At 61.8% G+C, this 55,600-nt stretch carries 56 protein-coding genes (2 of these 56 cut by a window edge); 19 read left to right on the top strand and 37 right to left on the bottom strand.

Annotation, left to right across the window (positions count from 1 at the left end; genetic code table 11):
* From NMG46_RS08410 to NMG46_RS08370, 9 genes are all read left to right on the top strand, one after another.
* Nucleotides 1–264, top strand: partial view of a hypothetical protein gene (locus NMG46_RS08410; RefSeq protein WP_254817218.1) — the 3' portion only. The gene continues 621 nt to the left of window position 1, outside the view; the window shows 264 of its 885 coding nt (coding positions 622–885); the start codon falls outside the window, past its left edge; it ends in the stop codon at nt 262–264.
* Nucleotides 265–536: 272 nt separating this feature from the next.
* Entirely contained in the window at nt 537–1,760 is a 1,224-nt protein-coding gene (locus tag NMG46_RS08405) for a septal ring lytic transglycosylase RlpA family protein (RefSeq protein ID WP_254817217.1), read from the top strand.
* Between the two features lie 101 nt (nt 1,761–1,861).
* The gene (locus tag NMG46_RS08400; RefSeq protein ID WP_254817216.1) at nt 1,862–3,025 is read left to right on the top strand and encodes a D-alanyl-D-alanine carboxypeptidase family protein; all 1,164 of its coding nucleotides are present in this window, start codon (nt 1,862–1,864) and stop codon (nt 3,023–3,025) included.
* Between the two features lie 64 nt (nt 3,026–3,089).
* Complete coding sequence (gene tmk / locus NMG46_RS08395) at nt 3,090–3,764, top strand: dTMP kinase (RefSeq protein WP_254817215.1); 675 nt, start codon at nt 3,090–3,092, stop codon at nt 3,762–3,764.
* Entirely contained in the window at nt 3,761–4,816 is a 1,056-nt protein-coding gene (locus tag NMG46_RS08390) for a DNA polymerase III subunit delta' (RefSeq protein ID WP_254817214.1), read from the top strand. The genes tmk and NMG46_RS08390 overlap by 4 nt, the downstream gene beginning before the upstream one ends.
* A gap of 120 nt (nt 4,817–4,936) precedes the next feature.
* Nucleotides 4,937–6,523 carry a methionine--tRNA ligase gene (gene metG / locus NMG46_RS08385; protein ID WP_368389286.1) on the top strand — a complete coding sequence of 529 codons (1,587 nt, stop codon included), beginning with the start codon at nt 4,937–4,939 and terminating at the stop codon, nt 6,521–6,523.
* Nucleotides 6,523–7,314 carry a TatD family hydrolase gene (locus NMG46_RS08380; protein ID WP_254817212.1) on the top strand — a complete coding sequence of 264 codons (792 nt, stop codon included), beginning with the start codon at nt 6,523–6,525 and terminating at the stop codon, nt 7,312–7,314. Before metG ends, NMG46_RS08380 begins: the two co-directional genes overlap by 1 nt.
* A complete protein-coding gene (locus tag NMG46_RS08375) occupies nt 7,311–8,129 on the top strand; it encodes an MBL fold metallo-hydrolase (protein WP_254817211.1) in 819 nt (272 codons plus the stop codon). The genes NMG46_RS08380 and NMG46_RS08375 overlap by 4 nt, the downstream gene beginning before the upstream one ends.
* A 241-nt stretch (nt 8,130–8,370) precedes the next feature.
* Entirely contained in the window at nt 8,371–8,961 is a 591-nt protein-coding gene (locus NMG46_RS08370; protein WP_254817210.1) for a hypothetical protein, read from the top strand.
* Between the two features lie 102 nt (nt 8,962–9,063).
* Here NMG46_RS08370 and NMG46_RS08365 read toward each other — a convergent pair whose 3' ends face one another.
* The 4 genes from NMG46_RS08365 to NMG46_RS08350 are packed head-to-tail and all read right to left on the bottom strand — an operon-like array spanning nt 9,064 to nt 11,674.
* Nucleotides 9,064–9,618 (bottom strand): DUF2076 family protein, encoded by a 555-nt coding sequence (locus NMG46_RS08365; protein WP_254817209.1) that lies wholly within the window; start codon nt 9,616–9,618, stop codon nt 9,064–9,066.
* Between the two features lie 32 nt (nt 9,619–9,650).
* Nucleotides 9,651–10,358 carry a Bax inhibitor-1/YccA family protein gene (locus NMG46_RS08360; protein ID WP_254817208.1) on the bottom strand — a complete coding sequence of 236 codons (708 nt, stop codon included), beginning with the start codon at nt 10,356–10,358 and terminating at the stop codon, nt 9,651–9,653.
* A gap of 24 nt (nt 10,359–10,382) precedes the next feature.
* A complete protein-coding gene (locus NMG46_RS08355; RefSeq protein ID WP_254817207.1) occupies nt 10,383–11,156 on the bottom strand; it encodes an anti-sigma factor in 774 nt (257 codons plus the stop codon).
* Nucleotides 11,156–11,674: a sigma-70 family RNA polymerase sigma factor gene (locus tag NMG46_RS08350; RefSeq protein ID WP_254817206.1), complete on the bottom strand. Its 519-nt coding sequence runs from the start codon at nt 11,672–11,674 to the stop codon at nt 11,156–11,158. The genes NMG46_RS08355 and NMG46_RS08350 overlap by 1 nt, the downstream gene beginning before the upstream one ends.
* A 223-nt stretch (nt 11,675–11,897) precedes the next feature.
* Here NMG46_RS08350 and NMG46_RS08345 point away from each other — a divergent pair, with 223 nt between their 5' ends.
* Together NMG46_RS08345 and mazG are read left to right on the top strand one after the other, a co-directional pair.
* Nucleotides 11,898–13,082, top strand: a complete 1,185-nt coding sequence (locus NMG46_RS08345) for an amino acid aminotransferase (RefSeq protein WP_254817205.1) — start codon at nt 11,898–11,900, stop codon at nt 13,080–13,082.
* Between the two features lie 135 nt (nt 13,083–13,217).
* The gene (gene mazG / locus NMG46_RS08340; RefSeq protein WP_254817204.1) at nt 13,218–14,042 is read left to right on the top strand and encodes a nucleoside triphosphate pyrophosphohydrolase; all 825 of its coding nucleotides are present in this window, start codon (nt 13,218–13,220) and stop codon (nt 14,040–14,042) included.
* A 5-nt stretch (nt 14,043–14,047) separates the two neighbouring features.
* Here the strand turns inward: mazG and hflX are convergent, their stop codons facing one another.
* The 8 genes from hflX to dusB all read right to left on the bottom strand — a co-directional run bounded on the left by hflX (nt 14,048) and on the right by dusB (nt 24,173).
* The gene (hflX, locus tag NMG46_RS08335; protein ID WP_254817203.1) at nt 14,048–15,439 is read right to left on the bottom strand and encodes a GTPase HflX; all 1,392 of its coding nucleotides are present in this window, start codon (nt 15,437–15,439) and stop codon (nt 14,048–14,050) included.
* Nucleotides 15,440–15,685, bottom strand: coding sequence for an RNA chaperone Hfq (gene hfq / locus NMG46_RS08330; protein ID WP_006202172.1), 246 nt, complete (start codon nt 15,683–15,685; stop codon nt 15,440–15,442).
* Nucleotides 15,686–15,830: 145 nt separating this feature from the next.
* Nucleotides 15,831–16,694: a D-amino-acid transaminase gene (locus NMG46_RS08325; protein ID WP_254817202.1), complete on the bottom strand. Its 864-nt coding sequence runs from the start codon at nt 16,692–16,694 to the stop codon at nt 15,831–15,833.
* Between the two features lie 89 nt (nt 16,695–16,783).
* Entirely contained in the window at nt 16,784–18,145 is a 1,362-nt protein-coding gene (locus tag NMG46_RS08320) for a sigma-54 dependent transcriptional regulator (RefSeq protein ID WP_254817201.1), read from the bottom strand.
* Nucleotides 18,135–20,420, bottom strand: a complete 2,286-nt coding sequence (locus NMG46_RS08315) for a PAS domain-containing sensor histidine kinase (protein ID WP_254817200.1) — start codon at nt 20,418–20,420, stop codon at nt 18,135–18,137. The genes NMG46_RS08320 and NMG46_RS08315 overlap by 11 nt, the downstream gene beginning before the upstream one ends.
* A gap of 128 nt (nt 20,421–20,548) precedes the next feature.
* Nucleotides 20,549–22,009, bottom strand: a complete 1,461-nt coding sequence (ntrC, locus tag NMG46_RS08310) for a nitrogen regulation protein NR(I) (RefSeq protein WP_254817199.1) — start codon at nt 22,007–22,009, stop codon at nt 20,549–20,551.
* Entirely contained in the window at nt 22,006–23,148 is a 1,143-nt protein-coding gene (locus NMG46_RS08305) for a nitrogen regulation protein NR(II) (protein WP_023675075.1), read from the bottom strand. Before NMG46_RS08305 ends, ntrC begins: the two co-directional genes overlap by 4 nt.
* Complete coding sequence (dusB, locus tag NMG46_RS08300; protein ID WP_254817198.1) at nt 23,145–24,173, bottom strand: tRNA dihydrouridine synthase DusB; 1,029 nt, start codon at nt 24,171–24,173, stop codon at nt 23,145–23,147. The genes NMG46_RS08305 and dusB overlap by 4 nt, the downstream gene beginning before the upstream one ends.
* A gap of 180 nt (nt 24,174–24,353) precedes the next feature.
* Between dusB and NMG46_RS08295 the strand changes: the two genes are divergently transcribed.
* Nucleotides 24,354–25,574 (top strand): bifunctional 2-C-methyl-D-erythritol 4-phosphate cytidylyltransferase/2-C-methyl-D-erythritol 2,4-cyclodiphosphate synthase, encoded by a 1,221-nt coding sequence (locus tag NMG46_RS08295; RefSeq protein ID WP_254817197.1) that lies wholly within the window; start codon nt 24,354–24,356, stop codon nt 25,572–25,574.
* Complete coding sequence (locus NMG46_RS08290; protein WP_254817196.1) at nt 25,571–26,080, top strand: CinA family protein; 510 nt, start codon at nt 25,571–25,573, stop codon at nt 26,078–26,080. The genes NMG46_RS08295 and NMG46_RS08290 overlap by 4 nt, the downstream gene beginning before the upstream one ends.
* Here the strand turns inward: NMG46_RS08290 and NMG46_RS08285 are convergent.
* From NMG46_RS08285 to eno, 10 genes are all read right to left on the bottom strand, one after another.
* Nucleotides 26,056–26,517, bottom strand: coding sequence for a type II toxin-antitoxin system RatA family toxin (locus tag NMG46_RS08285; protein ID WP_254817195.1), 462 nt, complete (start codon nt 26,515–26,517; stop codon nt 26,056–26,058). The genes NMG46_RS08290 and NMG46_RS08285 overlap by 25 nt on opposite strands.
* Nucleotides 26,518–26,529: 12 nt before the next feature.
* Nucleotides 26,530–27,495 carry a lipoyl synthase gene (lipA, locus tag NMG46_RS08280; protein WP_254817194.1) on the bottom strand — a complete coding sequence of 322 codons (966 nt, stop codon included), beginning with the start codon at nt 27,493–27,495 and terminating at the stop codon, nt 26,530–26,532.
* A gap of 137 nt (nt 27,496–27,632) precedes the next feature.
* Nucleotides 27,633–27,890, bottom strand: a complete 258-nt coding sequence (locus NMG46_RS08275; RefSeq protein ID WP_023675081.1) for a GlsB/YeaQ/YmgE family stress response membrane protein — start codon at nt 27,888–27,890, stop codon at nt 27,633–27,635.
* 98 nt (nt 27,891–27,988) lie between these two features.
* Nucleotides 27,989–29,434 (bottom strand): dihydrolipoyl dehydrogenase, encoded by a 1,446-nt coding sequence (lpdA, locus tag NMG46_RS08270; RefSeq protein WP_254817193.1) that lies wholly within the window; start codon nt 29,432–29,434, stop codon nt 27,989–27,991.
* 11 nt (nt 29,435–29,445) lie between these two features.
* Nucleotides 29,446–30,084, bottom strand: coding sequence for an SGNH/GDSL hydrolase family protein (locus NMG46_RS08265; RefSeq protein ID WP_254817192.1), 639 nt, complete (start codon nt 30,082–30,084; stop codon nt 29,446–29,448).
* 135 nt (nt 30,085–30,219) lie between these two features.
* On the bottom strand, nt 30,220–31,596 hold the full coding sequence (locus NMG46_RS08260; protein ID WP_254817191.1) for a pyruvate dehydrogenase complex dihydrolipoamide acetyltransferase: 1,377 nt from the start codon (nt 31,594–31,596) through the stop codon (nt 30,220–30,222).
* A 17-nt stretch (nt 31,597–31,613) separates the two neighbouring features.
* Nucleotides 31,614–33,017 (bottom strand): pyruvate dehydrogenase complex E1 component subunit beta, encoded by a 1,404-nt coding sequence (locus tag NMG46_RS08255; protein ID WP_254817190.1) that lies wholly within the window; start codon nt 33,015–33,017, stop codon nt 31,614–31,616.
* 15 nt (nt 33,018–33,032) lie between these two features.
* Complete coding sequence (pdhA, locus tag NMG46_RS08250; protein WP_245274631.1) at nt 33,033–34,022, bottom strand: pyruvate dehydrogenase (acetyl-transferring) E1 component subunit alpha; 990 nt, start codon at nt 34,020–34,022, stop codon at nt 33,033–33,035.
* Between the two features lie 222 nt (nt 34,023–34,244).
* Nucleotides 34,245–34,565: a septum formation initiator family protein gene (locus tag NMG46_RS08245; RefSeq protein WP_254817189.1), complete on the bottom strand. Its 321-nt coding sequence runs from the start codon at nt 34,563–34,565 to the stop codon at nt 34,245–34,247.
* Between the two features lie 134 nt (nt 34,566–34,699).
* Nucleotides 34,700–35,974 carry a phosphopyruvate hydratase gene (eno, locus tag NMG46_RS08240; protein ID WP_254817188.1) on the bottom strand — a complete coding sequence of 425 codons (1,275 nt, stop codon included), beginning with the start codon at nt 35,972–35,974 and terminating at the stop codon, nt 34,700–34,702.
* Nucleotides 35,975–36,187: 213 nt separating this feature from the next.
* Here eno and NMG46_RS29680 point away from each other — a divergent pair, with 213 nt between their 5' ends.
* Entirely contained in the window at nt 36,188–36,310 is a 123-nt protein-coding gene (locus NMG46_RS29680) for a hypothetical protein (RefSeq protein WP_084642452.1), read from the top strand.
* A 77-nt stretch (nt 36,311–36,387) separates the two neighbouring features.
* Here the strand turns inward: NMG46_RS29680 and NMG46_RS08235 are convergent, their stop codons facing one another.
* The 5 genes from NMG46_RS08235 to NMG46_RS29675 all read right to left on the bottom strand — a co-directional run bounded on the left by NMG46_RS08235 (nt 36,388) and on the right by NMG46_RS29675 (nt 39,231).
* Nucleotides 36,388–36,753, bottom strand: a complete 366-nt coding sequence (locus tag NMG46_RS08235) for a PRC-barrel domain-containing protein (protein ID WP_023675091.1) — start codon at nt 36,751–36,753, stop codon at nt 36,388–36,390.
* Nucleotides 36,754–36,875: 122 nt separating this feature from the next.
* Nucleotides 36,876–37,727: a 3-deoxy-8-phosphooctulonate synthase gene (kdsA, locus tag NMG46_RS08230; RefSeq protein ID WP_254817187.1), complete on the bottom strand. Its 852-nt coding sequence runs from the start codon at nt 37,725–37,727 to the stop codon at nt 36,876–36,878.
* Entirely contained in the window at nt 37,724–38,608 is an 885-nt protein-coding gene (locus NMG46_RS08225) for a VOC family protein (protein WP_254817186.1), read from the bottom strand. The genes kdsA and NMG46_RS08225 overlap by 4 nt, the downstream gene beginning before the upstream one ends.
* Nucleotides 38,609–38,705: 97 nt before the next feature.
* Nucleotides 38,706–38,993 carry a Dabb family protein gene (locus NMG46_RS08220; RefSeq protein ID WP_254817185.1) on the bottom strand — a complete coding sequence of 96 codons (288 nt, stop codon included), beginning with the start codon at nt 38,991–38,993 and terminating at the stop codon, nt 38,706–38,708.
* Between the two features lie 103 nt (nt 38,994–39,096).
* The gene (locus tag NMG46_RS29675) at nt 39,097–39,231 is read right to left on the bottom strand and encodes a hypothetical protein (protein WP_292655342.1); all 135 of its coding nucleotides are present in this window, start codon (nt 39,229–39,231) and stop codon (nt 39,097–39,099) included.
* Nucleotides 39,232–39,390: 159 nt separating this feature from the next.
* On the opposite strand from NMG46_RS29675, the gene NMG46_RS08215 reads away from it, so the two are divergent.
* The gene (locus tag NMG46_RS08215) at nt 39,391–40,380 is read left to right on the top strand and encodes a glycerophosphodiester phosphodiesterase family protein (RefSeq protein ID WP_254817184.1); all 990 of its coding nucleotides are present in this window, start codon (nt 39,391–39,393) and stop codon (nt 40,378–40,380) included.
* Nucleotides 40,381–40,465: 85 nt separating this feature from the next.
* Here the strand turns inward: NMG46_RS08215 and NMG46_RS08210 are convergent, their stop codons facing one another.
* Nucleotides 40,466–42,445, bottom strand: coding sequence for a bifunctional 2',3'-cyclic-nucleotide 2'-phosphodiesterase/3'-nucleotidase (locus NMG46_RS08210; RefSeq protein WP_254817183.1), 1,980 nt, complete (start codon nt 42,443–42,445; stop codon nt 40,466–40,468).
* A 131-nt stretch (nt 42,446–42,576) separates the two neighbouring features.
* Nucleotides 42,577–43,842, bottom strand: a complete 1,266-nt coding sequence (locus tag NMG46_RS08205; RefSeq protein WP_254817182.1) for an NAD(P)/FAD-dependent oxidoreductase — start codon at nt 43,840–43,842, stop codon at nt 42,577–42,579.
* 182 nt (nt 43,843–44,024) lie between these two features.
* Here NMG46_RS08205 and NMG46_RS08200 point away from each other — a divergent pair, with 182 nt between their 5' ends.
* A complete protein-coding gene (locus NMG46_RS08200) occupies nt 44,025–44,681 on the top strand; it encodes a 5-formyltetrahydrofolate cyclo-ligase (protein WP_254817181.1) in 657 nt (218 codons plus the stop codon).
* A gap of 12 nt (nt 44,682–44,693) precedes the next feature.
* Here NMG46_RS08200 and NMG46_RS08195 read toward each other — a convergent pair whose 3' ends face one another.
* A complete protein-coding gene (locus NMG46_RS08195; RefSeq protein WP_023675099.1) occupies nt 44,694–45,167 on the bottom strand; it encodes an Lrp/AsnC family transcriptional regulator in 474 nt (157 codons plus the stop codon).
* 157 nt (nt 45,168–45,324) lie between these two features.
* On the opposite strand from NMG46_RS08195, the gene ald reads away from it, so the two are divergent.
* Entirely contained in the window at nt 45,325–46,440 is a 1,116-nt protein-coding gene (gene ald / locus NMG46_RS08190) for an alanine dehydrogenase (RefSeq protein WP_254817180.1), read from the top strand.
* Nucleotides 46,441–46,686: 246 nt separating this feature from the next.
* Here ald and NMG46_RS08185 read toward each other — a convergent pair whose 3' ends face one another.
* From NMG46_RS08185 to NMG46_RS08160, 6 genes are all read right to left on the bottom strand, one after another.
* Nucleotides 46,687–47,154 carry a DUF1203 domain-containing protein gene (locus NMG46_RS08185; protein ID WP_254817179.1) on the bottom strand — a complete coding sequence of 156 codons (468 nt, stop codon included), beginning with the start codon at nt 47,152–47,154 and terminating at the stop codon, nt 46,687–46,689.
* A gap of 77 nt (nt 47,155–47,231) precedes the next feature.
* Nucleotides 47,232–48,038 (bottom strand): 4-hydroxy-tetrahydrodipicolinate reductase, encoded by an 807-nt coding sequence (gene dapB, locus NMG46_RS08180; RefSeq protein WP_254817178.1) that lies wholly within the window; start codon nt 48,036–48,038, stop codon nt 47,232–47,234.
* Between the two features lie 145 nt (nt 48,039–48,183).
* Nucleotides 48,184–48,747 carry a GNAT family N-acetyltransferase gene (locus tag NMG46_RS08175; protein WP_254817177.1) on the bottom strand — a complete coding sequence of 188 codons (564 nt, stop codon included), beginning with the start codon at nt 48,745–48,747 and terminating at the stop codon, nt 48,184–48,186.
* 5 nt (nt 48,748–48,752) lie between these two features.
* Nucleotides 48,753–49,604: a 3-mercaptopyruvate sulfurtransferase gene (gene sseA / locus NMG46_RS08170; protein WP_254817176.1), complete on the bottom strand. Its 852-nt coding sequence runs from the start codon at nt 49,602–49,604 to the stop codon at nt 48,753–48,755.
* Between the two features lie 35 nt (nt 49,605–49,639).
* Nucleotides 49,640–50,383, bottom strand: coding sequence for an alanyl-tRNA editing protein (locus NMG46_RS08165; protein WP_254817175.1), 744 nt, complete (start codon nt 50,381–50,383; stop codon nt 49,640–49,642).
* Nucleotides 50,383–51,417, bottom strand: a complete 1,035-nt coding sequence (locus NMG46_RS08160; RefSeq protein WP_254817174.1) for a cysteine synthase A — start codon at nt 51,415–51,417, stop codon at nt 50,383–50,385. The genes NMG46_RS08165 and NMG46_RS08160 overlap by 1 nt, the downstream gene beginning before the upstream one ends.
* A gap of 214 nt (nt 51,418–51,631) precedes the next feature.
* Here NMG46_RS08160 and NMG46_RS08155 point away from each other — a divergent pair, with 214 nt between their 5' ends.
* Nucleotides 51,632–52,453: an SDR family oxidoreductase gene (locus NMG46_RS08155; protein WP_254817173.1), complete on the top strand. Its 822-nt coding sequence runs from the start codon at nt 51,632–51,634 to the stop codon at nt 52,451–52,453.
* Nucleotides 52,454–52,689: 236 nt separating this feature from the next.
* Here the strand turns inward: NMG46_RS08155 and NMG46_RS08150 are convergent, their stop codons facing one another.
* On the bottom strand, nt 52,690–54,111 hold the full coding sequence (locus NMG46_RS08150) for a DEAD/DEAH box helicase (RefSeq protein WP_254817172.1): 1,422 nt from the start codon (nt 54,109–54,111) through the stop codon (nt 52,690–52,692).
* Between the two features lie 387 nt (nt 54,112–54,498).
* Between NMG46_RS08150 and NMG46_RS08145 the strand changes: the two genes are divergently transcribed.
* Nucleotides 54,499–55,600, top strand: the 5' portion of a protein-coding gene (locus tag NMG46_RS08145; protein WP_254817171.1) for an acyl-CoA carboxylase subunit beta. 431 nt of this gene lie beyond the right edge of the window; the window shows 1,102 of its 1,533 coding nt (coding positions 1–1,102); its start codon is at nt 54,499–54,501; its stop codon lies beyond the right edge, outside the window.

Genomic DNA, 55,600 nt, shown 5'->3' with positions numbered 1-55,600 from the left:
CCGCGCCGGATTTTGCACGGTCTTATCCGGTGCCATCAGGTCATCTATTGCCGCTCGCTCGCGGATTTGAGCCGCTGCGCCGGTGCCATGGGGCGCTTTCTCTTGCGAAGCGGAATCCTGGTTTGCTTTGTCGACGCCAAGGAGCCGATTCCAGGTTTGGTGGGATGGTACCGCCCCAACAAGGGGCTGAAATACTTCAAGGGTCCCAGACCACCCACACCTGGAGATCTGACGTTCACCGAGCTCGTGATCTTCGGTCCCTGAGTCTGCGCTCGCAGACACGCCAGGCGAGGTTCAAAGCCCGCCACGAACGGCGTTTTGCTGATCTAAGCGATGACTTCATCCCGACCGGCGAGACGGTCCGCGCCACAATCTCGCCCGGTTCCGACCACAATCGGTTAATACGGTGATAAACAATTCCTGCGCACAAAAAGCATTGGGGTAGGGCGTTGCCGGCGTTTCTGGAGTGGGTGCTTTGGCATCGCTGACATTTATGCTGCGGTGCCTTCGTCGATGCTATAGGGGACAATCAAAATATGCAGACCACGGCGCGCCCGCGTCTTCGTCGCGCTTTCGCTTTCGCGCTGTTGGCCTTGTCGGCAGCGTTTCTTGCGGCATGTGCCGCGCCGCAGCAAAAGGCGATGGTAAACAAGAAACCTCGCTCCAAGGAATATTTTTCCGAAGCCGAATATGGCGTGAAAGCCAGCCCGCGCGTGATGTTCAAGACGTCTCGGGGGCGCGACCAGCTCGGCAAGCCCTATCAGGTGCGCGGCAAGTGGTATTATCCGAAGGAAGACAAACGTTACGCCAAGGTTGGCCTAGCGTCCTGGTATGGTGAGGCGTTCCACGGCCGGTTGACCGCCAATGGCGAAGTCTACGACATGGCAGATCTGACGGCGGCGCATCCGACTATGCCGCTCCCGAGCTATGCGCGGGTCACCAACATGAAGACCGGCAGCTCGGTGATCGTGCGCGTCAACGATCGCGGACCCTATCATGATGGACGCATCATCGATGTGTCGAAGCGCGCTGCTGAAATGCTCGATTATGCCAATATCGGTACGGCCGAGGTGAAGGTCGAATATGTCGGCCGTGCGCCGCTCGAAGGCAATGACGGGCAGTATCTTATGGCTTCGTATCGTCCAGGCAACAGGGCGCCGGATCCGTCGGACGGTCTGCCCAGCGGTGTCATGGTCGCCATGAATGGGCCGTCGCCAAGCCTGGCGGTGAGCGCTGCAGCCGTGCCGTTCCCCGGTCAGCTGACGAATACCGGGCAGGGATCCGATGCAGGGCCTGTCATAGCGGTGCAAGCGTCTGCTTCGGGAGACATTGTACTGCCCGATTTCGGCCCGATCGTGCCGGAGCGTCCGGAGATCAACCTGCCGGCGCAATCTCCATTCACCATGGCGTCGCTGTCTTACGCCGACGAGCGCGTGCAGCGCGCCTCCAACGCGTTTGCCGAGCTGGACGACACCGGCATGTCGCCCGCCGAGCTTCTTCAATCGTGGAAGCGGCAAGCTCCTCCAACCCGGTCGCCCACGGACTATGTCGCGGCGGGTTCGTTCGAGGATGCCGCCGAAGCCGAGCAGGTGGCGACCCAGCTTTCCAGCTTCGGCAAGACCGAAATCCAGCGCTCGGAACTTGAAGGCAAGGGCTGGTACTCGGTCAACCTCTATGCCGACGGCCGTGGCAGCCTGGACGAGATGCTGCAGGCAGCGTGGTCGCATGGTGCGCCGGATGCGCTTGCTGTACGCGACTGAGCTCGGGGTTGCCTGGTTTTTTCGTGCGCGATTGATCCGCCAGGCAAAAGCCTGATAGCTTCTGCCAACGTGCAAGAGCGCCGGCTCACTGGTCGAATCTGATGAAATTTTTTCGCCCTTTCACTGGGCTTATAGCGCTCGGCCTGCTGCTGCTGCTCTCGCTTGCGCCGGCCTCGGCACAGCTTTTCGAGACCAAGGCCGCGCAGGCCTTCATGATCGATGCCGAAACCGGAACCGTGCTGTTTTCCAAGGACGCCGACAGGTTGATCCCGCCGGCCTCGTTGGCCAAGCTGATGACGATGGAAGTGGTCTTCAACGCCATCAAATCGGGGCGCATGACGCTCGACGACACCTTCGTGGTGAGCGAAAACGCCTGGCGCAAGGGCGGCGCTCCTTCGGGGACATCGACTATGTTCGCGAAACTCAAGTCGACGATCCGGCTTGAAGACCTGATCAAGGGCGTGACCGTGCAGGCCGCCAATGACGGCTGTATCGTCATCGCTGAAGGAATCGCGGGGTCCGAGGCAAACTTCGCGGCGCAGATGACCGAGCGTGCCCGCCAGATCGGCTTGCAGAAATCGACCTTCGTCAACTCCACCGGTCTGCCGGCAGATGGGCAGCAAACGAGCGTTCGCGAACTCGCACTTCTGGCGCTGCATATCTGGCGCAACTACCCGGATCTCTACCGCTATTACGGCCAGAAGGATTTTACCTGGAACAAGATTTCCCAGAGAAACCGCAATCCGCTGCTGGCCATGGATATAGGCGCAGACGGGCTCGCGGTCGGCGCCAGCGAGCAATCCGGGTTCGGCATTGTCGGCTCGGCCAGCCACAACGGCACAAGGGTGATCGCGGCGATGAGCGGCCTGGCAAACGACCGCGAGCGTGCTGAGGAAGCGCGAAAGCTGCTCGACTGGGGCGTTCGCTCCTTCGAGAAGACTGAAATATTCGCCAAGGACGAAGTGGTTGGCGAAGCCCAGGTCTTTGGCGGCGCGAAGTCCGGAGTCGCGTTAAAGGCAAAAGGACCGGTGCAGATCTTCCTGCCAATCACCAACCGCGACAAGCTCACCGCCCGGATCGTCTATGACGGACCGGTTGCCGCGCCGGTGGAGGAGGGGCAGCCGGTCGGTACGCTGCGCGTCTGGATCGGCGATACTCTGAGCCAGGAGACGCCGCTGTTCGCCGCCGAGTCGATCGGTGTCGGTTCGCTGCCGCAGCGCGCGCTCGACGCCGCCAAGGAACTGGCCGTCGGCTGGCTGCGTTAGCACCGTCGCGGTGGACCTTTTTTCCCGCCGGGACTATACGGTCCCCGAAGTATGGACAAAGGCTTTGGCGCGCGGATTTTTCATCACTTTTGAAGGCGGCGAAGGAGCAGGCAAGTCGACGCAGATCGAGCGGCTGGCAAAGAAGATGCGCGCCAAGAAATACGATGTGCTGGTGACGCGTGAGCCGGGTGGCTCGCCGGGCGCGGAGGCGGTCAGGCATGTCCTGCTTTCAGGCGCAGCCGAGCCGTTCGGCCCCAAGATGGAAGCGTTGCTTTTCGCCGCTGCTCGATCCGACCATGTCGAACAGGTCATCCGGCCGGCGGTCGAGCGCGGTTCGGTCGTGCTTTGCGATCGTTTCATGGATTCTTCGCGCGTCTACCAGGGCGTCACCGGCGGCCTCGACCCGGCATTCATGGACGCATTGGAGAAGGTCGCCATCAACGGCATGGTGCCGGACATGACGCTGATATTCGATATCGACCCCGCCGAGGGCCTGAGGCGCGCTACCGCCCGGCGGGGGAGCAGTGACGGACCGGACCGCTTCGAGAAGGAAACATTGGCCATCCACCAACGCCGGCGCGAGGCGTTTCTCGCGATCGCCGCAGCTGAACCCGAACGCTGCGTCGTCGTCGATGCGTCAGCCGACCTCGACACTGTGGAGGATGTCGTTACCGCCATCGTCTTCGCGGCCCTCGAGAGGATGATGCCGGCGCAAAGAAGGCAGGCGGCGCCGGTATGATTTTTGAACGCATCGCGCCGGAACAGCACGATACGCTGGACGGGGTGCCCGAGCCATCCGAGACGCCGCGTCTTGTCGGTCACCCGCAGGCGGCCAACATGCTCGCCACCGCTTACCGCTCGGGAAAGCTGCCGCACGCACTGATCTTTGCCGGACCGGTGGGCATAGGCAAAGCGACGCTGGCCTTTCATCTGGCGCATCATCTGTTGAAGCACCCGGCCTTCGAGCAGGCGCCGGAACGGCTTGCCGTTCCAGATCCGGCTTCGTCGCTGTTTCGCCAGATCGCCACCGGGGCACATCCTTCGGTTCTGCATCTTACACGCCCCGCGAACGACAAGACCAAGAGCTTCAAGACAGTGGTCACGGTCGACGAGATCCGCAAGGTCAGTCGTTTTCTGTCGCTGACCTCGCACGACGGCAGCTACCGGGTGGTTATCGTCGATCCCGCCGACGACATGAACACCAATGCTGCCAATGCCTTGCTGAAGAATCTTGAAGAGCCACCCGCGCGCACCTTGTTCATCCTCATCGTCCATGCGCCGGGCAGTTTGCTGCCGACGATCCGGTCGCGCTGCCAGATGGTGCGATTGGCCCCGCTCGATGCCAAGAGCTTGATGGCGGTTCTGGATGGCATCGAGCCCCCGCCACCGGAGGATCCTGCGGCGCGCGCGGCGCTGGCGGAGCGGGCAGGGGGCAGCGCGCGCAACGCGATCCTGTTGACGCAGTATGGCGGGCTTGAAATCGCCGCCACCCTCGATGCCCTGGTGATGTCCAAAAAGATGGATGTCGCAGGCGCCTACCGTCTTGCCGAGGCGGTCGCCGGCCGCGACCAGGCAATCCCGTTCGAGATATTCAATCGCCGCGCGCTCGACCTGCTGTCGGCCGGCGCCAGCCAGGCCGCGCTCGCCGGCGATCTCGCGCGGGCCAAAACGCTGTCGGATACTTGGCACGAGGCTTTGAACGCTATATCTGAAACCGAGACCTACAATCTCGACAAAAAGCAGCACGCCCTGACCATGATCGACCGCCTGAATTCTGCAATGCGAATGTGACGGCCGCTGGCGTGGCTTTGAAGCCCCTGAGCATTGATCCCAATCAATCGCAGGAACTTCGAAGCCACCACATTGGCGTCGGATGGCAATTGCCGTTTCGATGCGATATCTCACCGCGACATCTTTCATTCAGACATTCATGACGGCTCATCCATGTCACGCGAAAAATACTACGTCACGACGCCGATCTTCTATCCGAACGGAAAGCCGCATATCGGCCATGCCTACAATGTGATCGCCAGCGACACGCTTGCCCGCTTCCAGCGGCTCGACGGCAAGGACGTCTTCTTCGTCTCGGGGACCGACGAGCACGGCTTGAAGATGCAGCAGACGGCGGACGCCGAAGGCCTGACGCCGAAGGCGCTTGCCGATCGCAATTCGGCGATCTTCCGTTCGATGCTCGAAGCGACCGGCTGCTCGAACGACGTTTTTATCCGAACGACCGAGGAGCGGCACTACAAGGCCTGCCAGGCGATCTGGACACGCATGGCTGAGAATGGCGACATTTACCTCGACCGCTACAGCGGCTGGTATTCGGTGCGGCAGGAAGCCTATTTCGACGAGGCCGAAACCAAGGTCGGCGACGACGGCGTGCGCCGCGAACCGCTCGGCTCGCCTGTCGAATGGACCGAAGAAGAAAGCTACTTCTTTCGGCTTTCCGCCTATCAGGACAGGCTGCTCGCACTGTACGAGAACAGCCCCGAATTCGTCGGGCCGGCGGAGCGGCGCAATGAAATCGTCAGCTTCGTCAAATCCGGCCTCAGGGATCTGTCCATCTCGCGGACCACGTTTAACTGGGGCGTGCCGGTCCCCGGCGACGACAAGCATGTGATGTATGTCTGGGTCGATGCACTGACCAACTACATCACCGCCGCCGGTTATCCGGATCCGGCCAGCGAGAGATGGTCTTTCTGGCCGGCAAACGTCCATGTCATCGGCAAGGATATCGTGCGCTTTCACGCGGTCTACTGGCCGGCTTTCCTGATGTCGGCTGGCATCGAATTGCCGAAGCGCGTGTTCGCGCATGGTTTTCTGTTCAACCGCGGCGAGAAAATGTCGAAGTCGGTCGGCAACGTCATCGACCCGTTCGCCATGATCGAGCACTACGGTCTCGACCAGGTGCGCTATTTCTTCCTGCGAGAAGTGCCGTTCGGTCAGGACGGTAGCTACAGCCATGATGCGATCGTCAACCGCACCAATGCCGACCTTGCCAACGATCTCGGCAATCTGGCGCAGCGCTCGCTGTCGATGATCGCCAAGAACTGCGGCGGCGTGGTGCCGAAGCGTGGCGAATTGAGCGACGCCGACCAGGCGATCCTCGATCAGGCAGATGCCGCCCTTGTCACGGCGCGCAGGACGATGGCCGACCAGGGCATCCATTTGGCGCTGGCGGCGATCTTTGGCGTGGTGGCCGAAGCCAACCGCTATTTCGCTGGGCAGGAGCCATGGGCGCTGAAGAAGACCGATCCGGCACGCATGGAAACGGTGCTGTGGACGACGGCTGAGGTGATCCGGCGTGTCGGATTGCTGTGCCAGCCCTTCATTCCAGGCTCGGCGGCAAAGCTGCTCGATCTTTTGGCGGTGCCGGCGGACAGCCGCGACTTCGCGCATGTCGCCGAACGTCATGCGCTGGTGTCCGGTACGGCACTGCCGGCGCCGGAAGCAGTATTTCCACGCTATGTCGAGCCAACGGATACAAGCGCCTGATGCTGGTCGACAGTCACTGCCATCTCGACTTTCCGGATTTCGCCGAAGAGCGGGCGACCATCGTCGCCCGCGCCCTCGCGGCCGGCGTCGGCCGCATGGTGACGATCTCGACGAGGGTGAGGCGATTTAGCCAAGTGCTTGAGATTGCAGAGACTTTCGATGAGGTCTATTGCTCGGTGGGCACCCATCCGCACAATGCGGCGGAAGAGCTTGACGTCACTGTCGATGATCTGGTGCGGCTCTCTGCTCATCGCAAAGTGGTGGCGATCGGCGAGGCCGGGCTCGACTATTTCTACGATCATGCGCCGCGCGACGCACAGGCTCAGGGCTTTCGCACCCACATCGCCGCGGCGCGCGTGACCGGTCTGCCGCTGGTCATCCATTCGCGCGACGCCGACGACGACATGGCTGACATCCTCGAAGAAGAAACAGGGAAGGGCGCCTTCCCCTTCATCCTGCACTGTTTTTCGTCTGGGCGCAGGCTAGCCGAGATCGGTGTTGCGCTCGGCGGCTACGTTTCGTTTTCCGGTATCCTGACCTTCAAGAACTCCGCCGAGCTGCGCGCCGTCGCCGCCGATGTGCCGCGCGACCGTCTGCTGGTCGAAACCGACGCGCCATACCTTGCGCCGATTCCGTTTCGCGGCAAGCGCAATGAGCCCGCCTATGTTGCGCATACAGCCAAGGTGCTGGCCGAGACGATCGGCTTCAGCGAGGCCGAAATCGCTGATATCACCACGGATAATTTCTTCCGGCTGTTCAGGAAAATGCCGCGCCGGGCGCCTGACGTATGAGCGACCGGTTACGTCTTACCGTCCTCGGCTGCGGCTCATCGCCGGGTACGCCACGCATCACCGGCGATTGGGGCAATTGCGATCCCGCGAACCCCCGGAACCGGCGCACGCGCACCGCAGCGCTCGTCGAGCGGATCGCGGCGAATGGCGTCCGGACCACAGTCGTCATCGACACCGGCCCGGATTTCCGCGAGCAGATGCTGCTGGCATCGGTCAGGCGCATCGATGCGGTGGTCTACACACATCCGCATGCCGACCATATCCACGGCATCGACGATTTGCGCGGCTTCGTACTGGAGCAGCGCCACCGGATCGACATCCATGCCGATCAGGCCACCATGCTGCGCTTACGCGAGGCGTTCCGCTACTGTTTCGAAACACCGAAAGGCAGTTCGTATCCGCCGATCGTCAACGCTCATATCATCGACCACGACCGGCCGGTGGTGATCGAGGGCGAGGGCGGCGCCCTCACCCTCGAACCGCTGCTGCAGCTTCATGGCGACATCACCTCGCTGGGTTTCCGCATCGGCGGGCTGGCTTATTGCCCTGATGTCAGCGACTTTCCGGACGCGACCGCCGAGCGTTTGCGCGGGTTGGACGTGCTGGTCATCGACGCGCTGCAATACACCGTCCATCCGAGCCATCTGTCGCTTGGTCAGGCGCTTGGCTGGATCGACAGACTGGCACCGAAGAACGCGGTGCTGACGCATATGCATGTGCCGCTCGACTACGCCACGGTAATGGCCGAGACGCCGGCCAACGTCGAGCCTGCTTATGACGGCATGACGATCGAAATCCCTTACGAATCAGGGTGAAGGACCAAGTTTCTACGGCTGGGTTTCTGAGTGGGATCTCGCAAGGTGCATGAAACCAATTCTCGCTCTAAAACCGGCCCAGCGGCTTGCTCGTGCCACTTCCACGCCACATCCTTATCCCCCATTTCAGTTCCATAATCTATCTTATGCGACCAGGGCACGCGGGAGTTGGACAAGTTTCCGTCCAGCTGCCGACGGCCAGGCGCGAAGATTCGCAACCGGCATGCTACGGTTGCGAATCATGAAGCGACTTGGGCTCTTCACAAGTTTCGTCCTAACCCTCGCCTGCGTGCTCACTGGCGCGCGAGCGCAGGACCTTGATCGTGCGCCCGGCGAGAACGACCTGGCTTTCGCCAAACGTGTTGTCGGGTTCGCCGACAATGCTGATCCGCACACCACAGCCGTGAGCTGGAGCGGCCTCCAGACACTCTTCGTCGATTACCAGACCGCTGAGGACTATCCGGAACGCCCGCTCGTCGCGCTGCAACGGCTAGCTGACAACAGATATCGCGCAATCCAGGTCACGATCGGTGAACAAGAGGGCGACACACCGGACATAGCGCTCGGCCTCGCCAACGCCGACCACGACCCGGCAAAGGAACTGATCGTGATACTTTCCTGGGCTCAGATGCACTACGATGTCGAAGGGACGCTCTACGAAGTTCGCATCTTCGATGGGCCCAAGCCAGGCCAGAAGGCGCTGACTCACTTGAAAGCGAGCCGGAAGTTCGACGCCACATGCGACTGCCATTGGCGCGACGGCACAACAAAGCACTTCCGCTTCAAGACGATCGCAGCGGTCAAGACTGAACTGAAGCGCCTGGGTTATTAGCCGCCGGCGAGGGCTCGCTTCCCGGATGCTGCCCTCGCCATCTCGCCTATGCTGACCCGCAATCGTCACCAGCGCCGGCACAGGCACAGTCTGGGTCGCTCGTCAGAACTCCATATCACCGAAGTCACCGCCATTGTCGGAGCTGGCATCGCCTGCCTGATCGGCTTCGTCCGGCTGCGGCGTCGGCTGTTCAGCTGCCTTCGCTTCGCTGCCGCCAAACATGCCGGCGATCGCGCTGCCGAGCAGCACTCCGCCGGCCACGCCCATCGCGGTCTGCGCAGCGCCAGCAAGAAAACCGCCGCCTGCCCGCTGTGGCGTGTCCTGCGGCCCTTCAGTTGCAACGGAGGCGGCGCGCCCTACCCGCGGAACCGAGCCCGAGCGCCTGCCGCCGCTGCGGCCGAAGAAGCTGCTGAGCGGTCCACCGCCGGCGGGCTGCTGCGCCTGCTCTTCCAGTTCTTCGATGCGCGCCTGAGCTGCGTTCAAGGCCTGCTCCTGCACCACGATCGTCTGGGCCATGTAATATGGCGCGCCAGGCTGCCGGCCGATCTGATCCTGGATAAAGCGCTCTGCTTCCACATCGCGCGGCGGCGCCTGGCGCTCGACATTTGCCAACTTCTCGAAGAGGTGCCCGATCGCCTGTTGATCGTTTCTGTCCATGATATCCGCCTCCGGTCGTGGTCCGACGCCGGCTATTCGCGCTCGCCGGTGAAGTTCAACAGCAGTTGGAAGATGTTGATGAAGTTCAGGTACAGCGAGAATGCACCGAAAACAGCGAGCTTCTGCTGTGATTCCGCACCGAAGTTTTCCGCATACTGCTCCTTGATAGTCTGGGTATCCCAGGCGGTGAGGCCGATGAAGACGGCGATGCCGATCACCGAGATCGCAAACTGGAGCGCGGTCGAGCCCAGGAAGATATTGACGATGCTGGCGATCACCACGCCGATCAGGCCCATGATCAGGAACGACGAGAACTGCGTCAGGTCGCGTTTGGTCGTGTACCCGTAAAGGCTGGTCGCGCCGAACATGGTGGCGGCGATGAAGAAGGTGCGTGCGATGCTGGTGCCGGTAAAGACCAGGAACACGGAAGCCAGCGACAGCCCCATGACCGCGCAGAATGCCCAGAACATCGCCTGGGCGCCGGCCGCCGACATCGTCTGCATCCGGAACGAGAACAAGAGCACAAAGGCCAGTGGTGCCAGCATAACCACCCATTTCAGCGGTGTGGAGAAGATCGGCACGTAAAGCGCGGGTGTGGAAGCCACCACGAACGCGATCACGCCCGTAACGACGAGGCCAAGGCCCATGTAGTTGTAGACGCGCAGCATGTGCCGGCGCAGGCCTTCGTCGTAGACGGCTCCGGCTCGGGCTCCGGCCCCGATATATCCGAGATTGTTCATGTGGTTCTCCTTCTTGAAGGTCGATCAGTAAAGCGTCTTGGCGAGCGCTTCGGCCGTGACATCTATGCCTTGGATGTCGCTACGTGCGACGACCGCGTAGGCGACCTCGCCGATCTGGAAATAAGCTGAGGAAACGTCGCCCGAGGGAACGACAGTCGGCTTGACGACGTCGAATGTCCCGGGCCTTGTTGCGAACAACGAGACCAGCCCCATCTCTGTCGTCTCGACAGCCATCTCGACGCTCGGGCCGAACTGCGATGGGTAGATCTGCACGTCGCGGACCGTCCAGTCCGCTGGCAGCGATGGCATAATGATCGCCGTCGCGGCGCGAATTTCGTCGGCATTGTAGCCGGGCGCTTCGGGTTGCGACGACATCGCCTCGCGCACGAGCGTCGTGCGGTGCGCCCGGACCGCGTCCTCCACATAGGCGGGCGGATGGGTCGAAGCGACGACTTCCGTCACCGATATCGGTCCGATGAGCCCGTTCGCAAGCCAGCCGGCGGCGACGAAGACAGCGACTGCCGCCGCTCGCTGCAAAGCACCAAGGACGCGGCCGCGCGCCAATCCCCGCTCCAGCCGCCGTGCAGCATCGGCCGTCGCGGGCCGCGCCATGCCTTTCGATCCGGCAAGCGCCACGCGCAATTCGTCACGCATCCGCAGGTCGGACATCACCCGCGCGGCCGCCTCCGGCCGGGCCGAAAGGAACGCCTCGACCTCGATGCGACGCGCCACGTCCAGCTGATCGTCGACATAGGCGTCGAGATCGGTGTCGGTCACGGGATCGCGCAGTTGGTTCATCATCGACCTCCGACGATCTTCAGATGGCCTTTCGCCCGTGCCGGTGCCGCGTCCTCCATCTCGCGGAGTGCCGCACGTGCCCTGCCGATGCGCGACATCAGCGTGCCAAGCGGCACGCCGCTAACCTCGGCCGCCTCGCTGTAGCTGAGCCCCTCGATGGCGACGAGATGCAGCGCGCAACGCTGCTCTTCCGGCAATGTGAAAAAAGCGTCGCGCACCTGTGCCAGACGGACCGAATGTTCCTGCACAGCCTGGACGCTGGCCTCGGCGAGATAGCCGGCCTGTTCGATGCGCATTGCTTCGGATTTGCGGGATCGCAAGCCGTCGATGAACGCGTTGTGGACGATCGACAGCAGCCATACGCGAAGGTTTCCGCCGGAGCGGAAGCTGCCGCGTCGCTCATAGGCACGCACCAGCGCATCATGCACCAGATCCTCTGCATCGGCGCTGTCGCGTGTCAGCGAGCGTGCATAGCGGCGCAGTGAACCGAGCTGTCCCAGAATGTCGAAGCGTGGCATCGGCCGTTTCATGTCCTGTTTACGGAGCAGGTCGGAATTTTAATCCCGCTCGCCCGAATTTTTCGGCTCGCCGCGCTCTCTCTGGGAGATCTCGCGCCTGCCCTCGCCCGGCAGATAGTATCGGCCGCCCTCGAGACAAACCGACGCCGAGTTGGCGCATATGAAACTGCTGGCAAAGCACGGCCGGTTTGCGTATCACTCCGCCGCCAACGGAAACTTATCGATGTTCGAAAATCTCCAGCCCGCGCCTGCCGACAAGATCCTGGCCTTGATCGGCCTCTATCGCGCCGACCCGCGTCCCGACAAGGTCGATCTCGGGGTCGGCGTCTATAAGGATCGCGACGGCAAGACGCCGGTGATGCGCGCGGTGCGCGAAGCCGAAAAGCGGTTGCTGCAGGGCCAGGATACCAAGACCTATCTCGGCCTTGCCGGGGATACCGCCTTCAACGCGGCGATGGCCAGGTTGGTGTTCGGCCCAGCCGCCGACATGACACGCATTCGTGCGGCGCAGGCGCCCGGCGGCTCCGGCGCGCTGCGGCTGGTGGCAGAGCTGCTGAAAAGGACCCGCACCGACGCGATGGTCTGGCTGTCGGATCCGACATGGCCGAACCACACGCCGGTGATGCGCGCCGCTGGCCTGCAGACACGCGAATATCCCTATTTCGACGCTGCTTCCGGTGCGGTTCGCTTCGACGACATGCTGAATGCATTGAGAACCGCGAATCCTGGCGACGTCGTATTATTGCATGGCTGTTGCCATAACCCGACGGGCGCCAATCTAGACATCCCGCAATGGGCTGCCATTGCCGATCTTGTCGTTGAGCGCGGTCTGCTGCCCTTTGTCGACATCGCCTATCAAGGCTTTGGCGACGGGCTTGATGCGGATGCCGCCGGCTTGCGCCTTCTGGCGACAAAAGTTCCGGAAATGGTCGTTGCCTCGAGCTGCTCGAAGAACTTTGCCGTCTATCGCGACCGAGTCGGTGCAGCGCTGATCATGGCGAAAGACGGCGCGCTGGCGGATTTGGCGATGGGCCAGATGCTGTCGGCGGCACGTGCCATGTATTCGATGCCGCCGGACCACGGCGCGGCGGCGGTGCGCATCGTGCTCGAAGACTCCGCATTACGTTCCGATTGGGAGGCAGAGCTTGAAGAGATGCGGCTGCGCATGCTGCGGCTGCGCGTCCAGTTCGCCGAGGCGCTGCGGCGGCAGTCCAACTCCGACCGTTTCGATTTCGTCGCCAGCCATCGCGGCATGTTTTCCCGGCTTGGCCTGTCGGAAGCGCAAGTCCAGCGGCTGCGCGCCGAGCATGGCATCTACATGGTCGGCGACAGCCGCATCAACGTTGCTGGGCTGCCAGAGGACGGCATGGATGCGCTCGCCAAGGCGATCGTCTCCGTGGTCGACTGATGCTTTTGCTAACTAGGATCTTCCGGAAACCGGCTTCCACTTTCGTATCATGGTCTGGCGGCCCATCTGTGGACAAGGCGCCCTCACCGGCTGAAGCCGTTGGCCGTACAGCGTGTACAGGATAGCGTTTCCCAGATGAAACCCTCGAAAGACATTTCCCGGCTGATCGAGATCATGGCAGCGCTGCGGGCGCCGGAAACCGGTTGCCCGTGGGATATCGAGCAGGATTTTTCGACAATCGCGCCATACACGATCGAGGAAGCCTACGAAGTGGCGGACGCCATTGCGCGCGGCGACCTCGACGATCTGCGGGAAGAACTCGGCGATCTCCTTCTGCAAGTGATCTACCACGCGCAAATGGCCGAAGAGGCCGGCGAATTTTCATTCGGCGATGTGGTCCAGGCCATCACCACAAAAATGATCCGCCGCCATCCCCATGTCTTCGGCGACGACAAGGCGCGCAGCGCCGGCATGGCCAAGGGCATGTGGGAAAAGATCAAGGCAGAGGAAAAGGCGGTGAAGCGCAGTGCGCGCCTCACCCGTGGGCTCGACCCGGAAGACCATGGCAAGGGCTTTCTCGACAGCGTGCCGGTCGCGCTGCCCGCGCTGACCCGGGCGCTCAAGCTGCAGGAAAAGGCCGCCCGCGTCGGCTTCGACTGGAGCGAGGCGGCACCGATCCTCGAAAAGATAGAGGAGGAGATCGGCGAATTGCGCGAAGCGCTGGCCAAAGGCGACAGCGCGCCGATCAAGGATGAGTTCGGCGACATGCTGTTTGCGGTCGTCAATCTCGGCCGGCACCTCAAAATTGATTCCGAAGCGGCACTCAGCGGCACCAACGAAAAATTCCGGTCGCGCTTCCACTATGTCGAGCGGACGCTGCAAGCGTCGGAAAACAGCCTCGAAGAAGCGACGCTGGACGAGATGGAAGCGCTCTGGCAGCAAGCGAAAAGCGCGAAGTAACGCCCCTACCCGTTGTTTTGACGGCGCAATCGGCTTTCGATCTCCTGCCGGGCGCTGTGCGTGGCCTTGAGCGCGATGGTCACGCTGCCATCCTCATTGTCATCACGCGAGCCGATGTCGCCGTTGCGGTAAAGCCAGTCGACGACGGCGAGTTGGTCGGGCTTGAGCGTGACGGTGAACGTCTCCAGTTCGCCCGACATCATCGTCTCGATGATCGCCTTCAGCGCATCGATGCCCTCGCCGGTCACCGCCGATATGGCGATTGGCGGCGCCTTCTTGCCGTCAGCACCATCAGCAAGCAGCCGCGCCCGGTTGCCCTCGTCGAGCCGGTCGATCTTGTTCCATACTTCGATGACGCGCTTGCTATCGCGGGCATCGACGCCGAGATCGGCAAGGATGCGCTCGACATCTTCGGCTTGCGCGGCCGTATCGGGATCGGAGATGTCGCGCAGATGAATGACGAGGTCTGCCTCGACCACTTCCTCCAGCGTCGCCCTGAAGGCCGCGACCAGATGCGTTGGCAGGTCGGAAATGAAGCCGACCGTATCGGAAAGGATGATCGGCGTACCGTGCGGCAGGCGCACGCGGCGCAGCGTCGGGTCGAGCGTGGCAAACAGCATGTCTTCGGCCAGCACCCCTGCTCCGGTCAGCCGGTTGAACAGCGTCGACTTGCCGGCATTGGTGTAGCCGACGATCGCCACCACCGGAAATGGCACCTTCTTGCGCTTGGCACGGTGCAGGTCGCGGGTGCGGCGCACGGTTTCGAGCTCGTGCTTCAGCTTGGTGATCTTGTCCTGCAGCACACGCCGGTCCGATTCAATCTGGGTCTCGCCAGGACCGCCGAGAAAACCGGCGCCGCCGCGCTGGCGCTCGAGGTGGGTCCAGCTTCGGACAAGGCGGCCCTTCTGGTAGTTGAGATGGGCAAGGTCGACCTGCAGCGTGCCTTCCTTGGTGCGGGCGCGCTCGCCGAAAATCTCCAGGATCAGCCCGGTGCGGTCGAGCACCTTGGCGTTCAACTCTTTTTCGAGGTTGCGCTGCTGTACCGGGGTCAGCGGATGATCGACAATGACCACTTCCGCGTGGCCCTCTTTGACGATCTCGGCGAACTCCGCGACCTTGCCGCTGCCGAGCAGGGTCGCCGGACGTGGATCATTGACGGTCACCACCGCCGTGTGGACCAAGTCAAGGTCGATGGCGCTGGCGAGGCCGACCGCCTCGTCGCGACGGGCCTCGGCGGAACGGGTCAGGCGCGGACGATTGGTATCGTCGTCGCCACGCGGCTGCCGGGTAAGCACCGGCACGATGACCACCGCCCGGGTCCGACCGTTGGCCTCTGTCCCGGTCTGATGTGCTGGTTTTCCGCGAACGCTGCGGTCCGCGTCTTTCTCACGTGCCAATCAGGCGCCCTGGCTTTCCTCACCATCGAACATCTGAACCGGCTGGCTCGGCATGATCGTGGAAATAGCGTGCTTGTAGACAAGCTGGGAATGGCCGTCGCGACGCAGCAGAACGCAGAAATTATCGAACGAAGTGACCACGCCGGTCAGCTTCACGCCGTTGATGAGAAAGATGGTGAGTGGGTTTTTGCTCTTGCGAACTGAATTCAGGAACAGGTCCTGAAGATTTTGCGATCGTTCCGCCATTGTTCTTGTCTTTCGCCGATCCCCTTCGGTTTGCCGGCCAATGCGCCAAATTAGCCGGCACATGTCAAGCACGCAAACACCATCTTGCCGTCAGTAACGACAAGCAGAACGAGATATATTGATGTTCATTCCATCTGTGCGGTTATCAGGCTGGACTTTTTTCCGCAACGTCAAAAAAGGCCTGCCGTAATGAAACTGTTATCGAGCCCGGGTGGCCGTTGGCGACGGGAGCGCCATCGATCGCCACCACCGGCATGGCAATCGTGGTTGCAGAGCTGATGAAAACCTCGCGCGCGGCCTTGGCTTCGGCAACCGAAAAGCCGCGCTCCTCAATCTTCAGGCCGAGCTTGGCGGCGACATCGAACAGCGTCGTGCGGGTGATGCCGCGCAGGATGCCGTGCTCGGCGGGCCGTGTCACCAGCACGCCGTCCCTGGTGATGATCCACGCGTTCGACGATCCACCTTCCTTGACGGTACCGTCAACATCAACGAACCAGGCCTCTTGAGCGCCGGCTTCCTTGGCTTTCTGCTTGGCCAGCACGTTCGGCAGCAGGCCGACCGACTTGATATCGACGCGATCCCATCGGTTCTCCGGCACGGTGATGACCCGGATCCCGCTCTCGGCCCGCTTCGCGGCAACTGCAGGATCGGCTTTTTTCGCGATCACCACCAGCGACGGCTTCGTGCCGGCCGGCGGGAAGAAAAACTCGCGGCTGGCGACGCCGCGTGTCACCTGGACGTAGACCAGACCGTCGACGACATGGTTGCGGCGCACCACCTCGCGCATGACGAGCGGTAGCACGCCGCGCGTGATCGGCCAATCGATCGAGAGTTCGGTAAGTGAGCGGTTCAATCGAGCGAGATGGCGCGGCATGTCGACGATGAAGCCTCGTGCCACCTCGCAGACCTCGTAGACGCCATCGGCGAATTGATAGCCACGGTCTTCGATATGCACGGAAGCTTCGGCGTGAGCGACATAGCGCCCGTTCACATAGGCAATGCGCGGCATGGCTAATCCCTGGAGGAAGTCCCAGCTTTCTTAAGCGATTCCAAGACCGCCGTAACCGATAATTGCGTGGGCCACGACTGGTTTGGCTGTCAGACGCCCAGCGACTTCAGCTTGCGGTGCAATGCAGAGCGTTCCATGCCGATAAACTCTGCCGTCTTCGAGATGTTGCCGCCAAAACGGTTGATCTGGGCGATCAGATAATCCTTTTCGAATTGTTCGCGTGCTTCACGCAGCGGCAGCGCCATTATGTGCTGATCGGACTTGTTTGGAGTGCGCGGCATGACGTCGCCGATCTCGGCAGGCAAGAGGTCGGCGGTGATCGGCGCATCGACATCGTCGCCACGCGCCAGGATCATCAGACGCTCGACATTGTTTCGCAACTGCCTAACGTTGCCCGGCCAGTTGTGCGCCTGCAGCACCGCCAGCGCGTCGTCGCCGATGCGGCGCGGCTTGATGCCGGCCTGGCGAGCGATCTGCTTCATGAAATTGTCGACCAGATAAGGAATGTCCTCGCGACGCTCGGCCAGTCCCGGCACCATGACCGGAACCACGGCCAGGCGATGATAAAGGTCCTCACGGAAACGGCCGTCGGCGATCATGGCTTCGAGGTTCTGCGAGGTCGACGAGATGATGCGCACGTCGACCTTGACCCGCTTGGTGCCCCCTACCCGCTCGAACTGCTGTTCGACCAGCACGCGCAGGATCTTGTTTTGCGTCTCGCGCGGCATGTCGGCCACTTCATCGATGTAGAGAATGCCGCGATGGGCTTCCTCCAGCGCGCCGACCTTGCGTTCGACGCCGTTCGATTCGGTGCCGAACAGCTCGATCTCCATACGCTCAGGCGTGATGTTGGCGGCGCTCAGCGTCACAAAAGGTGCACTCTTGCGCGCCGACAATGCGTGGATGGCGCGCGCCGCCAGTTCCTTGCCCGAGCCGGAGGGGCCGATAATCATGACGCGGCTGTTGGTCGGCGCGACGCGCTCGATGGTCTGGCGCAATTGGCTCATTGCCGACGACATGCCGATGAGGTCGAAAGTCTCGCCGCTGCGCAACTTGAGATCCGAAACCTCGCGTCTCAATTTGGACGTTTCAAGCGCCCGTTCGGCAATAAGGATCAGCCTGTCGGCCTTGAACGGCTTTTCAATAAAATCATAGGCGCCGCGGCGGATGGCCGAGACCGCCGTTTCGATATTGCCGTGGCCCGAGATCATCACCACCGGCAGGTTCGGGTGCATCGTCTTGATCTCGTCCAGCAGAGCGAGGCCATCGAGCCGCGAGCCCTGCAGCCAGATGTCGAGGAAGATCAGCCGGGGTGCTCGGTCGGCGACCGCCGCCAGCGCGCTGTCGGCGTCAAACGCCGTGCGTGTTTCGTGACCTTCGTCGCTCAGGATACCGGCGACGAGTTCGCGGATGTCTTCCTCGTCATCGACGATGAGAATATCAGACGCCATTACCGACCTTTTCAGTTTCTTTTTCGTGTTCTGTCTTGCCCTCGCCGCGTATCGGAACTGTGGCGGCAACCGGCAGGATGATGCTGATCATTGCACCCCGCCCATCGTGGAAGTCCGCTGGTGCATCGTGCAATTCGAGTCGCCCGCCATGGTCCTCCACGATCTTCTTGACGATAGCGAGGCCAAGCCCGGTGCCTTTCTCGCGTGTCGTCATGTAAGGCTCGAGCAAGCGCTGCCGGTTTTCGCGCGGCAAGCCCCTGCCGTTGTCGATGACGTCGATTCGAATCGCGCCATTCTGACGCCCGGCTTGAATCCGGATTATGCCGTGCGGACGATCCTCTGCATCAAGTCCGTCGATGGCTTCGGCAGCATTCTTGATGACGTTGCCGAACGCCTGCGCCATCAGGCGGCTGTCGAACGTGCCTTTGAGCGGCTCATTGCCGAAGACGCGCTCGAAGGTGATGTCGGCGCGGCTTACTTCGACCAGGAACGAGGCCTCGCGCAACGAATCGCGCAGATCGATTGCCTTCATTTCCGGTTTCGGCATGCGGGCGAACGCCGAGAACTCGTCGACCATGCGGCCGATGTCCTCCACTTGCCGGATGATGGTGTCGGTGCATTGATCGAAAACCTCACGGTCCTCGATGATGACCTTGCCGTACCGGCGCTTGATGCGCTCGGCCGAAAGCTGGATCGGCGTCAGCGGGTTCTTGATCTCGTGGGCGATGCGCCGCGCCACGTCGGCCCATGCAGAGGAACGCTGTGCCTGGACCAGATCGGTAATGTCGTCGACTGTCACGACGTAGGACTTATCCTCCGAACCGTCGTCGCCGGCTTCAATCGTGATCTGCACGTTGAAGGTCCGTTCGGTGCCGGCACGATAGAAGGTAACCTGTTCGCGATAGACCGGCTTGCCCGATTTGCGGCCGATCTCGAAGACGCGGCCGACATGCGGCAGCACCGCGGAAAGGTTCTGCCCAAGCGCTGCCGGCGCGGATATGGCCAGCATCGTTTCGGCCGAACGGTTGACGATGGTGACGATGCCATATGGATCGACGCCGATGACCCCGGCGGTGACGCCGGCAAGCACCGCCTCCGAAAAGCGCCGCCGCTCGTCGATCAAATCCTTGGCCGACAGGATCTCGTTGCGCTGCGATTTCAGCTCCATCAGCATCTTGTTGAAGGTGTCGCCGAGCGAGGCGACGTCGCCGTCGGAGGGGCGGACAGGCACGGCTACGTCGAGATTGCCGGTAGCGACCTCGTCCGCCGCGCCGATGAGCTGACGAATCGGCCGCACCAGGCGGTCGGCCACCGCAATGCCGGTCCAGATGGCGGACAGGATGATGATCAGCGTCAGCGACAGATAGGGAAGCGCGAAAGCCACTTGCGAGGTGCGGCGGTTGTCTTCGAGACCGCGATATTCGGCGGTGTTGGATTTGACGATCTGCCGTGCCTTGATCACCTCGGGATCGACGAGGCGGATGGTGTAGAGATAGAGGCCGTCGATCTCGCGCAGCTTGACGATGGCACCCATGATGTTGCGGGTGCGCGGTTCTATCAGCACCGGCTTGCCGTCGGCAGCGCTTGCCACGGCGCCCTCAGGCGGCTCCGGCATGGCAAAGTCCGCGTCGGTCTTGGCGCTCATGACGAAGGAACCATCGGGCTTGATGAGTGCCGCGTGCGCCAGCGAGCGACCCACCGCCTCCTTGTTCATGAGGTCGAGGAAACCGGTACGATCGAGGCCGTAAAGCGTGCGCGAAGCGTCGAGGTCGTAAGCCATCGACAACGTCGTGCCCTGAAGATTTCGCGCGTTTTCCTGCACATAGGCGTCAGCGATCGACAACGACGAATTGACGATCGTCTTGGTGCGGATCTCGAACCAGCGGTCGAGGCCGATGTCGAGCGTGATCGACGCGATGATCGCCACCATGATGGCGGGGATGGCGGCGACCAGCGCAAACATCGCCACTATGCGCACGTGCAGGCGCGACGCAGCCTTGCCGTGCCGTCGTGCCATCAGGATGCGATGCACCTCGCGGACGACCAGCAAGATCAGAAACAGGACGAACGCCGCATTAAGCGCAATCAGTGCCAGCGTCGTCCTCGCGTCGGGCGTGATCGGCGTCGCGCCGACCAGAATGGCGAAGGAGATCGCCGCCGTCACCAGCGCACCGGCAATGGCGATCACGCCCGGCAGCGCAAGCAGCCGGCGACCGTCTCGCGCGCCCGTATTGCTGAAAAGCGATTTGCTCAGTGTCGGTGCGTGCAGGGCCATGTCGCCGTCTAGAGCCAGTGATTACGTCGGATGTATGCAACGCATTGTGGCGATTATGCAACAAGTGTGGCCGAGACGGAAATCTTTCGGCAATCGATCCCCTGGAAAGCGCTCGTAAAGGGATTCGTCTAGACCTGCCTGGACGATTTGTAGACGTTGACGCCGAGTTCGCGAATCTTCTTGCGCAGCGTGTTGCGGTTGAGCCCCAGCAATTCGGCAGCCTTGATCTGGTTACCGCGCGTTGCGGTCATCGAGGCGAGGACCAGCGGATATTCGACCTCGGAGAGGATTCGCTGATAGAGCCCGGCCGGGGGCAGGTCGCCGGCAAACGAGGCAAAATAGCGTTGCAGGAAATGCTCCACCGCCTGGCCGATGGAAAGGTCGTCGGGAATGAGGTTGCCGCCACCTGGAACGACAGGCCTTTCGCCGGTCTTCAACTCCGCCTCGATGATCTCGGCGGAAATCTCGTCCTGCGAATACAGTGCGGCCAGCCTGCGGATGAGGTTTTCGAGTTCGCGCACATTACCGGGCCATGGGTAGCGCTTCATCAGCTCGATGCCGCCGGTAGAAATGCGCTTGGTCTGCAAGCCTTCACTGACGCCGAGCTTGAAGAAGTGGCGGACGAGGTCCGGAATGTCCTCCGACCGCTCGCGCAGCGCCGGCAGCCTGAGCGGCACAACGTTCAAGCGGTAGAACAGGTCCTCGCGGAAAAGCCCCTGATTGATCAGTGTGCGCAGGTCCTTGTTGGTGGCAGCGACGATGCGCACGTCGGTCTTGATCGGCGTGCGGCCGCCGACCGTGGTGTATTCGCCCTGCTGCAACACACGCAGCAGCCGCGTCTGCGCTTCCATCGGCATATCACCGATCTCGTCGAGGAAGAGCGTGCCGCCTTCGGCCTGCTCGAAACGGCCGGTGGAGCGGTTCTGCGCGCCGGTAAAGGCGCCCTTCTCGTGCCCGAACAACTCCGATTCGATCAGGTCGCGCGGGATCGCCGCCATGTTGATAGCGACGAACGGACCGCCTCGGCGGCGGCCGTACTCATGCAGCGCGCGCGCCACCAGTTCCTTGCCGGTACCCGACTCGCCGCTGATCATGACCGTCAGGTCGGTCTGCATCATGCGCGCCAGCATGCGGTAGATGTCCTGCATGGCCGCCGAGCGGCCGACCAGCGGCATCGTTTCCGGCGGCTCGTCGGCCCGCGTATCGATCTTCGGCCGCCGCGGCTCGGAAAGAGCGCGGTTGACGATGTTGAGCAGCTCGGTCAGGTCGAACGGTTTCGGCAGATACTCGTAGGCCCCGGTTTCGGAGGCACGGATCGCGGTCATGAACGTGTTCTGCGCACTCATGACGATGACCGGCAGTTCCGGTCGCGCCTTCTTGATGCGCGGCAGCATGTCGAAGGCGTTCTCGTCAGGCATGACAACGTCGGTGATAACCAGATCGCCCTCGCCCGCCGCAACCCAGCGCCACAGCGTCGAAGCGTTGGAGGTGACGCGCACGTCATGGCCGACGCGCGAAAGCGCCTGGTTGAGGACAGTGCGGATGGCCGCATCGTCGTCGGCGACGAGAATATTGCCGCGAACGGTCATTTGCGGTCTCCTTCACCGTCGTCGTCGGTGCCAAACTGGGTTTCTTTCCACGCCGGCATCAGGATGCGGAAAGTGGTGCCGCGCGGGGTCGATTCGCATTCAATGATGCCGCCATGCTCGCCGACGATCTTTGCGACCAGCGCCAGACCGAGACCGGAGCCGTTCGGCTTGGTGGTGATGAAAGGATCGAAGAGGATCGGCAGGATGTCTTCGGAAACACCCGAACCGTTGTCACGCACGCAGAATTCCAATGGCAGCGATACGCGGTCCTGGGTCCCGGGTACGGAAACACGGATGCCCGGACGGAAGGCGGTCGATAGCATGATCTCGCCCTGCGGATCACTGCCGATCGCCTCGGCGGCATTTTTTACCAGATTGAGAAACACCTGGATGAGCTGGTCGCGATTGGCAAAAACCGGAGGCAATGATGGATCATAGTCCTCCAATATCTTGATTCGCTTGGCAAAACCGTTCTTGGCGATTGCCTTGACATGGTCGAGCACGACATGAATGTTGACGGGATAGCGGTCGATCGGGCGCTCGTCGGAAAACACCTCCATGCGGTCGACCAGCGAGACAATGCGGTCGGTCTCGTCGGTGATCAGCCTGGTCAGTGCGCGATCCTCGTCGGACGCCGACAGCTCTAGCAACTGCGCAGCACCACGAATGCCGGACAGCGGGTTCTTGATCTCATGGGCAAGCATCGCGGCGAGGCCGGTGACCGAGCGTGCCGCACCGCGATGCGTCATCTGCCGGTCGATCTTGTCGGCCATTGAGCGTTCCTGGAACATCACCACGACCGAGCCTGGAAATTCCGTCACTGGTGCGACGTAGAGGTCGACCACCTTCTCGATGCCGAGACGTGGCGACGACACGTCGACCCGGTATTCGTTGACCGGCGCCCGGCGCTCGCGCACCTGGTCGACAAGCGTCAGCAGCGGGCTGCCGAAAGGAATGAGCTTGTGCAGCGTGTTGCGGGCGAGCATCGTGGCGCTCGACCGGAAAAAATCCTCGGCATCGGCATTGGCGAAGGTGATGAAACCTTGCGGATCGACCATGATTACCGGCCGGCGAATGGTGTTGAGCACAATATGCGCGGCGTCCGCCATATCCGTGCTCTGTGTGACGGTGGCGTTCATGCCGCACTCCGCAGGTTCGCCGCTTCGAGAGCGGTTGAAAACATGTCGCGCAGCAAGGCAATGACATGCCCAGGCTCGAAAGACGTGAGTATGGTCTTGCGCCGGTCGTCGCTTGTGCCGCCGGCGTGGCGGTCGAGATACCAGCCGAGATGCTTGCGCGCCTGGCGCACTCCGCTTTCCACGCCATAGAGCGCCAGCATGTCTTCGTAATGGGCAATGACGTAGTCGGCCAGCGCTTGCGGGCTTTCCGGCATGCTGGATACCGGCTCGGCCAGCGCGGCCGCTACAATGCTGCCGGCCGTCCACGGCGCGCCATAGTGCGCGCGGCCGATCATCACCGCGTCGGCGCCAGACTGCTCGAGGATCGACGCGGCCTCTGCCGGCGAGCCGACATCGCCATTGGCAACGACCGGGATCGAGACCGCCTGCTTGACGCGTGCGATGGCACGCCAATCGGCCTTGCCCTGATAGAACTGGCAACGCGTGCGGCCGTGCACCGTCACCATCTTCACCCCGGCCTGCTCGGCGCGTCGCGCCAGCATCGGCGCGTTGAGCGCGCCTTCGTCCCACCCGAGCCGCATCTTGACCGTGACTGGCACCGCGATCGCGCCGACTACCGCTTCGATCAGCGACAACGCGTGGTCGAGGTCTCGCATCAGTGCCGAACCGGCATAGCCGCCCGTCACCTTTTTGGCCGGACAGCCCATGTTGATGTCGATGATGTCGGCGCCTTCGCCGACCGCGATTCGCGCGCCTTCGGCCATGTGCATTGCCTCGTGGCCGGCAAGCTGGACCATGTGGACAGGCAGCCCGGAATGACGGATGCGCAGGCCCGAACCAGCCCTGCCCTTTGCAAGCTCACCGCTCGCCACCATTTCCGATACGACCAGCCCGGCGCCATGGGCATGGGCGCGTTGCCGGAACGGTTCGTCGGTGATGCCCGACATCGGCGCGAGAAATACGCGATTGCGGATTCTCACGCCATCCACATCCAGCGGCGAAGCTAATTTGGTCACATCAGGCATGCACAAAAACCAAGCACCTTCGGTTGCTGCACATTCTCTAGCCAGAACGACGGCAATGTGCAACGCGCAATGTCGTGACATTAAGGCGCATTTGGGAAAAAACGGATCGCCGCACCGCATCAATCCCGGGTCTTTCAAAAGCGATACCACTTTTCGGGATCATGCGTTAAGCGTCTCGGCATGAGAGATGTGAGCGAAAAGCAAGCTGCGGACGACAAGGTCGCCGTGGTCATCGTTGCTGCCGGCCGCGGCGCGCGCGCCGGACAGGCCAATGGGCCGAAGCAGTACCAGCAAATTGGCGGCGGCGCCGTTATTGCACGCACGCTCGGTGCCTTTCTGATGCATCCGAAGATTGGACCTGTCGTCGTTGCTATCCATGCCGACGACAGCGCGCTTTTCCGCCGTGCGGCCGGTGCGAACGCCGACCGTGTCGTCGCTGTGACCGGCGGTACGTCACGGCAGGAGTCCGTCCGCCTTGGACTGCTGGCGTTGAGAAGCAATGCGCCGGGCCGGGTCCTGATCCATGATGCGGCCCGGCCGTTTGTCGATGCGGAACTAATAGACCGCACGATCGCAGCTATTGGCGAGCGCCAGGGGGCACTGCCTGCTTTGCCGGTTGCCGATACGCTCAAGCGCGAAACGGCCGAAGGCATGATCGGCGAAACCGTGTCCAGGGCCGGGCTTTATGCCGCACAGACACCGCAAGGCTTTCCGTTCTGGCCGATCCTGGCTGCGCACGAAAAGGCTCATCATCTCGGCAAAGCTGATTTCACCGACGATGCGGCAATCGCCGAATGGGCGCATATTCCGGTGAAGATCGTTCCCGGCTCGCCGGACAACGTCAAACTGACCTGGGCACGGGATATTGCAATGGCGGATCAGCGGCTTTCTAGCGCCCCACGTTTTCCCGACATCCGAACGGGCAATGGCTATGACGTCCATGCGTTCGAGCCCGGCGACCATGTCACCCTGTGCGGCGTCGCCATTCCACACGACAGGAAATTGTCCGGCCATTCGGATGCCGATGTCGGTCTCCACGCCTTGACCGACGCCCTGCTCGCCACCTGCGGCGCCGGTGACATCGGCACGCATTTCCCGCCCTCCGACCCGCAGTGGAAAGGGGCCGCTTCACGCATCTTCGTCGAACACGCGGCCAAGCTGGTGCGCGCGCGCGGCGGGCGCATCGCCAACGCCGATATCACCTTGATCTGCGAGGCGCCGCGCGTCGGCCCGCATCGCGAGGCCATGACCGAAACGCTTTCCGCAATCCTGCGAATTTCGCTGGATCGCATTTCGATCAAGGCGACAACCAATGAGAAGCTCGGCTTCGTCGGCCGTGAGGAAGGCATAGCGGCCATCGCGACCGCCAGCGTCGTGTTTCCAGGGAATATCCCCGAGTGAGCAATAGCGATCTCGCAGATGCCCTGCTTCAGGCCTGCCAGCAGCGCGGCATCACGCTGGCGACGGCCGAGAGCTGCACCGGCGGCATGATCATCGCCGCCCTGACCGACATCGCCGGTTCTTCCGCGGTGGTCGATCGCGGCTTCATCACCTATTCCAATCAGGCCAAGACCGAGATGCTCGGCGTCTCGGCCGCTACGCTCGAGGCGCACGGCGCGGTCTCGCGCGAGACCGCAGTGGAGATGGCGGCCGGAGCCTTGGCCCATTCGCCGGCCGGGCTTGCACTGGCGGTAACTGGCATCGCCGGTCCGGCCGGCGGCTCGGCGGAAAAACCTGTCGGCCTGGTCTGGTTCGGCGTCGCCGTGGCTGGCCGGCCGGTAGTCAGCGAATGCCAGCTTTTCGCCGACAAGGGCCGTGATTTCATCCGCCGGGAGACGGTCCGGCATGCGCTTGAGCTGGGTCTGCGCGCGCTCGCTGCGGATCAGGCTGCCGATGGCGCGCCGTAGATGATTTCGGCCCTTTTCTCGAACGCCTCGGAGAACATGCGGAAGGCACGGTCGAACATGGTTCCCATCAACGCACCCAAAATGCGGCTCTTGAACTCGTAGTCGATAAAGAAGCAGACGTTGCAACCGCTGCCGTCCGCCGGGTCGAAGCGCCAGACATTGCTCAGATATTTGAAAGGGCCGTCAATGTATTTGACATCGATGGCGTTCTCGTCCGGCTTCAGCAGCACCTGCGTGGTAAAGGTCTCGCGGATCGCCTTGTAGCCGATGCTCATGTCGGCGATGAGCAAGGTGCGTCCGTCGCGTTCCTTGCGTGAGCGAACCGTCAGTGCCTCGCAAAGCGGCAGGAATTGCGGATAGGATTCGACATCGGCGACCAGAGCGAACATCTGCTCCGGCGTATGCGCGACGCGGCGATGGGCTTCGAATTGTGGCATGAAACCAGTTTGTTAGGCGGACTTCCTGAGAAACGCTTCACGCGCCGCGCGTAGTCTGGCGAAATCGTCGCCGGCATGGTGCGACGAGCGCGTCAGCGGGCTTGACGCCACCAGCAGGAAGCCCTTGGTCTTGCCGATCGTCTCGAAGGACTTGAATTCCTCAGGCGTGACGAAGCGGATCACCGGATGGTGTTTCTTCGACGGCTGCAGATATTGGCCGATGGTCATGAAATCGACATTGGCCGAACGCAGATCGTCCATTAGTTGCAGGATTTCGTTCCGCTCCTCACCAAGGCCAACCATGATGCCGGACTTGGTGAAGATCGAGGGGTCAAGCTCCTTGACCCGCTGCAAGAGCCTGATCGAGTGGAAATAGCGCGCGCCCGGCCGAACCGTCAGATAGTTAGACGGCACGGTCTCGAGATTATGGTTGAAAACATCCGGCTTGGCCGCCACGACAATCTCCAGCGCACCGTCCTTGCGCAGGAAATCGGGCGTCAGGATTTCGATCGTCGTCGACGGGGTTGCTGCCCTGATCGCACGGATGACATCGGCAAAATGCTGGGCCCCGCCATCCGCGAGATCGTCGCGATCGACGGAGGTAATGACGACATGGCTCAAGCCCATCTGCTTGACCGCATGCGCGACACGCGCCGGCTCGTCGGGATCGAGTGCGGTCGGGATGCCGGTGGCGACATTGCAAAAGGCGCAGGCCCGCGTGCAGATCTCGCCCATGATCATGAAGGTGGCGTGCTTCTTCTCCCAGCACTCGCCGATATTGGGGCAGCCCGCCTCTTCGCAAACCGTCACCAGTTTGTGAGACTTCACGATTTCGCGCGTCTCGGCATAGCCTTTCGACATCGGCGCCTTGACGCGGATCCAGTCGGGCTTGCGCAGTACGTCCTGATCTGGCTTGTGCGCCTTTTCGGGATGCCGCAAGCGCGGCGCATTGGCAATCGTGTCGAGGACGGTGACCATGTGAAACCCGGCTAATTGGCAAGCGCTTGTCCAGCGCTCGCTCTACCCACGTCATCTAGGACTTTTCGGCGAAAAGAAAAAGGCCGTGATCACGCATGCCGCGGTGGCCTTTTTCGCATAGCAAGTGCCGACAGAGGTTAGCGGCGCACCAGTCGTCCGACCGCAATCAGAATGCAGGCGCCGATGAAGCCGGTGATCAGATAGGCGATCCAGCCGACGCCGAAGATGCCGATGTTCAGGGCCTGCAAGATGGCGTTCAACACGATTGCGCCGACAATGCCGAGAACGATGTTCATGAGGATGCCGGTATTGCTCTTCATGACCATCTCGGCGAGCCATCCCGCCAGGCCACCGATGATGATGGCTGCTACCCAGCCCACGCCGTTCATTTCCATATGCCCTCTCCTTGTATGATGGATAATGCCTGCGAAACGAATTGCTCTGCCGTCGAGTTCCTTTGTGTCTTCCCTGTGAGACTCGCCCAACTAATTTATCATGCATTCAGTGCGCGACCATAGGCGTCGAGTACACTCTCCTTCATCATCTCTGACAGCGTCGGGTGCGGGAAGATCGTGTGCATCAGCTCTTCCTCGGTGGTCTCCAGATTCATCGCCACGACGAAGCCCTGGATCAGTTCGGTTACTTCTGCGCCGACCATGTGGGCACCCAGCAACTGGCCAGTCTTCTTGTCGAAAATGGTCTTGACGAAGCCTTGGTCCTCGCCGAGCGCAATCGCCTTGCCGTTTGCCGCGAACTGAAAGCGGCCGACACGGATGTCCTTTCCGTCGGCTTTCGCTTTGGCTTCCGTCAGTCCGACCGAGGCGACTTGCGGATTGCAATAGGTGCAGCCCGGGATCTTCAGCTTGTCGGTGGCATGCACGCCGGGGAAATTGGCGATCTTTTCCACACAGACCACGCCCTCATGCTCGGCCTTGTGGGCGAGCATCGGCGGTCCGGCAACGTCGCCGATGGCGTAGACGCCCGGCACATTGGTCTTGCCGTAGCCGTCGACGACGACGCAACCGCGGTCGGTCTTCACGCCGAGCGTCTCCAGGCCGAGGTTTTCGATGTTACCCTGTACGCCGACGGCCGAGATCATACGATCGGCGGTGATCTTCTCGACCTTGCCGTCCTTCATCTCGACATGCGCGGTGACCGAGTTAGTGCCCTTCTCGACCTTGGTCACCTTGGCTTCTAGGATGATCTTCATGCCCTGCTTCTCGAACTGCTTCTGCGCGAATTTCGAGACCTCGGCGTCCTCGACCGGCATCACAGCCGGCAGCAGTTCGACCACCGTCACCTCGGCGCCCATGGTGCGGTAGAACGAGGCGAACTCGATGCCGATGGCGCCCGAGCCCATCACCAGCAGCGATTTTGGCATCTCTTTCGGCACCATCGCCTCGAAATAGGTCCAGATCAACTTGCCGTCAGGCTCGATGCCGGGCAGCGCGCGCGGCCTGGCGCCGGTCGCCAGAATGATGTGTTTGGCGCTATAGGTGCCCTCGCCCTTGACGCCCTTGGGCGCCGGCGGCTGCGGCTCCATCGGCTTCTTCGACGATTTCGACACAACGATCTCGCCAGGTTTGGTCAGCTTGGCTTCGCCCCAGATGACGTCAACCTTGTTCTTCTTCATCAGGAAGCCGACGCCGCCGTTGAGCCGCAGCGAGACCTTTCGTGACCGATCGACGACGGCGGCTGTGTCGACGCTGACCTTGCCGTCGATCTTCAGGCCGTAGTCCTTCAGATGATCCGAATAGTGCATGATTTCGGCGGAGCGCAGCAGCGCCTTGGTCGGAATGCAACCCCAGTTCAGGCAGATGCCACCCAAGTGCTCGCGCTCGACGATCGCCGTCTTGAAGCCAAGCTGCGCCGAACGCACTGCAGTGACATAGCCGCCGGGGCCGGAGCCGATGATGATGACGTCGTAGTTCTCAGCCACGGCTTTCTCCTTCACAATTCCAACATAAGGCGCACGAACGGCGCCAGCGCTTGCCCGACGTTCCGCGTGTTTTCTGCGTCGAGGTGGACGCCGTCGAGCGGCGTCGTTTTGGCCACCGTGCCGGCATCGAAGAAGCCGCAGCCGGCCTCGTCGGCAAGGGCGGAATATTGCGGCGCCAGCCGCTTTGACGCGTCATCGCCGCCGGCGAACATTTCCTTGAACTCGGCGTTTTCCGTGCGGCTGACCACGGGCGGCGCGACGATCAGGATCTGCGGCGCCGGCCAATTGAATGGGTAATCGTGACCGCGCACGATATCGATCAGGCGTTGCATGCCTTGCTTGGCCGCGACCGGATTACCGTGAATCCACGGCTTCATATCGTTGGCGCCGAGCATGATGATGATCAAGTCGATCGGTGCGTGCGTCGTTAGGATTGTTGGCAACAGCCTTGCGCCGTTGCGGTCCGCCCCGGCCAAGTGATCGTCGAAGGCGGTGGTTCGGCCATTCAGGCCTTCGGCAACGACCTCGACGCCGCTGCCCAGTGCCGCCTGCAGCACGCTCGGCCAGCGATCTTCCAGCGGGTGCCGGCCGAGGCTTGCCGCGTCATAGCCCCAGGTCAGCGAATCGCCATAGCAGAGGACCGTTTTCATGCGTTTTCCCCCCCAACAAAGACCTATCCGCAATCGCTACCGCCCGAACAGCCAATGTACGATAATCGTTTACGAGCCGGATTGGATGGAGGCGAAAAGGCTGGTGTAGAATTTCCGCACCGCCCTGTTCCCTGCTTAGACCAGCATGCCCATCGGATTTTCGATCATGCGCTTGAAGGCGACGAGCAGCTCGGCGCCGAGCGCACCGTCGACTGCGCGGTGATCGGTCGACAGCGTCACCGACATGATTGTTGCGATCTTGATCTCGCCGTTCTTCACCACCGCGCGTTGCTCGCCGGCGCCGACCGCCAGAATCGTCGCATGCGGCGGGTTGATGACGGCAGAAAAATCCTTGACGCCGAACATGCCGAGATTGGACACCGCCGTGGTGCCGCCCTGATATTCTTCCGGCTTCAGCTTGCGGCTGCGGGCGCGGCCGGCAAGGTCCTTCATCTCGTTGGAGATAACGGACATCGTCTTTTCGTCGGCACGCCGGATGATCGGGGTGATCAGGCCGCCGGGGATCGATACGGCAACGCCGACATCGGCGTGCTTGTGCTTGATCATGGCGTTTTCTGTCCACGACGCATTGGCATCCGGAACCGCGATCAGCGCCATGGCAAGAGCCTTGATGACCATGTCGTTGACCGACAGCTTGTAGGCCGGCGTTTCGCCCTTCTCGGTCTTCTTCACCGGGGCGGCCGCATTGATCTGTGTGCGCAGGGCCAGAAGTGCATCGAGTTCGCAGTCCAGCGTCAGATAGAAATGCGGGATGGTGGTCTTGGCCTCGACCAGCCGCCGCGCAATGGTCTTGCGCATATTGTCGTGCGGGATCAGCTCGTAGGAGCCTTCGGCAAACAGTTTGAGCACCTGCTCGTCCGGCATCGCCTTGGGTGCTGCGGTCGCAGGTGCCGCAGCGCCGGCGGGCGCCGCTTTTGCTGCTGGTGCCGCCTTGGCGCCGCCACCGGAAATTGCGGCATCGACATCGGCCTTTACCACGCGGCCGTGGGGGCCGGAGCCGGTCAGTGCCGCGACATCTATACCGGCTTCGCTGGCGATGCGCCGGGCCAGCGGCGAGGCGAAGATGCGCTCGCCGTTTGCATGGCCGTTGGCGGCCGGCGCCGCTTCCGCCTTAGCTGCAGGTGCGGCAGGCTCCTGCTTCGGCGCTTCGGGCTTTGGTGTTTCAGCTTTGGAGGCGTCCGCTTTCGGAGCCTCAGCCTTTGCCGGCGCAGCGCCGTCACCGCTTTTCGCGGCGGCCGCCGCATCCTCCCCCTCAGCCGCCAGCACCGCGATCAGCGCATTGACCTTGACGCCTTCAGTGCCGGCCGGAACCACCAGCTTGGCGACCGTGCCTTCGTCGACGGCTTCGACTTCCATCGTTGCCTTGTCGGTCTCGATCTCGGCAATCACGTCGCCGGGCGAAACCTTGTCGCCTTCCTTGACCAGCCACTTGGAAAGGTTGCCCTCTTCCATTGTGGGCGACAGCGCCGGCATGGTGATGTTGATAGGCATTTTGTCCTCCGCCCTGCTCAGCGATACGTGACGGCTTTGACCGCCTCGACGACCTCGCCGACATTGGGCAGCGCCAGCTTTTCGAGGTTCGCCGCATAGGGCATCGGCACGTCCTTGCCGGCAATGGTGATGACCGGTGCGTCGAGGAAATCGAAGGCGCGCTGCGAGACCTGATTGGCGATATGGTCGCCGACCGAGTTCTGCGGAAAGCCTTCCTCGACCACCACCAGGCGATTGGTCTTTTTGACCGAGGCGATGATCGTGTCGAAGTCGAGCGGGCGGATGGTGCGCAAGTCGATTATCTCGGCATCGATGCCCATGCCACGCAACTCCGCCTCGGCCTTAATCGCGTAGGTCATGCCGATGCCGAACGAGACGATGGTCACGTCCTTGCCGGATTTGTGAATGCGCGCCTTGCCGATCGGCAGCACGAAATCGTCGATCTTCGGCACGTCGAAGGAGTGGCCGTAAAGGATTTCGTTCTCGAGGAAGATGACCGGGTTCGGGTCGCGGATCGCCGCCTTGAGCAGACCCTTGGCGTCGGCGGCGGTATAAGGCATCACCACTTTCAGGCCGGGAATATGGCTGTACCAGGCGGCATAGCATTGCGAATGCTGCGCGGCGACGCGGGCAGCCGCCCCGTTCGGGCCGCGAAAGACGATCGGGGCACCCATCTGGCCGCCAGACATGTAGAGCGTCTTGGCGGCAGAATTGATGATCTGGTCGATCGCCTGCATGGCGAAGTTGAAGGTCATGAATTCGACGATCGGCTTCAAGCCGGCCATCGCCGCGCCAACACCAACGCCGGCAAAGCCGTGCTCGGTGATCGGCGTGTCGACCACGCGCCGCGGACCGAATTCCTGCAACAGGCCTTGCGTGATCTTGTAGGCGCCCTGGTACTCGGCAACCTCCTCGCCCATGACAAAGACATCGCCGTCGCGGCGCATTTCCTCCGCCATTGCATCGCGCAAGGCTTCACGTACCGTGGTCGAGACCATTTCGGTGCCGGCCGGGACGTCGGGATCGGCGGCAATTTCCAGCCTGGGTGCGGCGGCAACAGGTGCTGCAGCTTCGCTCTTGGCCGGAGCAGCCGCGGGGGGCGGAGCAGCCGCGGGCGCTTCCGCTTGCGACTCAATGGCCTCCTCGCCGATACCTTCGCCTGCCTCGTCGACGTCTTCGCCATCGACGGCCAGCACAGCGATCAGTGTGTTGACTTTGACACCCTCGGTGCCGGCAGGAACCACGATCTTGGCAAGCGTGCCGTCGTCCACGGCTTCGACTTCCATCGTTGCCTTGTCGGTCTCGATCTCGGCAATGGCGTCACCGGCTACGACCTTGTCGCCCTCTTTCTTCAACCACTTGGAAACATTACCCTCTTCCATGGTCGGCGAGAGGGCGGGCATGAGAATTTCGATCGGCATGTCCTTGCCCTCTCGTTAAAGTACGATGTCGGTCCAGAGCTCGGACGGATCCGGCTCCGCGTCGTTCTGGGCAAATTCTGCGGCGTCGGCGACGACGTCGCGGACTTCCTTGTCGATGGCCTTGAGTTCGTCCTCGCTTGCCCATTTCTTGTCGAGCAGCCGCGCCTTGACCTGCTCGATCGGGTCACGTTCGGAGCGCATTTTCTGCACTTCTTCCTTGGAGCGGTATTTTGCCGGATCCGACATCGAATGGCCGCGGTAACGATAGGTCTGCATTTCGAGAATGAGCGGCCCGTTGCCGGCGCGGCACCATTCGGCGGCGAGGTCGCCGGCGGCCTTAACGGCGCGCACATCCATGCCGTCGACCTGGATGCCTGGAATCTTGAAGGAGGCGCCGCGGTGCGAGAAATCCGTCTCGGCCGAAGAGCGCGAGACCGAGGTTCCCATGGCGTAGCGGTTGTTCTCGATGATGTAGATCACCGGAAGCTTCCACAGCGAGGCCATGTTGAAGCTTTCGTAGACCTGGCCCTGGTTCGCGGCGCCATCGCCGAAATAGGTCAGCGTCACATTGTTGTTGCCGCGATAGCGGTTGGCGAAGGCAATGCCGGTGCCGAGCGACACTTGCGCGCCGACGATGCCGTGGCCGCCGTAAAAATGCTTCTCCTTGGAGAACATGTGCATGGAGCCGCCTTTGCCTCTCGACAGGCCGCTACGGCGCCCGGTCAGCTCGGCCATGACGCCGCGCGGTGACAACTCCATCGCCAGCATATGACCATGGTCGCGATAGGCGGTGATCATCTGGTCGCCATCGATCAGGGCCATCTTCATGCCGGTAACGACCGCTTCCTGGCCGATGTAGAGGTGGCAGAAACCGCCGATGAAGCCCATGCCGTAAAGCTGGCCGGCCTTTTCCTCGAAGCGGCGGATGAGCAGCATGTGCCGGTAGGCGGCAAGCTCCTGGTCTTTGGTGAATTCAACAGGCTTCGGGGTGGAAAGGCCCGGCATCTTGCCGTCTGATTTGGATTTGGCAGGCGCTTTTCTGGTGGCGGTGGCCATGCATCACTCCCTGTTGGCGTCTCTTGGCGGACAGCGAGGGAGATCAGTTCTCCCACCGATTTGAGGCAGGCTAACATGCAGGGAAGGCTTTCGCCATGCCGAAAACGCATGGCTGTCATGCATCTAACCAATTAAAATCATTGCAAATATCGCGGATTAACTGAAATCAGGTTATCTTACGCCCGGCAACATGATGGTGATCTCGTCGGCGTGGGACAGATTAAGCGCCTTGCGCGCCTGCTCGTCCAGCATGTCCTTCTCCAGCGTGCCCTCATGCATCAGCTGAACGCGGCGCTCGAGATCGATCCGGCGCGTCCTGACGGCATCGAGCCTGCCCTGCAATTCGGCAGTCTCAGCTTCGAGCCGATACTTGGAATATATCCCGAACTCGCCATGATAGGCATGGAAGCCGAAATAAGTCAGGAACACCACGCAGAGCGAGGGGATGATCAGCCGGCCGGTGTTTCTTTGCTTGTGCTGGCGTGTCCACATGGTCCGAATCCTCTAGGCCGCCTTTGTCGCCCGATTGTGCTTAATGGACGGTTACAGCCTGTTGGATTCAGAGCCAGGAAGCAAAAAAGGGCGGGAATGTGCCCACCCTCGCCGCCACGGATTTTCTCTCGAAATCAGCTTTTCACGATCGACTTGCCGGCATATTGCGCCTGCTTGCCGAGCTCCTCCTCAATGCGGATGAGCTGGTTGTACTTGGCCATGCGATCCGAGCGCGACAGCGAGCCCGTCTTGATCTGCCCGCAATTGGTGGCAACGGCGAGGTCGGCGATGGTCGAATCCTCGGTCTCGCCCGAGCGGTGCGACATCACCGCGGTATAGCCGGCCTTGTGCGCGGTCTCGACGGCGTCGAGCGTTTCGGTAAGCGAGCCGATCTGGTTGACCTTGACCAGGATCGAATTGGCGACACCCATGCGGATGCCGTCGCGCAGCCGCGCCGTGTTGGTGACGAACAGATCGTCGCCAACCAGCTGCGTTTGCTTGCCGATGAGATCGGTCAGTATTTTCCAACCGTCCCAGTCATCCTCCGCCAGGCCGTCCTCAATGGTGATGATCGGGTAGTCGGCAGCAAGTTTGGCCAGATATCTGGCCTGTGCCTTCGGGTCGCGGGTTTTCCTCTCGCCTTCATAGACGTAGTTGCCATCCTTGAAGAATTCGGTCGCCGCGCAGTCGAGACCTAGCGCAACCTCCTCGCCAGGCTTGAAGCCAGCCTGCTCGATCGATTCCATGATAAAGTCGAGCGCGGCCGGCGCACTCTTCAGGTTGGGAGCAAAGCCGCCCTCGTCGCCGACGTTGGTGTTATGGCCGGCGTCCTTCAGCTTCTTTCGCAGCGTATGAAAGATCTCCGAGCCCCAGCGCACGCCGTCGCGCAGCGTCGGCGCGCCGATTGGCAGGATCATGAATTCCTGGAAATCGATCGGGTTGTCGGCATGCGCGCCGCCATTGATGATATTCATCATAGGCACCGGCAGCACATGGGCCTTGGTACCGCCGACATAACGGTAGAGCGGCAGGTCGGCCGCTTCGGCCGCGGCCTTGGCCACCGCCAGCGACACGCCGAGGATGGCATTGGCGCCGAGCCGGCTCTTGTTTGCCGTACCATCGAGCTCGATCATGGTCTGGTCGATATGGATCTGATTCTCTGCCTCCATGCCGCCGATCGCCTCGAACAGCTCGCCGTTCACCGCCTCGACCGCCGTGAGCACGCCTTTGCCGAGATAGCGGGGGCCGCCATCGCGCAGTTCGACCGCCTCATGCGCGCCGGTAGAGGCACCGGACGGCACCCCGGCGCGACCCATCGAGCCATCTTCGAGCACGACGTCGACCTCGACGGTCGGATTTCCGCGGCTGTCCAGGATTTCACGCCCGACAATGTCGATGATGGCCGTCATTGCGATGTCCCCGATTGATCGATTGAAGCGTCGCGCACCTCTTAGCCAAAGCGCCGCAAAACGCAATCGGGGCAGTTGCAAATATTGCCCCGCGCCCATTGCCGCTCTTGGGACTCACGAAGCACAAAACACTGTCATCATTTGTCATAGGCCGCATGCCGGTTTCTGGTTTATGGCTGTTGTCGCGCGGGGCGAAACAGGAGGAGTTTCGCCATGTCCCAGTTGAGCGGTATTGTGAGTTTGTTCCTGATCGCGGCTGCGTTCCTGACGTCGTGCGACAATCAGCAACCCCCGCAGGGATCGTCGCCTTTGCCGGCCCTGCAGATTGCGCAGTAGCATCCCGTCTCATCGAAAGGCCCCCGATTTCCCGGGGGCCTTCTTGATTCCAGGAGACTTAGTCAGTGCCAGTAAGGTCAATGCCAGTAAGGCTCGACCTTGTAGTAGTTGTATGAGGCGTCACGCGCGGCCTCGCCGTCGGCGCCGGTCAGCTCGTTGATCGAGTAAGAAGGAGCGGCCATCAGCTGGTCTTTGGTGAACGGCACGACATAGCCACCCTTGTTCTCGTCATAATCAAGGCTCGCCCACGGAATGGCGTGGTATTTCTCGCCAATGCCGAGAAATCCGCCAAAACCGATCACGGCAAACATGATTCCGTTCGACAATTTGTCGAGCATGACGTCCTCGATGTCGCCGATATGAGTGCCTTCCGTGTTGTAGACCGATGTGCCGATAACCCGCGAAGCGGCGATGGCTTCGGTGTGTCCCGTCTGGGTCGTCATGGTGTTCTCCTCGTCGTCGTTGACATTAGATTTTGACAATGAGGGCCGCGGGCTAAGGTTCCAGGCGGGTTCGAAATTCTTCAAAGTTTTCTTGACGACGCTGCTGTGGCGCAACTGCTGGTTCAACCCACGCTCTTGGCAATGCGATCGAACGCCATCAGCCGTTCAAGCAATGCGGGAAGATCCTTTAGCGGCACCATGTTGGGACCGTCGGAAGGCGCGTTGTCGGGGTCCTGGTGCGTCTCGATGAAGACGCCGGCGACGCCAACCGCGACGGCCGCGCGCGCCAGCGTCTCGACAAAGCGCCGGTCGCCTCCAGACGAACCGCCCTGCCCACCCGGCTGCTGCACGGAATGGGTGGCATCGAAAATCACCGGCGCACCGATCTCGGCCATGATCGGCAGCGCCCGCATGTCGGACACCAGGGTGTTGTAACCAAAGGATGCGCCGCGCTCGGTCACCAAGACATTGGCGTTGCCGGAGCCGATGATCTTGGCGACGACGTTCTTCATGTCCCACGGCGCGAGGAATTGGCCCTTCTTCACATTGACCACCTTGCCGGTTCTTGCCGCAGCAATCAGCAAATCGGTCTGTCGGCTGAGGAAGGCAGGAATCTGCAGGATATCGGCATGCGGAGCGACGATCGCGCATTGTTCCTCAGTGTGAACGTCGGTCAGGATCGGCAGCGCAAAATTCTTGCGCAAGTCGTCGAAGATCGGCATTGCCGCTTCAAGTCCCGCGCCGCGCGTGCCGCCAAGCGAGGTGCGGTTGGCCTTGTCGTAGCTGGTCTTGTAGACGAGCCCAATGCCGAGCCTTTCAGTCAATTCCTTTAGCGCACCGGCCATGTCGAAAGCGTGCTGCCGCGATTCCAGCTGACATGGACCGGCGATCAGCGATAAGGGCGCGCTGTTGCCGAAAATGACTTTGCCGACCGCAACGGAAGAGTTCGGCATCAGTGGATTGAGCTTGTTCATGCGATCTCCCGGAAAATGAAGGCGGCGCCCTGCCCTGGCGCCGGCGGCACGATGATATCACCGCCGCGCGTGTGGTGTTCGACGGAATTGGCTGCAAGCAGCTTGGCGACGGCGTCGGCGTGCCTAATCGAAAAGACGATCCCAGCAAAGCGGAGTTCAGATGGCGCGCCGGCAGGAATGCCGAAGCGTGCCGAATAGGCTGCAGGATCCAGAATGGTCACTACGGCATTCGGCAGCTCATAGACAGTGCCGCCCTGCGCCTCGATTCCGGCTGCGATCGAAATCAAGCGGCCTTGTTCGAAAGGTTCGCCAGTGACTGCTACGACTTCGACAATGCCGGTTGCGCCATTAGCGTGCGCCTGCAACGCAGTGCGGTCGACGTTCGGCGCATCGATCCGCTCGCAGGCGAAGAGAAAAGCGTCCGTTGCCTTGCCTGTAGCCGCGAAGGCCAGTTTGAACGATGCGGTGTCGCTCGTTCCCGTCGCATCGGTAAAGGCGCGCGAAAAGCTTAGCGCGTCTCCCGCCGACAGACCGGCTTCCATGTAGCGCGCGTAGTCCGCGGCGGCGCTTTCGGTGCCCAGCGCCACGGCAGAAAATCCTTCATCGCCGTTTTCTTCGCGATAGGTGCGATCACGCGCGACAAAGACATTGCGGTTCGCGATCGCCTTTGCCACGGCCTGTCTGTCGGCGACCACGAGCGGCTCGAGATAGGTGCCGTCGGTGAGGAAGACACAGCAGTTTTCCGTTCCGAAAGGGTGGATACCTGTCGGCGCAACAGTAAAGCCAAGCAGGGTCAAGCGCGCCCGCGCAATATCGAGGCTCGCGGTCGGCAGCACTAGGTGATCGAGCGGATGAGGCCTTGCGGAGGTGTTCTCGGTCATGTCCCGCGCGGTGTGCCTCATTCCTGAAAATGGTTCAAGGCCTTGGCCGACGCCTCAGCGGCAAGACCACTATCGGCGCCTAGGGGACGGCGACTCGTCAACTTGCAACGATGTCGGCCGAATAACGCAATTCGCGTAGCGGTTTGACCCGGCTGGTCGTCTCTGCATAGAGCGGATGCGCCTTGTAGGCGGCGAGCGCCGCTTCGTCCTCGAACTCGGCGTAGACGACCACATCGATCTCATCCGAGAGCGGGTCGACCTTGGTGTTGAGCGTTACCTCGAAATGACGCGAATGAGGTATCTTGCCAAGCGCCAGGAGGCCCGTGCGCACTGCCTCGACATCCGCTTTATGCCGTGCGCTGAAGAAAACGATATGCCGGATCAACCCAGCCTCCTCGACCGTTGGACCGGCGTTCTTTTGTGTCAGCGGCAGCGTGCCGTCAATCGGCAGGTTTGTCGCGTCTGCGAACCGTAGCAGCGAAGAGAAACTACACCATGCTGGTTACATAGTGCACGATGCGGGTCACCTCCCTGACCGTCCTGTCGAGGTAGCGGCCTTGGTTGTAAATGCCGTCCCAGATCAGGAAAAAGGTGACGGTCGTGATGACGATGACATAACGCATGACTAAAACTAGCGCATATGGACGGCTGCAACCATAACGATTCCAACGCTGCTGGGGACCCTCCCCGGGAATCTTTAGCGGCCGTTTGATCTGCCCGACCGTCAAAAAAGTCCGATCGTGACGCAGGATGCGGCCATAACGGCCAATGGGAATCATATCATGCGCAGACGGACGATCTCCCTCGTTGCAATTCTCGTCGCTGCGGGCGGCATCTGGCTCAACAACACCTCGCTGCTTTCGAGCCGGCTGGCCGGCACCCCTTCGGTGCTTGCGCATCGCGGCCTGGCTCAGGATTTCGACCGTACGAACCTCGGATCGGAAACATGCACGGCCGCTCGCATGCTGACGCCGCGCCATTCCTTCCTCGAGAACACGATACCGTCGATGGAAGCCGCCTTCGCGCTCGGTGCGGACGCGCTCGAACTTGATGTCCATCCTACCACGGACGGCAAGTTCGCCGTCTTCCACGATTGGACGCTGGATTGTCGCACCGACGGCAAGGGTGAAACGCGCAGCCATGCAATGTCCGAATTGAAGACGCTCGATATTGGTTATGGCTACACTGCCGATGGCGGCAAGACCTTTCCGTTTCGCGGCAAGGGTGTCGGCATGATGCAGTCGCTGGATGAAGTCTTGCAGCGCTTCCCGAACCGGCGCTTCAACATCAACGTCAAAAGCAACGATCCCAAGGAAGGCGAGATGCTGGCTGCCTGGCTCGCCACATTGACGCCGGCCGAGCGCGCCAATCTGACGGTCTATGGCGGCGACAGGCCTATGGACGCGGTCAAGGCAGCATTGCCGGATACGCACACGCTGAGCCGCGCATCCCTGACGCGCTGCATTCTTCGCTACACTGCGCTCGGCTGGAGCGGCTACGTTCCTGATGCCTGCCGCCAGGGCACTTTGCTCATCCCCGTCAATATCGCAAAGTGGATGTGGGGCTGGCCGGACCGTTTTCTCGATCGTATGGACGGTGTCGGCAGCCATGTCTACCTGCTCGGTCCCTATTCCGGCGGCGGCTTTTCACAAGGCCTCGACGACCCAGCCTCGATCGACCAACTGCCGGACGATTATTCCGGTGGGATTTCGACGGACGCACTGGATCTGGTCATGCCTGCCATCAAGCGGCGTTTCGCACCACGTGGGTGACAAGGCCATCTGCTGGAAAAAGGTTTGCCGTACCGGACAGTATCTTAGCGCTGAGACAGTTTCGAGTCGACGCTCAAATCCTCACCTAGAGAGTGATGCGGTACTTGGCAAACCCTGCTTCGCCCTCGCCCGCCGGCTCGATCTTCAGCGACGTCACTTGCGCAATGAAATCCTTTGCCCTGGCGCCGGTCTGGAATACGACGCTGGTTCCCGGTAGTGGCGCAAACGACCAGTTGGCGTCCGCCGACGGATTGATGGTGCCTTTGCTGACGATATAACGCACGATCACATCGCGGTTGGTGTCGGGCGCTTCGTAGATGATCTTCGAGGCATTGATCTGCGGGAAATTGCCTCCGCCGCCGGCCCGGTAGTTGTTGGTGGCGACGACGAATTTCCGCTTGGGATCAATTGGATTGCCGTTGAACATCAAGTCAATGATGCGGTTCGAGCCAGCATTCACCAGCCCGCCCTTCGAATCATATTTCGGTGGCTGCGACAGATCGATTTTGTAGGTGACGCCGTCGATCACGTCGAAATTATAGGATGGGAAGTCAGTGTTGATGAGCGCCTGGTCGGCTTTGCCCGGTTCGATCCGGTTGAAGATGCCGGCCGACATTTCCAGCCATTCCTTCACCTCCGCTCCGGTGATTTCGACGGCGCGCACCGTGTTTGGATAGAGGTAGAGGTCGGCGACGTTCTTGATGGCGATATCGCCCACCGGCACGTCGGTGTAATAGTCGGCGCCGTTGCGCCCACCCGCCTTGAACGGTGCCGCTGCCGACAGCAGCGGCATATCCTTCCACTCGGTGTTCTTCAGGATGTCCTTCAAGTACCAGGTCTGCGCCTGACTGACGATCTGGACCGATGGATCGTCGGCGACCAGCGCAAAATAGGAATAGAGCGGCGCCGAGGTTTTGCCGACAGGCCGGCGCACATAGGCGAGCGTCGCCTCGTGATCCTGTTTGAGCGCGTCGACGATGCGCTGGTCGTCCGCGACGGTCGGCTTGTTCGTCTTGTCGACCCGCTCAAAGATCGGCCTGGCCTCAGAGGTCGCCGAGACGATTTTCCATGTCGATCCGTCGCGCTCCAGCAACAGATCGATCAGCCCCATATGCGAGCCCCAGAAGCCGGCCATAACGGCGGGCTTGTCTTGCAGCGTGCCTTTCGCCGGATCGACGGCTTCCAGCAACTGAAAGTCCTTCTTGCCAGGGAAGACGAGGTGCTGGTGGCCGGTGAACACCGCATCGATGCCTTCGACACCTGCCACGAAGACGGAGGCATTCTCCATCATGTCGCTTTGCTTCACGTCGATGCCGGAATGGGAGAGCGCAATGACGATGTCGGCGCCTTCTTCCTTCATTTGCGGCACCCACGCCTTGGCCGCCTCGACGATGTCGCGCGTCTTGACACTGCCTTCGAGATTTTTCAGGTCCCAGACCATGATCTGCGGCGGCACGAAGCCAATGATGCCGATCCTGATCGGTTGCTCGGCGCCCGATCCGTCTTTGATCTTCCTGTCGAGGATGACATACGGCTTGAGATAGAGCTTGTCGTCGCGCGGGTTCGCGGCGAGCTCGGTGCCGCGGATCAGGTTCGCGCAGACGAACGGAAAATTGGCACCGGCCAGCACCTTGTCCATGAACGACAGGCCATAGTTGAACTCGTGGTTGCCGAGCGTCGAGCATTCGTAGCCGAGCAGGTTCATGCCCTTCATGACCGGATGCAGATCGCCATCCTTCATCCCTCTCTCGTAGGCGATGTAGTCGCCCATCGGGTTGCCTTGTAGAAGGTCGCCATTATCGACCAGCATCGCGTTGGTTGCTTCCTTGCGCACGGCTTCAATCAACGATGCCGTTCGCGACAGCCCCATGGTGTCGTTGGCTTTGTCGGCGTAGTAATCGTAAGGCAGCACATTCACGTGGATGTCGGTCGTCTCCATAATCCTCAGATGCGCCTGATTGGCTTGAGCCCGGGCGGAGAACGGGTGCAGCATGATCAGCGCTCCGCTGGCGGCAACGCCGGCGAGGAAATCGCGGCGTGAGACGAGGTGGCGCAGTTGGGACATTCGTTTTCTCTTTCTTCCACGACGTGACAAGTCCTGCCCGAAGCAAAGCCTCGCGCCGAAATCCAGCCGAGTCCAGAAGCCGATTCCATCAAGAGGAGGTGACGCGCCGATGAATGTCCGGCAGCGAACAATCAGCCCCTATCGTCGTCGCCCTGGGTGATCAACCGCGCGCTGCGCTGACCGGTGAAGTAGATCCATAGCCAGCTCAGGGAAACCGCAAGCCGGTTACGAAAGCCGATCAGGAAGTAGATATGCGCCAAGCCCCACAGCAACCAGGCAAGCCGGCCGGTGAGCTTGATCCAGCCGAAATCGATGGCCGCGGCGCGCTTGCCGATCGTCGCCAGATCGCCGTCATGCCTGTAGCTGAAAGGACGCGGTGTCGCGTCACCGGCAAGCCTTGCCTTGATCGTCGCGGCGACGTGCCGTCCCTGCTGCTTGGCGGCGGGCGCGACGCCCGGCACCAGCCGGCCATCCGGCCGCAGGACGTGCGCTGCGTCACCGATGACGAAAATCTCCGGGTTTCCCGGCACACTCAGGTCGGGCTCGACAAGCACTCTGCCTGCGCGGTCCGCGGCCGCGCCGAGCCATTCGGCGGCCGGCGAAGCGGCGACGCCCGCCGCCCACAGGATTGTCCTGGCCGGCAAGTGTGTGTCGCCGAAGACGACACCCTCGGCATCGCAGCGCGTAACCGCCCGGCCGAGTTCGACGGTCACGCCGAGCCGTTCGAGCGCCTTCGTTGCATAACCGGAGAGTTCGGGAGCGAAATTGGAGAGGATGCGGTCGCCGGCCTCAATCAGCACCACACGCGTCTGCCGCGTGTCGATGTTGCGGAACTCGCCGCGCAGCGTGTCGTGCGCCAGCTCAGCAATGGTGCCGGCCAGTTCCACGCCGGTCGGCCCGCCGCCGACGATCGCCAGCGTCAGCAATGCCTGACGCTTGGCGGGATCGGTTTCCCGTTCGGCCCGCTCGAAAGCTAAAAGAATACGCCGTCGAATGGTGGTGGCATCCTCCAGCGTCTTCAGGCCCGGGGCAAACGGTTCCCATTCGTCATGGCCGAAATAGGCGTGCCGCGCGCCGGTGGCCAGCACAAGCGTGTCGTAAGCGACCGTGCCGCCGTCCTGCAGCAGCACGCGCTTGCCGGTGCGGTCGATGCCGGTAACGGTGGCGAGCAGCGTCGTCACATCATCGCGCTTGCGCAGGAGATGGCGGATCGGCCAGGCCACTTCGGATGTGGCCAGCGCCGTCGTCGCCACCTGGTAGAGTAGTGGCTGAAAGAGGTGATGATTACGCCTGTCGATCATGGTGATACGCACCGGCGCGCCGGCAAGTGCGCGGGTGAATTCGAGACCGCCGAATCCGGCGCCTACGACGACGACGTGATGGTTGGCTGTGTTCATCTCACTCATCCCTCTCGCCAAGGCTGATGTAAGTGTCCTTGTGCAGTGCAGCAATGCCTGCGCTGCACCTAACTGGGAGTCGTCTCTTGATGTCGTGAATACGCATGCTGCAGACTCGTTCCCAGATATAGCCTGCGTCCAGGATACGACTTGGTTGGAACTGTATGTATTGCAGGTGAAGCATGGCTAGGGATCAAGATGAAGGCTCAGCGCAGTACGCCTCGCCGCCTTGTTTTATGCACGAGCTCGACCCGGAGTTCCAACCGCCGCTATCCGACTGGACCGACGTAAGGCGCTGGCGCAAGGCCGAGCGCCAGCGATTGATCGCATCCCGCCTTGCCGTTTCAGCCGACACGCGCGCAGCCATGTCGCAGCGCATTGCCGAAGGGCTCGACGCGATGATCGGTGACATCGCCGGCCGCGTGGTCAGCCTCTATTGGCCGTTTCGCGGCGAGCCGGACCTGCGCCCGTGGATGGAAACCGTCGACGCGCGGGGCGGGCGCACGGCGTTGCCCGTCGTCGTCGAGAAAGACCGGCCGCTTGTCTTTCGCGCCTATACCCACGGAGACCGGCTGGAGAAGGGCGTCTGGAATATCCCGATACCGGCTGACGGCGATCCTGTGTTACCCGACATCGTCATTTCGCCGATTGTCGGCATCGATCCTGAGCAGTTTCGCCTGGGCTATGGCGGCGGCTTCTTCGATCGTACGCTTGCCGCGATGCCCTTCAAACCGCTGGTCATCGGCGTCGGCTACGAACTGCAGCGCATCGTCACCATCTACCCGCAGCCGCACGACATTCCGATGGACCGTGTGGTGACCGAGGCAGTCAACACCTAGGCGAGTTCGGGCCTAGGCGAGTTCAGGTTTCATTCCCACCGCTGTGCGATCGACGATTTCGCGCAAGGCAAAAGACGAATTGATCTTCGTCACATGCGGCATTGCCGACAGCCACTCCTTGTGGATACGTTCGTAGTCGACGAGATCCTTTGCCGCTATGCGCAGGATGTAGTCATATTCGCCCGACATCAAATGGCAGGATAGGACGTTCGGGCAGCGCTTTATCGCTGCCTCGAAATCCGACAACGTCTTCTCGAATTGCCCGGACAGCGATATATGCACGATCGCCGTCATCTGGTGCCCAAGTGCAGCGTTGGACAGCCGAGCGTGATAGCCACGGATGGTTCCGGATTTCTCCAGATTGTCCAGCCGCCGCGAACAGGCCGACTGCGATAGGCCGACCTTCTCGGCGAGCGCTGCATTGGGTATCCGCCCATCCTTCTGCAACGTCTCAAGAATGGCGATATCAATCCTGTCGAGCGGCATTTTTGCGAGTTCCTGCGACAATTGCAATGTTTTGCGCAACGATTATCGAAGAGTCGCCTCTCAGGCAAGCGCATTCGCAAACACTTATCGAGCGATTCGTGGTTCACTATCCCTAGACAGGGAACGAGCCCCAAAGGGCCGGATCAGGAGAAAAAAGATGCGCGTCGGTTGCCCCCGGGAAATCAAGAATAACGAATACCGCGTCGGCCTGACACCGGGCTCGGTCCGCGAATATGTCGCGCATGGCCATGAGGTGCTGGTCGAGACCGGCGCCGGTGCAGGCATCGGCGCCGATGACAACGCGTATCGCGCTGCCGGCGCCACGATCGCCAAGACGGCAGCCGACGTGTTTGCCAAGTCCGACATGATCGTGAAGGTCAAGGAGCCGCAGCCCAACGAGTGGGTTCAGCTCCGCGACGGCCAGATCCTCTATACCTATCTACATCTTGCCCCGGATCCGGAGCAAACCAAGGGCCTGTTGGCCTCCGGCGTGACCGCGATAGCTTACGAGACGGTCACCGACGAGCGCGGCGGCCTGCCGCTCTTGGCGCCGATGTCGGAAGTTGCCGGCCGCCTGTCGATCCAGGCGGGCGCCACGGCGCTGCAAAAGGCCAATGGCGGCCGCGGCGTGCTACTTGGCGGCGTGCCCGGCGTGCTCCCCGGCAAGGTCACCGTGCTCGGCGGCGGCGTTGTCGGCCTGCATGCCGCACGGATGGCGGCCGGCCTCGGCGCCGACGTCACTATCATCGACCGCTCGATCCCGCGCCTGCGTCAGCTCGACGACATCTTTGGCGGCCGCGTTCACACCCGCTACTCGACCGTCGAGGCGCTGGAGGAAGAATGTTTTTCGGCTGACATAGTCGTCGGCGCCGTGCTGATCCCGGGGGCAGCAGCGCCCAAGCTGGTGACGCGCGAAATGCTGTCGGGCATGAAGAAAGGTGCCGTGCTGGTCGACGTCGCCATCGACCAGGGCGGCTGTTTCGAGACCTCGCACGCCACCACCCATGCCGAGCCGACCTATGAAGTCGACGGCATCATCCATTATTGCGTCGCCAACATGCCGGGTGCGGTGCCGGTCACCTCGGCCCACGCGCTCAACAATGCTACGCTGCACTATGGCCTGCAGCTCGCCGACAAGGGCCTCAAGGCGCTGGTAGACGACCACCATCTGCGCAACGGACTGAACGTCCACAAGGGCAAGATAACGAATCGCGCGGTGGCCGAAGCGCTCGGTTACGAACTGGTCGAGCCGAAGGCCGTTCTCGCGGCCTGAGCTGTCCGAATCTGCCTCTCCAGTGCCCGTCGGATTCGTCCGACGGGTTTTTCCTATGTCGGAAAGCTGAAAAGTGGCGGGCGCGCGGAATAACTGGACAACAAAAAAGCGGAGCCAAAGCCCCGCTTCCTCGGTTATCGAGATTTCCGCCGGTTCATCCGCGGTCGGCAAATCGATCGACAGTCTCTTTCTACCGCTTGTATGCGACGGGAGTGCAACAGGCCCAAGCCGGTGCAGCCTGTTCGGTTACGCGCGGTCGATCCGGCACTGATAGCAATTGTTGCGGGCCGAGCGGATGTGGACGTAGGCAATGTCGTCGCGTTTGAACAACGTCTCTGCCCGTGCGGCAATGGCGTCGGTCGGAATGACGCCGCCGCTACCGTAAACAATACGGTCGTCCTTGCCATAACCGCGCACGATGTAATCGCTGCTTTCGAGCATTTCTGGAAGCAACTCAACCTCGGCAGCGCGTTCGCATTCTTCCGCATGCAGAAAGATCGGCCCGGTTTCGGCATAAGGCTGCAGCTCCGGAAAAGGCCGATAGGCCAGAACAAGATAGGCTTCTCCCGCAGCAACATTCTTCAAGCAATGACGGCAAGGCACGCCGTCGCCGTCCGAAATCTGCCGCTCTGGCATCAGGCCATAAGCATCCGCCCCGCCGCGCTGAAGTGCCCGGACCGCATCGGTTGGCAAGGCTTTGAATCTTATCGTCATGGCAAAATCTCCGGTGTCGTTGACCGGAAATTATGCTCGCAAGACAGAGCTTCCCACCCGATTCCTGCCGAAATGGATCAGTCCATCAGCGCGTCGAGACCGCGAACCAGACCCTTGATCTGCTGTACCCGTCTGATGGCGAGCAGCGTGCCCGCCACATAGGGTGCCGCGGACGAGCCGGCGTCATGGCGGATGGTCAGCCGCTCGTCTGGCAGGCCGAACAGCGCCTCGCAGGACAGGATGTAGGACGGCAGGCGAAGCGCGTGCACTTGCACCCCCTCGCCTGCGCCGACCGCACCCCCGCGTGTAGCCGGCACGCCAGAGACCTCGGAAACCGGCTTTGCCGTTGAGGCCTTGCGGATGTCGGCCAGCGCCTCAGCAAGCTCCCGTGCGGTACCGGAGGGCGCGTCGGGCTTCTTTGCACTGGCATAATCGATGACCTCGACATCCGGCACGTATTTTGCCGCCATAAGTGCAAACCGCTTCATCAGCGTGGCGGTGATGGAAAAGTTGCCGGCGGCAACGACGCCGACGCCGTTGGCGCGCGCCGCAGCATCGATGTCGGCATAGTCGGCAGCACCCAGTCCCGATGTGCCGATCACAGCGTGCCGTCCCTTGTCGATGGCGAGCAGCACATGGTCTTTCACGACATGCGGCTTGGTGAAGTCGACCAGTACGTCCGACGGCGCCTCCAGCGCCTCGGCCAGCGAAGCCGAAACGACAATACCATTAGCCGGCATGCCAACCAGCAGACCGGAATCCTGCCCAGCGCCGCTGCGTGACACGGCCCCGGCCAGCGCCATGTCGCCTTGCGCCCCGATCGCCGGAACCAGCGCCTTGCCGACCCAGCCCGTCGCGCCGGCCATTACCACCCGTATTGTCATCGTGCGATCCTCCATCACCATCGGTTTTTAGACGACAGCGATATGGAAAGTGCTAGGCTCATACAAGTCGGACACACATTTGAGTGTTGATCCAGACCCTGGGCGTGGCAACGACAAGCTGAAGCCTGGATGAACGGGCCTGAAATCAGGGCCGCATGACGCTGGCCGCGCGCTCGGCGAAAGACATCGGATGTACGACCTCTTTTTTTTGCGCCACTGGCGTAAAGCCTAGTTTTTGATAGAGCGGCAGTGCTGCTGGGTGATCGAGGGTACAGGTTTGCACGGTTACCCGCCTTGGCCCGTGCGACCACGCCGCGGCGATTGCCGCACCGAGGAACCAGCGGCCGATGCCCTGCCCGGTCGCGTGCTCCATCATTCCGAAATAAGCGAGTTCGACTTCCTCCGGCAAATGCGGCTTGAGGTCGAAGAACCCGGCCGGCGCACCATCCAGATAAAGCACCCTGATGTCACGGTCCTCGCGGTGGATGCCCGCCGCAAGCTCCTCGTCGTTCAGCCTCAACACATTGACCCAGTGCCATTTGCGGCCGACCCGATCCATCAAATAGCGATAGAAATGCAGCGGAATGTCTTTGGTCTTGAGCAGTGCGATCTGGCGGTTGTACGGCAGCGGCGGCGAATAGGCAGGCGGCACATGCATTTCGAGAAACGTCACGGTGACGTCGATGTCTTCCAGCGATCCGTCTTCCATCACCGTCAGTCCTTGCCCGTCACGACGGGCGTGTCGGAAAGCCCGCCCCATTCGGTCCACGAACCGTCATAAAGCCTGTTGTCGGCATGGCCAAGCGTCTCCAAAGCCAGCGTGATGGCTGCCGCGGTGACGCCCGACCCGCAGGAGGTGACGACCGGCTTCGACAGGTCGATGCCCGCTCCTTCGATCACGTTGCGTAGCCTGTCCTTTGGCAACAATTCGCCGTTTTCCGAAAGCGCCGAAAACGGCACGTTGTGCGCGCCCGGCATATGACCGGAGCGGATGCCGGGGCGCGGCTCCGGCTCGGTGCCGGCAAAACGGCCAGGCGAGCGCGCGTCGGCGATCTGGCTCTCCCCCGTCTCGACGATCCGGCGCATATCGGCAAGGCTGGCGACGCGGGCGGCATCGAAGTTGGCATAAAACACGCAAGGCGCGATCTTCGTCGGCTCCGCCGTCACCGGCCGTCCGGCGGCTTTCCAACGGTCGAAGCCGCCGTCGAGAATATAGACCTGGAATACGCCCATGACGCGAAACAACCACCAGGCGCGCGGTGCAGAAAAGAACCCTGGCCCGTCATAGACAACAATCGTGTCATCGGCCGAAATACCCATCGCGCCGACATATTGCGCGAAATGCTGCGGCGACGGCAGCGTGTGCGGCAGAGCCACGTCGGGGTCCGAAACCGCATCCTGGTCAAGGAAGCGGGCGCCTGGAATATGCGCTGCGTCATACTCCGCGCGCGCGTCGCGCTTTTGGGCCGGCAGATACCAGGACGCGTCGACAATCGTCAGGCCGGGCTTGCCGAGCTGCTTTTGCAACCAATCGGCATCGATGGTGAAAGGACTGTCGTCGGCCATCTTTTCTCTCCTGTCCCGCCTGTCGCAGTCCTATATCAGGCTGGCGGCATAGGACCAAAGCGAATGCGGAAGCGCCGGTTCTCGCGGCCCTTCTTCTCGATCTTGCCGATATGGATCTCGCCGATTTCGCCGGTGCTCTTTACATGGGTGCCGCCGCAAGGCTGGCTGTCGATCGAGGCGTTCTCGCCGATGCAGACCAATCGGATCTTTCCCGTGCCAGCCGGAGGCCGCACATTCTTGGATTTCACCAGGCCCGGATTGGATGCCAGTTCCTCGTCGGAAATGAGCCGGGTGAAGATCGGGTGGTCGGCCCGCACCAGCTCCATCAGTCTGGCCGTCACGTCTTCCTTGGTAAAGCCGGCGTCCGGGATGTCGAAATCGATACGGCTGTCGTCCTCGGAAACCGCGGCGCCGGTGATCGGGAACGGGCAGACGACGGTAAGCAGGTGGCAGGCAGAATGCATGCGCATCAGCAACTGCCGCCGCGGCCAGTCGATGGCGAGCCGCATGCGCTCGCCCACCTTTGGAACTGCCTGCTCCAGCGCCGGCACATGGATGATCTCGTCCTTGGTTTCGCCGGTGATCGTAGCGGCAATCGCTATGCCGGTGCCGTCGGCGCGCTCGAGGCTGCCGGTGTCGCCCGGCTGCCCGCCCGACGTGGCGTAAAACACCGTCCGGTCCAGAATGATGCCGCCGCGATCGTTGACTGCGACGACAGTGGCGTCGGCCGTCCCCAGATAGGCGTCGTCACGAAACAGCGCTTCGGTCTTGTGCGCCATCACGCAACCCTTTCGAACGGTACCGAAATCGTGCTCTGTTGCTCCATCCACCCCGGCACCGGCAGCTTCTTTTCGCGCAGGAATTCAGGATTGAACAGCTTCGACTGGTAGCGCGTGCCGTAGTCGCAAAGCATGGTCACGATGGTGTGGCCGGGGCCTAGCTCGCGCGCCAGGCGAATGGCGCCGGCAATGTTGATGCCGGTCGAACCGCCAACGCAAAGCCCCTCCTCCTGGATCAGGTCGAATATGATCGGCAGTGCGTCCTCGTCGGGGATCTGGAAAGCAAAATCGGGTGTAAAGCCTTGGAGATTGGCGGTGATCCGCCCCTGCCCGATGCCTTCGGTGATCGAACTGCCCTCGGATTTCAGCTCGCCGCTGGTGTAGAAGGAATAGAGCGCAGCCCCCAGCGGATCGGCCAGCGCTATCTTGACTTGGCTGTTCTTGGCCTTCAGCCCGAAACCGACGCCTGCCAGAGTGCCGCCGGAACCGACCGCCGACACGAAACCATCCACCTTGCCATCGGTCTGGTTCCAGATTTCTTCGGCCGTAGTGCGGATATGGCCGTCACGGTTGGCGACATTGTCGAACTGGTTGGCCCAGATCGCGCCGTTCGGCTCGGTCTTCGCCATCTGCTCGGCCAGCCGGCCCGACAGCTTCACGTAGTTGTTCGGGTTCTTGTAAGGCACCGCGGGCACTTCGATCAGCTCGGCGCCGAGCAGTTTGATTGTATCCTTCTTCTCCTGGCTCTGGGTGTCGGGAATGACGATCACCGTGCGGTAGCCGAGCGCCTTGGCAACCAGTGTCAAGCCGATGCCGGTATTTCCGGCCGTCCCCTCGACGATGACGCCGCCGGGCCGCAGCAACCCGCGCTGCTCCGCATCGCGGATGATAAACAGGCCGGCGCGGTCCTTGACCGACTGCCCGGGATTCATGAATTCGGCCTTGCCCAGGATCTCGCAGCCGGTTGCTTCCGAGGCCTTGTTGAGGCGGATCAGGGGCGTGTTGCCGATCACGTCGATCACAGAACGGGGCATGGAGATTCCTTTGTGGGTGCGGCGAAACCCTAGAAACCCGAAGCTTCGGTTTCAAGGCAAGAATTTGCCTGGTCCAGTCGCATTCGCACACTGCAATTCCTGCACCCAGGGGCGTCCAGCCGGTATTCATTTCAACGATGTACCGAAAAGCACTCTTTTCATTCGATTTCTTCACCGGTAGAGCGCAGGTTAAGTAGAGCCGGCGGGGCGCAGCATGACACTCTATCGGGCCAATCCGAAGCATGGCGTCGCCTGGATTACGGGCGGCAGCAGCGGTATCGGCCGTTCGCTGGCCAAGGATCTTGCCGCTCAGGGCTATGTCATCGCGGTGACTGCGCCCGATGACCATCCGATCGATACGCTCATCGTCGAAACGGCGCAGATGTCGGGGCGTGTCGCAGCCTTTCCTTGCGACGTGACCGACGAAAAACGCATGGCAGAGACGGTTGCAGCGATCGAGAAAAATCTCGGTCCGATCGTGTTGGCAGTGTTCAACGCGGGAAGCTATATCGCAACGCCGGGCGAGGATCTTGTCGCGCGCAATTTCCGTCGGTCTTTCGAAGTCAATTATTTCGGCATCATCAATGGCCTGGTGCCGGTCATCGAACGCATGCGCGTGCGCTCGCGCGGCCATGTCGTGCTGATCGGTTCGGTCACCGCCTATTTCGGCTGGCCCACTACCGCCGCCTATGGCGGCACCAAGGCGGCAGTCAATATCCTGGCCGAGTCGCTGAAATACGATTTCGACAAAATGAACGTCCGCATCCAGGTGATTAATCCGGGCTTTGTCGACACGCGGCTGACTGAGAAGAACTTCCTGCCGATGCCGGGCTTGATGCCGGTCAACCTGGCCTCGCGCCGTATCGCGCAAGGCATCGAATGCGGCGGCTTCGAAGTCACTTTCCCACGCCGCCTGAGCTGGACGCTGAAGCTGCTCAGGATGCTGCCGAGGCCGTTCTGCCGATGGGTGATCAGCACGGTCACCCGCTGGAATGCGCGGCCGCTGAATTTCGACCGCAAGCCACCGGTCGAATAGGATCGGTGACGCGGCGACGGATCGTGTTTGCGGGTCGCTGGGGCGCCACGTCATTGCCGGCGACGCGCTCGCGCCATCGACCACGGCTTCCCTCGCGCAGCGGATTGTCGTGTGGGTCGAGGCGGTGGTGAAGTAAACCAAAGGCCTCAAGCAAAGGGCGACCGAAGCGTCACTCCGGTCGCCCTTTTCAATCGTGAGTAACCAAGCCAGGCTTGGCCGGACGCAAAACGGTCAGGTCATGCCGCCCGCGCAGCCGGCCGCTTGCCGCCGAAGCGGCGCTTGTTGTTGCCCTTGAAGGGCTTGGCGCCTTCCGGCTTGCGGTCGCCCGCAAAGGCCGGCTTGTCGCCGCCGAAACGCTTCTTGGCGAAGCCGTTGTTGGCGCCGCCGGGACGCCTGCCGTCGCGACGGCCGTTGTGGTCGTTGCGATCGTTGGCCGGCTCGAAGCTGCGCTCGTTCTTCTCGGCCGGATTGCGCTGCGGATCGGGGCTGCCGAGATGATCGGCAACGATCGGCAGCTTGGTGCGGATGATACGCTCGACCTGGCGCAGCTTGGCGTTTTCCGAAGGGTCGCAAAGCGTGATGGCGATGCCATCCATGCCGTTACGGCCGGTGCGGCCGATGCGGTGGACATAGCTCTCCGCCTCGTCCGGCAGATCGAAATTCACCACATGGCTAATGCCGGGCACATCGATGCCGCGTGCTGCAATGTCGGTCGCCACGAGAATTCGCACCGAGCCTTCGCGGAAATCGTTGAGCGCCTTCTGGCGGGCATTCTGCGACTTGTTGCCGTGGATAACGGCGGCCTTGAAGCCGTCGCGCTCGAGGTCCTTGGTCACCCTGTCGGCACCATGCTTGGTGCGCGAAAAGATGATAACGGACTTCATCGCCTCGTCGGCGAGCATCGCCGACAACACCTGACGTTTCTGCTTGGTGCGGGCAAAGACGACGCCCTGCACGATCTCCGCGGCCGCAGTGCTGTGGGGGGCGACCTCGACGCGGATCGGGTTCTTCAGCAAGCCTTTCGCCAGCTCGGCGATTTCGGCCGGCATGGTCGCCGAGAACAGCACCGTCTGACGGTCCGGCGCCGTCGCCCTGGCGATGCGCTTGACGTCGTTGATGAAGCCCATGTCGAGCATGCGGTCGCCTTCGTCGAGCACCAGCCATTTGGTGTCGGCAAGTACGAGATCGCCCTCACGCACCAGATCGGTCAGCCGGCCAGGCGTGGCGATCAGGATGTCGACGCCGGGTGCAACCTTCTTGACCTGGCTGAAGCGCGAGACGCCGCCAAGCACCAGCGCGGTCGAGACATGTGCGCCCTTAGCGAGAATCTTGATGGTGTCCTCGATCTGTACGGCGAGCTCGCGCGTCGGCGCCAGGATCAGCGCACGAGCCGTCTTCGGCCGGCGCTTGGTGCCAAGCGCGATGATCTTCGACAGGATCGGCAGCGCGAACGCCGCGGTCTTGCCCGAGCCGGTCTGGGCGATGCCGAAAATGTCGCGGCCTTCGAGCTGCGGCGGGATAGCCTGCGCCTGAATCGGCTTGGGATCGGTAAAGCCGGCGGCATGGGTGGCCTTGAGCAGTGCACCGCTAATTCCAAGTGCGGCGAAACCGGTCAGTTCCCCAGTGTTCTCACCGGTCAAAGTGTTTTCATTGGTCAAAATGTTCTTCTTTCATGCGGCTTCTGGCCGCAAACATCGATGGCGGCAGGGCGCAACCTGCCGTCGAAAATTGTCATGAAACGACAAGGCGGGCGGACGTCATCGTCCACACGGCTGCGCTGTCGTGCCCGCAGGCTTCATGCCACGGGGCTTTTTCGCCACCTTGCCGATATGACGGGAAGAGGGAAAACAGACGCAACCAGTCTCATTCGTCGAGAAGGCCGGAGTGTCCCGGCCCAAGCGCCTATGCCGCCGCATATGGCCCAGTTCGCTTCGGAATGCAAGGGGTCGGATGCTGCAGCGCAGCAAAAGCCATGGCGAAGCGGCGCTTGCGCTCACTTGCTGCCACGATTACCACAATCCAGCTTTCCGTTTTGGGGACCGGTCATGAAGGACGTGCTGAAGGAACTGGAGCGGCGCCGCGAGATCGCCCGCATGGGCGGCGGCCGAGCCCGCATCGAGGCTCAGCACAAGAAGGGCAAGCTCACCGCCCGTGAGCGCATCGAGGTCTTCCTCGACGAAGGCTCGTTCGAGGAGTTCGACATGTTCGTCGAGCACCGCTCGACCGATTTCGGCATGGAGAAAACCAAGATCGCCGGCGATGGCGTCGTTACCGGCTGGGGCACCATCAACGGTCGCCCGGTCTATCTTTTCGCCAAGGATTTCACCGTGTTCGGCGGCTCGCTGTCCGAGGCGCATGCCGAAAAGGTAGTCAAGGTGCAGGAGATGGCATTGCGCAACCGCGCGCCGATCATCGGCATCTACGACGCCGGCGGCGCCCGCATCCAGGAAGGCGTGGCGGCGCTCGGCGGCTACGCCGAGATCTTCCAGCGCAATGTTCTGGCCTCCGGGGTCATCCCACAGATTTCGCTGATCATGGGCCCTTGCGCAGGCGGCGACGTCTATTCGCCGGCGATGACCGACTTCATCTTCATGGTCCGCGGCACCTCCTACATGTTCGTCACCGGGCCGGATGTGGTGAAGACCGTCACCAACGAGACAGTCACCGCCGAAAGCCTCGGCGGCGCTTCCGTCCACACGACGAAGTCCTCGATCGCCGACGGAGCCTACGACAATGACGTCGAGGCGCTGTTGCAGATGCGCCGGCTGGTCGATCTGCTGCCCGCCTCCAACACGGCGGAAATTCCCGAGATCGAATGCCACCAGTCGGTCACCGATCACGATCTGTCGCTCGACAGGCTGATTCCCGACAATGCCAACAAACCCTACGACATCAAGGAGTTGATCCTTAAAGTTGCCGACGAGGGTGACTTCTTCGAAATCCAGCAGAATTTTGCGAAAAACATCGTCACCGGCTTCGGCCGTGTCGGGGGCCGCACCGTCGGCTTCGTCGCCAACCAGCCGATGGTGCTGGCCGGCGTGCTCGATGCCGACGCCAGCCGCAAGGCGGCGCGCTTCGTACGCTTCTGCGACTGCTTCTCGATCCCGATCGTCACCTTCGTGGACGTTCCGGGCTTCCTGCCCGGCA

This window comes from Mesorhizobium sp. LMG 17147 (assembly GCF_024297145.1).
In the GTDB taxonomy this organism is placed as follows: Bacteria; Pseudomonadota; Alphaproteobacteria; order Rhizobiales; family Rhizobiaceae; genus Mesorhizobium.
The sequence above is the reverse complement of the archived record's forward strand: the minus strand, read 5'-3'. Positions and strand labels throughout refer to the sequence as shown.

What these genes read in the sequence shown, in the direction of transcription:
- NMG46_RS08325 (WP_254817202.1), bottom strand. Translation starts at nt 16,694, where the DNA reads ATGCCGCGCATTGCCTATGTGAACGGGCGCTATGTCGCTCACGCCGAA.
- sseA (WP_254817176.1), bottom strand. Translation starts at nt 49,604, where the DNA reads ATGGCCGACGACAGTCCTTTCACCATCGATGCCGATTGGTTGCAAAAG.
- NMG46_RS08350 (WP_254817206.1), bottom strand. Translation starts at nt 11,674, where the DNA reads ATGCCACGCTTCGACATTCTGGGACAGCTCGGTTCACTGCGCCGCTAT.
- NMG46_RS08405 (WP_254817217.1), top strand. Translation starts at nt 537, where the DNA reads ATGCAGACCACGGCGCGCCCGCGTCTTCGTCGCGCTTTCGCTTTCGCG.
- NMG46_RS08370 (WP_254817210.1), top strand. Translation starts at nt 8,371, where the DNA reads ATGAAGCGACTTGGGCTCTTCACAAGTTTCGTCCTAACCCTCGCCTGC.
- NMG46_RS08255 (WP_254817190.1), bottom strand. Translation starts at nt 33,017, where the DNA reads ATGCCGATCGAAATTCTCATGCCCGCCCTCTCGCCGACCATGGAAGAG.
- NMG46_RS08160 (WP_254817174.1), bottom strand. Translation starts at nt 51,417, where the DNA reads ATGCCCCGTTCTGTGATCGACGTGATCGGCAACACGCCCCTGATCCGC.
- NMG46_RS08185 (WP_254817179.1), bottom strand. Translation starts at nt 47,154, where the DNA reads ATGACGATAAGATTCAAAGCCTTGCCAACCGATGCGGTCCGGGCACTT.
- NMG46_RS08360 (WP_254817208.1), bottom strand. Translation starts at nt 10,358, where the DNA reads ATGAACAATCTCGGATATATCGGGGCCGGAGCCCGAGCCGGAGCCGTC.
- NMG46_RS08175 (WP_254817177.1), bottom strand. Translation starts at nt 48,747, where the DNA reads ATGGAAGACGGATCGCTGGAAGACATCGACGTCACCGTGACGTTTCTC.
- NMG46_RS08155 (WP_254817173.1), top strand. Translation starts at nt 51,632, where the DNA reads ATGACACTCTATCGGGCCAATCCGAAGCATGGCGTCGCCTGGATTACG.
- NMG46_RS08305 (WP_023675075.1), bottom strand. Translation starts at nt 23,148, where the DNA reads ATGAACGCCACCGTCACACAGAGCACGGATATGGCGGACGCCGCGCAT.
- mazG (WP_254817204.1), top strand. Translation starts at nt 13,218, where the DNA reads ATGAAACCCTCGAAAGACATTTCCCGGCTGATCGAGATCATGGCAGCG.
- NMG46_RS08295 (WP_254817197.1), top strand. Translation starts at nt 24,354, where the DNA reads ATGAGAGATGTGAGCGAAAAGCAAGCTGCGGACGACAAGGTCGCCGTG.
- NMG46_RS08400 (WP_254817216.1), top strand. Translation starts at nt 1,862, where the DNA reads ATGAAATTTTTTCGCCCTTTCACTGGGCTTATAGCGCTCGGCCTGCTG.
- eno (WP_254817188.1), bottom strand. Translation starts at nt 35,974, where the DNA reads ATGACGGCCATCATCGACATTGTCGGGCGTGAAATCCTGGACAGCCGC.
- dusB (WP_254817198.1), bottom strand. Translation starts at nt 24,173, where the DNA reads ATGCCTGATGTGACCAAATTAGCTTCGCCGCTGGATGTGGATGGCGTG.
- NMG46_RS08355 (WP_254817207.1), bottom strand. Translation starts at nt 11,156, where the DNA reads ATGAACCAACTGCGCGATCCCGTGACCGACACCGATCTCGACGCCTAT.
- NMG46_RS08260 (WP_254817191.1), bottom strand. Translation starts at nt 31,596, where the DNA reads ATGCCTATCAACATCACCATGCCGGCGCTGTCGCCCACAATGGAAGAG.
- NMG46_RS08365 (WP_254817209.1), bottom strand. Translation starts at nt 9,618, where the DNA reads ATGGACAGAAACGATCAACAGGCGATCGGGCACCTCTTCGAGAAGTTG.
- NMG46_RS08345 (WP_254817205.1), top strand. Translation starts at nt 11,898, where the DNA reads ATGTTCGAAAATCTCCAGCCCGCGCCTGCCGACAAGATCCTGGCCTTG.
- NMG46_RS08380 (WP_254817212.1), top strand. Translation starts at nt 6,523, where the DNA reads ATGCTGGTCGACAGTCACTGCCATCTCGACTTTCCGGATTTCGCCGAA.
- NMG46_RS08225 (WP_254817186.1), bottom strand. Translation starts at nt 38,608, where the DNA reads ATGACCGAGAACACCTCCGCAAGGCCTCATCCGCTCGATCACCTAGTG.
- ald (WP_254817180.1), top strand. Translation starts at nt 45,325, where the DNA reads ATGCGCGTCGGTTGCCCCCGGGAAATCAAGAATAACGAATACCGCGTC.
- NMG46_RS08205 (WP_254817182.1), bottom strand. Translation starts at nt 43,842, where the DNA reads ATGAACACAGCCAACCATCACGTCGTCGTCGTAGGCGCCGGATTCGGC.
- NMG46_RS08200 (WP_254817181.1), top strand. Translation starts at nt 44,025, where the DNA reads ATGGCTAGGGATCAAGATGAAGGCTCAGCGCAGTACGCCTCGCCGCCT.
- ntrC (WP_254817199.1), bottom strand. Translation starts at nt 22,009, where the DNA reads ATGACCGTTCGCGGCAATATTCTCGTCGCCGACGACGATGCGGCCATC.
- NMG46_RS08390 (WP_254817214.1), top strand. Translation starts at nt 3,761, where the DNA reads ATGATTTTTGAACGCATCGCGCCGGAACAGCACGATACGCTGGACGGG.
- NMG46_RS08195 (WP_023675099.1), bottom strand. Translation starts at nt 45,167, where the DNA reads ATGCCGCTCGACAGGATTGATATCGCCATTCTTGAGACGTTGCAGAAG.
- NMG46_RS08265 (WP_254817192.1), bottom strand. Translation starts at nt 30,084, where the DNA reads ATGAAAACGGTCCTCTGCTATGGCGATTCGCTGACCTGGGGCTATGAC.
- NMG46_RS08315 (WP_254817200.1), bottom strand. Translation starts at nt 20,420, where the DNA reads ATGGCCCTGCACGCACCGACACTGAGCAAATCGCTTTTCAGCAATACG.
- dapB (WP_254817178.1), bottom strand. Translation starts at nt 48,038, where the DNA reads ATGACAATACGGGTGGTAATGGCCGGCGCGACGGGCTGGGTCGGCAAG.
- NMG46_RS08210 (WP_254817183.1), bottom strand. Translation starts at nt 42,445, where the DNA reads ATGTCCCAACTGCGCCACCTCGTCTCACGCCGCGATTTCCTCGCCGGC.
- NMG46_RS29675 (WP_292655342.1), bottom strand. Translation starts at nt 39,231, where the DNA reads ATGCGTTATGTCATCGTCATCACGACCGTCACCTTTTTCCTGATCTGG.
- pdhA (WP_245274631.1), bottom strand. Translation starts at nt 34,022, where the DNA reads ATGCCGGGCCTTTCCACCCCGAAGCCTGTTGAATTCACCAAAGACCAG.
- NMG46_RS08165 (WP_254817175.1), bottom strand. Translation starts at nt 50,383, where the DNA reads ATGGCGCACAAGACCGAAGCGCTGTTTCGTGACGACGCCTATCTGGGG.
- NMG46_RS08245 (WP_254817189.1), bottom strand. Translation starts at nt 34,565, where the DNA reads ATGTGGACACGCCAGCACAAGCAAAGAAACACCGGCCGGCTGATCATC.
- kdsA (WP_254817187.1), bottom strand. Translation starts at nt 37,727, where the DNA reads ATGAACAAGCTCAATCCACTGATGCCGAACTCTTCCGTTGCGGTCGGC.
- NMG46_RS08215 (WP_254817184.1), top strand. Translation starts at nt 39,391, where the DNA reads ATGCGCAGACGGACGATCTCCCTCGTTGCAATTCTCGTCGCTGCGGGC.
- NMG46_RS29680 (WP_084642452.1), top strand. Translation starts at nt 36,188, where the DNA reads ATGTCCCAGTTGAGCGGTATTGTGAGTTTGTTCCTGATCGCGGCTGCG.
- NMG46_RS08285 (WP_254817195.1), bottom strand. Translation starts at nt 26,517, where the DNA reads ATGCCACAATTCGAAGCCCATCGCCGCGTCGCGCATACGCCGGAGCAG.
- hfq (WP_006202172.1), bottom strand. Translation starts at nt 15,685, where the DNA reads ATGGCGGAACGATCGCAAAATCTTCAGGACCTGTTCCTGAATTCAGTT.
- NMG46_RS08275 (WP_023675081.1), bottom strand. Translation starts at nt 27,890, where the DNA reads ATGGAAATGAACGGCGTGGGCTGGGTAGCAGCCATCATCATCGGTGGC.
- NMG46_RS08235 (WP_023675091.1), bottom strand. Translation starts at nt 36,753, where the DNA reads ATGACGACCCAGACGGGACACACCGAAGCCATCGCCGCTTCGCGGGTT.
- NMG46_RS08375 (WP_254817211.1), top strand. Translation starts at nt 7,311, where the DNA reads ATGAGCGACCGGTTACGTCTTACCGTCCTCGGCTGCGGCTCATCGCCG.
- lipA (WP_254817194.1), bottom strand. Translation starts at nt 27,495, where the DNA reads ATGGTCACCGTCCTCGACACGATTGCCAATGCGCCGCGCTTGCGGCAT.
- NMG46_RS08320 (WP_254817201.1), bottom strand. Translation starts at nt 18,145, where the DNA reads ATGGCGTCTGATATTCTCATCGTCGATGACGAGGAAGACATCCGCGAA.